Here is a 57,671-nt window from a genome sequence, read left to right on the forward strand (position 1 = left end):
GTGGAGATATGTTGTTCATACCAATTGGTGCATCGAAACCTGTTCGTGTACAAGGGGCGTTTTTATCAGATGATGAAGTTGAGAGAGTTGTAGAATCTGTCATTGCGCAGCAAAAAGCGCAATATCAAGAGGATATGATTCCACAAGATGTTCCTGAAACAAAGCAGGAAGTAGAAGATGAATTATACGATGAAGCGGTTCAGCTTGTAGTAGAAATGCAAACAGCATCTGTTTCTATGTTACAACGTAGATTTAGAGTAGGATATACGCGAGCAGCGCGTTTAATTGATGCCATGGAAATGAATGGTGTAGTAGGCCCTTATGAAGGTAGTAAACCAAGGGGAGTACTCATTAAAGATGTGCAAGAAAAAAGTTCTTAAAAAAAGCCTAATTGTTTTTACAATTAGGCTTTTTTATATGCTGTTTTTGTTATATACTATAGTCAACAGAAAAGAAAGCACTTACATAACGAAGAGGTCTTTAGAATACGAATGCTTATCGTTTTGGTTTTCGAAACGTTCGATATTTAATGTAGAAAAATGTTGAATTCTGTTGACACATATGGGAGCAAGTGGTAAGATTACTTCGAAAAGAACCACTGCCTCATATAATCTTGGAGATAAGGTCCATAAGTTTCTACCTGGCAACCATGAATTGCTAGACTATGAGGGGAAAAGTGTGTAACAAAGGATGTAAGGAATCTTTGTGCCGAACTTTTTCTCGATATGAGGAATGTTTGTGTGCAAAGTTTTTTTTATGGAATAAAGTGTGAAAATTTCATCTTGAAAAATTATTAATATTTATTCGATAATTACGCTTATTTTTAGTATTTAGTAATTTATACTATGTTGTAAGTTGAAAAAAGAGAAAAGAAGTCTTACATCAGAGGTCGAATAATTGAAATGTGGGGGAGTCTTATGTCAGTAAAATCCGATAGTCGTCACCTATATTTGCGGGTGATTGATCACATCAAAGGAAAAATTAAAGATGGGGCTTACAAAGAAAAACAAAAGTTACCTTCAGAGTTTGATCTAGCGAAAGAACTTGGTGTAAGTAGGGCAACTTTAAGGGAAGCACTACGTATTTTAGAAGAAGAAAATGTTGTTATTCGTAGACATGGTGTAGGGACATTTGTAAATGCGAAGCCGTTATTTTCTTCTGGAATAGAGCAACTTTCTAGTATTACAGATATGATTTCTAGTGTGGGGAAAACACCAGGAACAATCTTTTTATCATCATCTACAACAACTTTAACAGAAGAAGAAAAAGAGAAATTTAATTGTGAAGATGGTTTTAGCGCAGTAATGATTGAACGTGTTCGTACAGCGGATGGGGAACCAGTTGTATATTGCATTGATAAACTGGCAAAAGAGATATTACCAGATTTATCGGGATACAATGAGGAATCGCTGCTTACAGTAATACATAATAATACGCACAAGCGTATCACATACGCAGTTGCTCACATTGAACCGATTGGTTATCACCCGAAAATTTCACCGATTTTAGAATGTGAACCTGAAACGGCACTGCTAGTTTTAAAACAAATGCACTATGATCAAAATGATGAGCCAATCTTATATTCTATTAATTACTTTAGAGCTGATAAGTTTAGCTTCCACGTATTAAGAAAACGTATGTAGGGAAGTTCCTTTTTAGGGAGGTGACAGCAAGAAGTAAGGGACAGCAGCGTATGAATCATTAGACAAAACATTTCAGGAGGGGTTTCTAGTATGAAGAAAAAAACAGGTCTTTTATTATCGTTAACGTTAGCAGCAAGTACAGTGTTAGGTGCATGTGGTAACTCGGATAAAGCGGATAGTGACAAAAAAGGGGATAAAGAGTTTAAGGTTGGTATGGTTACAGATGTTGGGGGCGTTGATGACAAATCATTCAACCAATCAGCTTGGGAAGGTTTAACGAAATTTGGTAAAGACAACGATTTAAAGAAAAATGAAGGATATCGTTACCTTCAATCAAGTAAAGATGCTGATTACATTCCGAATTTAACGAAATTTGCGAAAGATCATTATAATACAACGTTTGGTATTGGATTTTTAATGCAAGACTCGATTGAAAAGGTTGCAAAACAATATCCGAAAGAGCAATTTGCAATTGTAGATACTGTTGTGAAAGAACCGAATGTAACAAGTATTACATTTAAAGACCATGAAGGTTCATTCCTAGTTGGTGCTGTAGCAGCAATGACAACAAAATCAAATAAAGTTGGTTTTGTTGGTGGTGTGAAGAGTCCATTAATTACAAAATTCGAATCAGGTTTTAAAGCTGGAGCGAAAGCGGTAAATCCAAATATCGAAATTGTAGCGCAATATGCAGATGCATTTGATAAGCCAGAAAAAGGATCTGTATTAGCTTCAGCAATGTACGGTCAAGGCGTTGACGTAATTTACCATGCTTCAGGTGCAACTGGTAACGGTGTATTCACAGAAGCGAAAAACCGTAAGAAAAAAGGTGAAAATGTTTGGGTAATCGGTGTTGACCGTGACCAAAATCAAGAAGGTATGCCTGAAAACGTAACTTTAACTTCTATGGTGAAACGTGTTGATATTGCAGTTGCAAAAGTAGCACAAGAAGCGAAAGATGGTAAGTTAAAAGGCGGTAAAGTAGAAGAGTTTGGCTTAAAAGATGATGGTGTTGGTATCTCAAAATCAACTGATAATGTGAAAAAAGTAAACCCAGAAATTTTAACAAAAGTAGAAGAATTTGAGAAGAAAATCACTGCTGGTGAAATTAAAGTACCTGCGACTGATGATGAATATAAAGCATACGAAGCTGCTCTAAAGAAATAATGATAGAGCAATAGCAAAGGTTAGTTCTTAGAACTAACCTTTGTATATATAAAAATACTTTTAATAGAGTGTAATTGGGGAGTGTTCCCTGCTAGAAGGAGGAACAAAATGGAATACGTAATTGAGATGAACAATATTACAAAAGTATTCCCAGGCATTGTAGCGAATGATGATATTACGCTGCAAGTAAAACAGGGAGAGATACACGCTTTACTTGGAGAAAATGGTGCAGGGAAATCAACGTTGATGAATGTACTGTTCGGTTTGTATCAACCAGAACAGGGCGAAATTAAAATTAAAGGAAACCCTGTAAAAATTACAAATCCGAATATAGCAAATGACCTTGGAATTGGGATGGTCCATCAGCACTTTATGCTTGTTCATAATTTTACAGTTACAGAGAATATCATTCTTGGAAATGAGCCGAAGAGAAAAGGGAAAATAGCTGTTGAAGAGGCTGCAAAAGAAATTAAACAATTATCTGAACAGTACGGTTTAGCTGTTGATCCAAATGCAAAGATTGAAGATATTTCGGTGGGGATGCAGCAAAGGGTTGAAATATTAAAGACGCTTTATCGTGGTGCGGAGATTTTAATATTCGATGAACCGACTGCAGTGTTAACTCCTCAAGAAATTCATGAGTTGATTCAAATTATGAAAAAGCTTGTGCAAGAAGGAAAATCTATCATTCTTATTACACATAAATTAAAAGAAATTATGGAAGTTTGCAATCGTTGCACAATTATTCGTAAAGGTAAAGGAATTGGTACAGTTGACGTAGCGAAAATGGATGAACATAAACTTGCAGAATTAATGGTCGGACGTCAAGTGAATTTTAAAACAGAAAAAATAGGGGCCAAACCGAAAGATGAGGTTCTGTCTGTTGCGAATCTTATCGTTTATGATGCACGCCAATTACCTGCTGTAAAAGGCCTTGACTTAACTGTTCGTGCAGGAGAAATCGTTGGTATTGCAGGGATTGATGGAAATGGACAAAGTGAATTAATAGAGGCAATTACTGGTTTACGAAAAGTTGAGTCAGGTTCTATTGCAATTAAAGGAAAAGAAATAACGAATTGGCCTGTTCGAAGAATTACAGAGGAAGGAATTGGTCATATTCCAGAAGACCGTCATAAACACGGGCTTGTGCTTGATTTTTCTGTTAGAGATAATATAGTTTTGCAAACGTACTATAAAAATCCATTCTCAAAGAAAGGGATTTTAAACTTTAGTAAAATCACACAAAAAGCAAAAGCGCTTATTGAACAGTTTGATATACGCACACCTAGTGAACAAACCTTAACTCGTGCACTATCTGGTGGAAACCAGCAAAAGGCAATTATCGCACGTGAAGTGGATCGTAATCCGGATTTATTAATTGCAGCACAGCCAACACGTGGTTTAGATGTAGGTGCGATTGAATTTATTCATAAAAAATTAATCGAGCAGAGAGATAACGGGAAAGCGGTATTACTTTTATCGCTAGAACTGGATGAAATTTTAAATGTAAGTGATCGAGTTGCTGTTATATATGAAGGGAAAATTGTAGCAATTGTCGATGCGAAAGAAACAAATGAACAACAGCTTGGTTTGTTGATGGCTGGCGGAACGGAGAAAGAGAAGGTGAATACAAATGGCTAAAAAATTTTTAACGGAGCGAACAATTAACATTTTAGTTCCTGTATTATCCGTTATTTTTGGTTTACTTGTTGGTGCCATTGTAATGTTAGTTAGTGGATATGATCCAATTGTCGGGTATGCAGCGCTTTGGGAAGGAATGGCTGGAAATCCGCAAGCAATTGGTGAAACATTACGTACGATGATTCCGCTTGTGTTAGCAGGACTTTCTGTGGCATTTGCATTCCGTACAGGTCTTTTTAACATCGGAGTAGAAGGACAATTATTAGTTGGTTGGCTTGCTGCTGTTTGGTTTGGGTATGCAGTATCATTACCGGCGATTTTACATATTCCGTTGTCAATTTTAGTAGCGGCGATAGCTGGTGGTTTATGGGGATTTATCCCGGGATATTTGAAAGGGAAATTTAAAGTAAATGAAGTAATCGTAACGATCATGATGAATTATATTGCACTTTATGTGACGTATGATTTAATTAAGCGCTTTTTACATGAGGCGAATGAGAAATCGTATGACATAAAATCTAGTGCTTCTTTATCTTCTGAATGGTTATCTTCTTTAACGGATGGTTCTCGTTTGCACTGGGGAATTATCGTAGCGATTTTAATTGCGGTTATTATGTGGTTTTTATTGGATAGAACTACATTGGGATACGAATTGAAATCTGTTGGATTTAATCAACATGCTTCTCAGTATGCGGGGATGAAAGTTTCTCGAAATGTTGTGCTATCTATGACGATTGCGGGTGCGTTTGCAGGGATTGGTGGTGCTATGGAAGGGCTTGGTACATTCCAAAACATGACAGCGATGTCTTCGTTTACAGGTATTGGATTTGATGGGATTGCGGTAGCTCTTCTTGGAGGAAATAATCCATTTGGTATATTATTATCGGCTTTACTGTTCGGTGGTTTGAAAAGTGCAGCCCCACAAATGAATTTTGAAGCAGATGTACCTTCTGAGTTAATTAATGTTATTATCGCATGTATTATTTTCTTTGTTGCTTGCAGTTATGTTTTACGCTGGGCACTTACACGCATGAGCAAGGAGGGAAAATAAATGAGCTTTTTAGATGTTTTAGCCATTCTTGTGACTGGTACGTTATATACGGCAGCGCCACTTATTTTTACGGCGTTAGGTGGAGTGTTCAGTGAACGTTCTGGAGTTGTAAATATAGCATTAGAAGGTTTAATGTTATTTGGTGCATTTACTGGTATTGTTACAACGTTATTAATGGGTGATACGTGGGGAGCAATGACTCCTTGGATTGCACTATTATTTGCAGCTATTGGTAGTGGGTTATTTGCACTTCTTCACGCAGTAGCATCCATTACATTCCGCGCGGATCAAGTAGTAAGCGGGGTAGCGATTAACTTTTTGGCTCTCGGTTTAACAGTATTTGCGATTAAGAAAATCTTTGGTAAAGGACAGACTGATTTTATTCAATACCGAATTGAAAAAATCGATGTTCCAGGACTTTCGGATATTCCGGTAATCGGGAAAATCTTTTTCTCAAATGTACCGTTAACATCGTATATTGCCATTATTTTAGCATTTGTTGTCTGGTACATTATTTATAAAACGCCGTTCGGTCTTCGTCTTCGTGCTGTTGGTGAACATCCAATGGCAGCAGATACGATGGGAATTAATGTATATAAAATGCGTTATATTGCAGTTTGTATATCTGGAATGTTTGCAGGAGTGGGTGGTGCGGTCTTCGCAATGTCGATTTCTGGTAACTTCTCAGGTGCTACAATTACTGGACAAGGTTTCTTGGCACTAGCAGCTATGATCTTTGGTAAATGGAATCCACTTGGTGCTCTTGGAGCAGCGCTGTTCTTCGGATTTGCTCAATCACTTGGGATAACAGGTGGTACAATTCCTGTATTAAAAGAAATTCCAAGTGTATTCTTAACGATATTACCGTATGTATTTACAATATTAGCACTCGTTGGTTTTGTAGGCCGATCTGAAGCTCCGAAAGCATTAGGAACGCCTTATGAAAAAGGAAAACGATGAGTATTTAGAAAGTATAAGAAAAGCTCGCACATTAGTGCGGGCTTTTTTACATAGAATATATTTAATACGGAATTTTACTATGTTCCTTACATATTAAAGTTTTTAGAAAGACTCAAATGTAAGCATAATAAGGAAGAAAAGTTGATTTTTTATTTCTAAAAACTGTATATTGAAGAGGAATATTCCTACATACGTAAAGGAGGGCTATTAATGAAACTAATGGAACAGCAACTGCATGAATTAGGTGGCTTGCGAGTACATATTATTCCGACTGATAAATTTAAAACAAATACCTTTGTATTTCGTTTTAAAGCACCTTTAAATGAGGAGACGGTGACAGAGCGTGCCTTATTGCCGTACGTATTGCAAAGTGCGACAGAAAAACTGCCTTCTGTAATTCGTCTTCGTCAATATTTAGAAGAATTATATGGATCTTCTTTAGCGGTAGATGTAAGTAAAAAAGGGGAAGACCATATCATCTCTATTTATGTAGACATTGCAAATGAAACATATTTACGCGATGCACCACCGTTATTTGAAAAAGCGCTTTCTATGTTATCTGATATTGTTTTACATCCAGCAACAGAAGGGGACGGTTTTCTATCTTCTATTGTAGAAAGTGAGAAACGAGCACTCTTGCAACGAATTGAAGCTACTTATGATGATAAAATGCGTTATGCAAACGAGCGTTTAATCGAAGAAATGTGCAAAGTAGAACCATATCGCTTAAGTGCAAATGGGAAAAAAGAGAGTGTTGCTTCTATTACAAATGAAAGTTTGTATCAATATTATCAAAAAGTGTTAGCTGAAGATGAAATGGATTTATATATCATTGGTGACATTTCAGAAGATGCTGTGGAGCTTGTAAATAAGTATTTTTCGATTTCACCTCGTGTTGAGAAAGAAAGAAATGTACTTCTTCATAAACGAAATAATGAAGAAAAAGAAATTGTTGAAAAACAAGAACTAAAGCAAAGTAAATTAAATATCGGCTATCGCACATTCATTACGTATAAAGATGAAGATTATTTTGCATTACAATTGTTTAACGGATTATTTGGAGGGTTTTCTCATTCGAAGTTATTCGTAAATGTCCGTGAAAAAAATAGTTTAGCGTACTATGCAGCATCGAGATTTGAAAGTCATAAAGGTTTGCTCTTCGTTATGTCTGGGATTGAAGCGAAGAACTTTGAAAAAGCTGTTGAAATTATTAAAGAACAGATGAAAGCAATGCAAAGCGGTGATTTTTCAGAGGAAGAGATTCAGCAAACGAAAAGTGTAATTCAAAATCAAATCTTAGAGGCAATTGATACACCACGTGGTTTTGTTGAAATGCTTTATCATGGGGTAATCTCAGAGCGTACGCGTCCAGTTGAAGAATGGCTAACGGGCATAGAAAGCGTGACGAAAGAAGAAATTGTGAAAGTTGCTAATAATATTGAACTAGATACAATTTACTTTTTACATGGAACGGAGGGAGAATAAATGGAGAAAATTGTGTATGAGCAATTAAAAGAGACGCTATATTATGAAAAACTTCCGAATGGATTAGACGTATATATCTTACCGAAACAAGGCTTCAACAAAACATTTGCAACATTTACGACGAAGTACGGTTCTGTTGATAATACATTTGTTCCGCTTGGAAAAGAAGACATGACTCGTGTGCCAGATGGAATTGCTCATTTCCTTGAGCATAAATTGTTTGAAAAAGAGGATCATGACGCGTTTCAATTGTTTAGTAAACAAGGTGCTTCAGCGAACGCTTTTACATCTTTTACAAGAACCGCTTATCTCTTTTCCTGTACATCAAATGTAGAGAGAAATTTAAATACGTTGTTAGACTTTGTACAAGAACCGTATTTCTCTGAAAAAACGGTTGAAAAAGAAAAAGGTATTATCGGTCAAGAAATTCAAATGTACCAAGATAACCCAGACTGGCGTTTATACTTTGGGTTAATCGATAGTTTGTTTGTGAAACATCCAATTAAAATTGATATTGCAGGGACGATTGAGTCTATTAGTAAAATTACAAAAGATCTACTGTATGAATGTTATGAGACTTTTTACCATCCGAGCAACATGTTATTATTTGTTGTTGGAGCGATTGATCCTGAAAAAACAATGGATTTAGTTCGTGAAAATCAAGCGAAAAAAGATTACGAAAATCAACCGGAAATCGTTCGCTCTTTTGAAGAGGAACCAGAAGAAGTAAATGAAAAGAAAAAGATTATTTCAATGCCTGTCCAAACTCCAAAATGTTTAGTTGGTATTAAGGCAACGAATTTAAAAGAAAAAGGGCAAGCCCTTTTAAAACAAGAAATTGCGCTTACATTACTTTTAGATTATTTATTTGGAAAAGGGTCAGTTCATTACGAATCTTTATATAATGAAGGTCTTATTGATGATTCGTTCTCGTATGACTATACAGAAGAAAATAACTTTGGTTTTGCAATGGTTGGTGGAGATACGAAGCAACCTGATGAATTGGCAGAGCGATTAAAAGGTATTTTACTACAAACGAATTATGATCAGTTAGATGAGACTACGCTGGAACGGGTGAAGAAAAAGAAAATTGGCGGATTTTTACGATCGTTGAATTCACCTGAATATATTGCAAATCAGTTTACAAGATATGCGTTTAATGAATCTAGTTTATTTGATGCTCTTACAGTGTTAGAAGGATTAACTGTTCAAGACCTACAACAAGCAGCAAAAACATTATTAATTGAAGAGAAAATGAGTGTCTGCCAAGTTTTACCAAAAAAGTGAAGTAATATGTGAATAAAAAACGCAGTATCTATATCCCTCATCTAACGTTTGGTTATTGCCAAATGGTAAGATGAGGGTATTATTTATTTATACATAAAAGATGAGAGAGGGAATTTATGGAAAAGTATGCATTAGTAACTGGAGGAAGCGGAGGGATTGGCTCTGCTATTTCGAAGCAGTTAATTGAGGATGGTTACACAGTCTATATTCATTACAATAAAAGCGAAGAGAAGGTAAAGGAGTTACAAAAGGAATTTGATGTAGTGATTCCTGTGCAAGCAAATTTAGCTTCTATCGATGGAGCGGAGAAATTGTGGGGGCAAATCGAACATCCTATTGATGTTATTGTATACGCAGCTGGAAAGAGTATCTTTGGATTAGTAACAGATGTTACGAATGAAGAATTAGATTATATGGTGGAGCTTCAAGTAAAGAGTTTATATAGACTTCTATCGATGGCGCTTCCACCGATGATCGGGCGGAGAAGTGGTAATGTTGTCATTATTTCATCCATTTGGGGGCAAATAGGAGCTTCTTGTGAGGTGCTGTACTCAATGGTGAAAGGTGCACAAAATTCATATGTGAAGGCTTTAGCGAAAGAAGTTTCTTTAAGTGGATTGCGCGTTAATGCGGTAGCGCCAGGTGCAATCGAAACAGAAATGTTAAATGTATTTTCAGAAGATGATAAAAATGAAATTGCTGAAGATATTCCATTAGGTAGAATAGGACTACCCGAAGAGGTAGCAAAAACAATCTCCTTCCTCGTTTCGCCAGGAGCTTCTTATATTACGGGGCAAATTATTGGAGTTAATGGCGGTTGGCATTGTTAAAAATTTCTTACATAAAAAATAAAAAAATGCACAAATTAAGCATGATTCTATTACTCAATAGTGAGGTGCTTAAACATGTCAGTGTTAGATAATTTTGATCAGTGGAAGAGCTTTTTAGGAGAACGTTTAGAACAAGCGGGGGGAAAAGGGCTTGATGGTGGTGCCGTATCAGATATGGCATTTCGTGTTGGGGATTATTTAGCTAATGAAGTAGAAGCGCGCAACGATCAAGAAAAATTATTGTCTGAGCTTTGGAAAGTTGCTGATGAACAAGAGCAACATACAATCGCAAATTTAATGGTGAAGTTTGTACAACATAAGTAAAAGTAGAGAGGAGAAGCTCCTCTCTACTTTTTTTGTATAATAATTAGGAGGAATAGATTATACATTTAGCTTCCCTATTAAGATGAAATCATATAATATAGTACGTAGGTGTAAAGTAAGCGTAGGGGAGTGATCTTGGATGATTGAATGGTATTTTGAATATGAAATACATAAAAACCGACCTGGCTTACTTGGTGACGTTTCTTCGTTAATCGGTATGCTTGGCATCAATATTGTCACAATTAATGGTGTAGATAATGCACGACGTGGACTTTTGCTTATGTGTGATAATCAAGAACAAATCTCTAGACTTGAATCAATTTTAAATACGATGGATAATATAACGGTAACGAAATATCGTCCGCCAAAGCTTAGAGATAAGCTAGCAGTTAGACATGGTAGGTACATACAACGAGATGCAGATGATAAGAAAACATTTCGATTTGTGCGTGATGAATTAGGATTGCTTGTAGACTTTATGGCGGAGATAATGAAAAAAGAAGGTCATAAATTAATTGGGATACGAGGAATGCCTCGTGTCGGAAAAACAGAATCTATTGTTGCCGCAAGTGTTTGTGCAAATAAGAGATGGTTATTCGTATCATCTACTCTCATTAAGCAAACTGTTCGTAGCCAATTGATTGAAGATGAGTATAGCGACGATAATATTTTCATACTAGATGGAATTGTGTCGACAAAGCGTGCCAATGAAAGACACTGGCAGCTCGTTCGTGAAATCATGAGATTGCCTGCAACGAAAGTTGTGGAACATCCGGATGTGTTTGTGAGTCAGTCAGAATACACATTGGATGATTTTGATTATATTATCGAATTGCGTAACGATTATGATGAAGAAATTCAATATAATTTAGTAGATGAAATTGAGCAAGGTACGAAAAACAATTTCTCTATGTTCGACTTTTAAAGAAATATTGAGGTGTTAGTAGTGACGGAATTAGGACAAAAGCTGACAGAAGCAAGAGAAGCGAAAGGCTTATCTATTGATCAGCTGCATGAGATTACAAAAATTCAAAAACGCCATTTAGTAGCGATTGAAGAAGGCAATTATGGTGTGTTGCCAGGAGCTTTTTATGCGCGTGCATTCATTAAACAATATGCAGATGCTGTTGGATTAAATGGAGAGGAACTGCTTGTAGAATATCAGAGTACGATACCACAATCTGAAAATCGTGAAGTTCCACAAGTATCAACTGGACAAAAAACACAAGAAACAATGCAAAAATCTTCATCATGGCCAATTGCAGATCATATGCCAAAAATTTTGATTGTGTTGTTAGTAATCGCATTTGGAGTGGTAGTCTGGTTTGTTATTCAAGCGTTAAGTGGAAAAGATGATAGGCAAGTTCCGAATGCTCAAAGTGAGAAAATTGAAGTTCAAAAAGCAAAAGATTCTCCGCTAGATACGAAGAAAGATGAAGTGAAAGCGGAAGAACCAAAAAAAGAAGAGCCAAAGAAAGAGGAACAACCAGTGCAACCAACTGGACAACAAGAAGTGAAGGTAGTTGGAACGAGTGGTAAGGTATCTACTTTGGAAATTCATAATAATAAAACATTAGAACTGGAAATTTCAGCGAAGGGTGCAAGCTATGTAGATGTTAAAGATGATGCGGGTAACGAAATTCTAAACACTACAGTACAAAGTGGTCAAACAGAAAAACGTGATTTATCAACAGTAAAAGAAGTGCGGCTTAATATTGGAAGTGCACCGAATGTTGAAATTAAACTGAATGGCCAAGTGGTTACTTTCCCATTAGATCCAGAAAAAGAATATCACCAAAGATTGGTGATAAAAAACCAAGGGATAGGGCAACCTGCGCAATAACAGTCATCGCTTCGATGACTTTTTTCAATGAACAAATGTTTTTGACATGATGGAGGAATAGCTGTGAATTTACCAAATAAAATTACAATATCTAGAATCTGCTTAATTCCAATTTTTATGGTAATTATGCTAGCGCCCTTTAATTGGGGCTCATATACAATTGGTGATGTCAATTTACCAATTCAACATTTAGTAGGAGCGCTGATTTTTATAATTGCTTCAGCTACAGATTGGATTGATGGACATTATGCAAGAAAATATAATCTTGTAACGAATTTAGGGAAATTCCTTGACCCGTTAGCAGATAAATTACTTGTTTCTGCAGCACTTATCACGTTGGTAGAGATGCAATATGTACCTGCTTGGATCGTTATTGTAATTATAAGTCGTGAGTTTGCAGTAACAGGTTTACGCCTTGTACTTGCTGGGACAGGGGAAGTAGTTGCAGCAAATCAGCTAGGGAAAATTAAGACATGGACACAAATTATTGCGATTGCAGCATACTTATTACATGATGTACCGTTAAATTTACTTCATATTCCAGTTGCAGATATTTTCATATGGATTGCATTAATCTTTACCGTTATTTCAGGATTGGATTATTTCTGGAAAAATAAAGATGCTCTTGTAAATTCAAAATAGAAGTTTATGGGGGAATTGGGATGAATGCTGAAATTATTGCGGTTGGAACGGAATTATTACTTGGACAAATTGCAAATACAAATGCCCAGTTTTTATCTGAAAAATTAGCTTCAATCGGAATTAACGTGTACTACCATACTGTCGTTGGGGATAATAACAAGCGATTACAGAAGGCAATTGAATTGGCTGAAGAACGAGCTGATATGCTCATTTTTACAGGTGGATTAGGACCGACAAAAGATGATTTAACGAAAGAAACAATAGCGTCTAGTTTAGATGAAGAGCTTATGTATGATGAAGAGGCATTAACATCGATAAGCGATTATTTTAAGCGTACAGGCCGTGAATTTACGGAGAATAATAAAAAGCAGGCGCTCGTTTTAAATGGATCGACTGTATTTGCGAATGATCACGGTATGGCGCCTGGTATGGGGGTAAATAAGAACGGAAAAGTTTATATTTTATTACCAGGACCACCAAAAGAAATGAAGCCGATGTATATAAGTTACGTAGAGCCTTTTTTATGTAAGTTTACAACGGGGGAAAATATTTATTCTCGTGTTCTTCGTTTTTTCGGTATTGGGGAATCTCAATTAGAGGTGAAAGTTCAAGATTTAATTGATGGACAAACGAACCCAACCATTGCACCACTCGCAAATGATGGAGAAGTGACATTACGTTTAACTGCCAAACATCAAAATGCTGATGAGGCGGACAAACTGATTCAGCATGTGGAAGATTTGATTTTAGAAAGAGTAGGAGAATTTTTCTACGGATATGACCAAGATTTCCTTCATTACAAGGCAATAAGGCTATTGAAGGAAAAAGGGTTAACTTTAGCATGTGCAGAAAGTTTAACAGGTGGTCTTTTTGGAAATCAAGTAACAGAAAATGCTGGCGTCTCGTCTGTATTTAAAGGCGGTGTCATTTGTTATCAAAATGATGTGAAGCAACAAATTTTACATGTACCTGAAGAAGTGTTACGCACTGACGGCGCGGTTAGTAAACAGTGTGCTCGTTATCTTGCTGAAAATGTAAAGAAACTGTTAAAAGCAGATATCGGGATTAGTTTCACTGGGGTGGCAGGACCGGATGCTTCAGAGCATAAAGAACCAGGAACCGTATTTATTGGATTGGTGATTAAAGATGAACCAGCTGTAGTCTTCTCGCTTAATTTAAGTGGAAGTCGTCAACAAATTAGAGAACGCTCTACAAAATATGGATTTTATCATTTATTTAAAAAGCTAGAAGAGATATAAATTTCTTCTAGTTTTTTTTGTTGGAAAACCTAGTTTTATTCGATCTAAAATAAAAAAACGAATAAATGTTCGATTTTTGTTGGCAAATTGAATTGAAAATAGGTATAATAAGATTAGCAATTTAGTTAAGGAGGAATTTTGAATGAGCGATCGTCAAGCGGCATTAGATATGGCGTTAAAACAAATAGAGAAGCAATTCGGTAAAGGTTCAATTATGAAATTAGGAGAACAAGCGGAGCATAGAATTTCTACAATTTCAAGTGGTTCTTTAGCACTTGATGTGGCACTAGGGGTAGGCGGATACCCACGTGGCCGTGTTATTGAAATTTATGGACCTGAAAGTTCAGGTAAAACAACAGTTTCATTACACGCAATCGCAGAAGTACAGCGTCAAGGTGGACAAGCAGCGTTCATTGATGCGGAGCATGCAATGGATCCTGTATATGCACAAAAATTAGGTGTTAACATAGATGAATTACTATTATCACAGCCTGATACAGGGGAGCAAGGACTAGAAATCGCAGAAGCACTTGTACGAAGTGGCGCGGTTGATATTATCGTAATTGACTCTGTAGCAGCTCTTGTACCGAAAGCTGAGATCGAAGGGGACATGGGTGACTCTCACGTTGGTTTACAAGCACGTTTAATGTCACAAGCACTTCGTAAACTTTCAGGTGCAATCAACAAATCAAAAACAATCGCAATCTTTATCAACCAAATTCGTGAAAAAGTTGGGGTTATGTTCGGGAACCCAGAAACAACTCCAGGTGGTCGTGCGTTGAAATTCTATTCAACTGTCCGTCTTGAAGTACGTCGTGCTGAGCAATTAAAGCAAGGTAACGACATTGTTGGTAATAAAACGAAAATAAAAGTAGTTAAAAATAAAGTAGCACCGCCATTCCGTGTTGCTGAAGTTGATATTATGTACGGAGAAGGTATTTCAAGAGAAGGTGAAATCTTAGATATGGCTTCTGAACTTGATATCGTTCAAAAGAGCGGTGCTTGGTACTCTTATAATGAAGAACGCTTAGGACAAGGTCGTGAAAATTCGAAGCAATTCTTAAAAGAGAATACGGATTTAAGAGAGGAAATTGCCTTCTTTGTTCGTGAACATCACGGAATTGGTGAAAACTCTGGTGTTGAAGACACGGAAGATTCAACTCGTCAAGATTAAAAAATAAAAGACACGGTCCCGTGTCTTTTATTTTTTAATCCACTATGAAAGCGTTGTATATAGCTGGAGATAAAATATTTATTCTATCCAAAAGGCTATGTGTAAAGGGGAATATTCATATATTTTAAGTGAATGAATTGGGATTTTCTAAGGTTTTCCAGGATAATATGCCGTCTGTTTTTTTAATCCATATAAGATTCAGGGCTGAAGGTAAAGAAAGTAAAAGTAGACAACGCTTGACAATGAAAATTGCGATAGATACAATGAGAATGTATATTTTTTCTTATATACGATACACTCTTCTCAAGAAGAGAAGTAATATTCGGAGTAAGACTTAAATCTTGCCGAAATAATAATATGACATTTTAATTGTGAAATGAAGAAAGTCCCTTAAAAAAGCGGGACGACGGTCTTTGCTGTACGTTGTAATTCAATGTACATGCCGACAGTCTTTTTTCATTCATAGCAAGGGGAGGTGAAATCATGAGTAGTACAGTTTGGATACTCATCTCCATTTTGCTTGCAACAGTCGGTGCAGTTGTTGGCTTTTTTGTTCGAAAGTCTATTGCTGAAGCGAAGATTAATGGTGCAGCTAATGAAGCAAAACGTATTCTAGACGAAGCGAATCGTGATGCTGAAGCACTTAAGAAAGAAGCGCTTTTAGAAGCAAAGGATGAAATTCATACACTTCGTACAGAAGCTGAATTAGAAATTCGTGACCGTAGAAGCGAATTACAAAAACAAGAAAATCGTTTAATGCAAAAAGAAGAGAACCTTGATCGTAAAGACGAAACGCTCGATAAGCGCGAGCAACAGTTTGAAAAGAAAGAGGAATCTTTTGTAGCGAAACAACAACAGATTGAAGAGTTGGAAAGCAAAGTGGGAGAGTTAGTTCAAAAGCAACAAACAGAATTAGAGCGCATTTCCAATCTGACCCGCGAACAAGCGAAAGCAATTATTCTTGGTAAAGTGGAAAGTGAAGTTTCTCATGAAATTGCCGTTATGGTAAAAGAAAGTGAAGTTCGCGCGAAAGAAGAAGCGGATAAGAAGGCAAAAGAGATTTTATCTCTTGCAATGCAAAGATGTGCAGCTGATCATGTTGCTGAAACAACCGTTTCGGTTGTAAATCTTCCAAATGACGAAATGAAGGGACGTATTATCGGACGTGAGGGTCGTAATATTCGTACGTTAGAAACGTTAACAGGTATTGACCTTATTATCGATGATACACCAGAAGCGGTAATTCTATCTGGATTTGACCCGATTCGTCGTGAAACAGCTCGTATCGCTCTTGATAAACTAGTACAGGACGGACGTATTCATCCAGCGCGTATTGAAGAGATGGTCGAAAAATCAAGACGTGAAGTGGACGAGTATATTCGTGAAGTCGGAGAGCAAACAACGTTTGAAGTGGGTGTTCATGGCTTACATCCAGATTTAATTAAAATTTTAGGTCGTTTAAAATACCGTACAAGTTATGGACAAAACGTCTTAAAACACTCTATGGAAGTTGCATACTTAACTGGACTTATGGCAGCGGAGCTTGGTGAGGATGAAAAACTAGCAAGACGTGCTGGTCTGTTACATGATATCGGAAAAGCAATCGATCATGAAGTAGAAGGTAGTCACGTTGAAATTGGTGTTGAACTCGCAACGAAATATAAAGAGCATCCTGTTGTAATAAACAGTATCGCATCTCACCATGGTGACACAGAACCAACTTCTATCATTGCAGTTCTAGTTGCTGCAGCAGATGCATTATCAGCTGCAAGACCGGGAGCTCGTAGTGAAACGCTTGAGAACTACATTCGTCGTCTTGAAAAGTTAGAAGAAATTTCAGAGTCTTATGAAGGTGTAGAAAAATCTTTCGCAATTCAAGCAGGACGTGAAGTTCGTATTCTGGTAAAACCAGATACAATTGATGATTTAGAAGCTCATCGTTTAGCTCGTGATATTCGAAAACGTATTGAAAGTGAACTGGATTATCCAGGACATATTAAAGTAACTGTTATTCGTGAAACACGTGCAGTGGAATACGCAAAATAAAGTGGTGAAACACCACTTTATTTTTTTGTGTTGGAATTGGGTAAAATAAAAAAACTATTTATCCCGCGTTAACGGGCAGTAAAACTCCCACCTCAAAATTCGGCTTGAGCAAAGAAATTAGGTGGGGGATAAACTGCCCGAAAACGTCCGATTGGTGAAGGTTAATAATCAGTGGGGATGAACACCCCCCACTGATTATAGTTTCACTTTATGAGCAGTATGCAAGTGAAAGAAACTTATAATAGATAAATTGTAACTGTTGTAAGAAAATAGCTTCACGTTATAGTATGATAATAAAAAATGTAGTACATAGAAAGGGTAAGACATATGAGAATATTATTTGTTGGGGATGTAGTAGGATCTCCTGGTAGAGACATGATTCAACAGTACGTACCGGCTTTAAAGAAAAAATATACACCTACAGTAACAATTATTAATGGAGAAAATGCTGCGGGTGGACGTGGAATTACGGAAAAAATATATCGAAACTTTTTAGAGTGCGGGGCACAAGCGGTTACGCTTGGAAACCATGCTTGGGATAACCGTGAAGTATTTGAGTTTATTGATGATGCAAAATATCTTGCAAGACCAGCTAACTTCCCGGAAGGGACGCCGGGAAAAGGGCTTATCTTTGTAAATTGTAATGGAACAGAAGTTGCAGTTATTAACTTACAAGGACGTACTTTCCTTCCTCCAATCGATTGTCCATTCCGTAAAGTGGATGAGTTGATCAGCATTGCAAAAAAACGTACAAACATTATCTTTGTTGATTTTCATGCTGAAACAACAAGTGAGAAGCAGGCGTTAGGTTGGTATGTAGACGGTCGTGCTACAGCGGTAGTAGGTACACATACACATGTTCCTACAGCTGATAATCGTATTTTACCAAGCGGAACAGCTTATATTACAGATGTTGGTATGACAGGCCCATATGATGGGATTTTAGGTATGGATCGCGAAGCGGTATTGAAGAAGTTTTTAACGAACTTACCAGTACGTTTTGAAGTGACGAATGGTAGAACGCAATTAAGTGCAGTGTTAATTGATGTGGATCCTAATACAGGGAAAGCGAAGAAAATTGAGCGTATTTTAATTAATGATGACCAGCCGTTTTTTGATTGATTTTTAACGAAAAGTTAGAGAATTTTTTATATTTTAATTTTTTAGAAAAATTACAGAAATTTAGCAGGAATACGTGCCATTCCTCGTGAATATAAGTTAAAGTGAAATAATTGCTATTACTTTTTATAGAAACGAGGAGGAAACGCGGAATGGAAATATTAAAAGTTAAAGCAACGTCGGTCCCTAATTCTGTAGCTGGTGCACTTGCAGGTGTTATTCGCGAACGCGGAACAGCAGAAATTCAAGCTATTGGTGCAGGTGCATTGAACCAAGCGGTAAAGGCAGTAGCAATTGCAAGAGGATTTGTAGCGCCTAGCGGTTTGGACTTGATTTGTATCCCAGCGTTTACAGATATTATGATTGATGGTGAAGAGCGTACAGCAATAAAATTAATTGTAGAACCTCGTTAAGTTGAAACAACCTGTTTGCATGTATGCAAACAGGTTGTTTTTGTAATGGAGGAATGAAAATGAAAATTTTTGATGCGCATTGCGATGTACTCTTTCAGTTATGGAGTGCAGAGGGGAAAAAAGACTTTCAAAACGATTCACAATTACATATTACATTTGAACAATTAAAGAAAAGAAAAGGAAGTATACAATGCTTTGCTATATATGTACCAGAAACAGTAGCGTATGAAAATCGTTTTGAAGTTGCGCTGCAAATGATAGATATTTTTCATAATGAAATTCTATCGCTACCAGGAATGAAGTTTATTCAGACAAAAAACGATATTAATATGCTAAAACAGGACGAGATTGGAGCATTATTAACATTAGAAGGATGCGAAGCAATTGGAACAGAAGCGATGAAATTACGTTTGTTTTATCGCTTAGGTGTACGTTCCTTTGGATTGACATGGAACTATGCCAATCTGTTAGCTGATGGAGCGCTAGAGGCACGTGGGGCAGGTTTAACTACATTTGGTAGACAAGTTGTACAAGAACTTAATACGTTACATTTATGGACTGATGTGTCTCACTTAAATGAAAGAAGCTTTTGGGATGTTATAGAAATTGCTAAAAACCCAATTGCATCTCACTCAAACTGTTATCAACTTTGTGGGCATCCACGCAATTTAACCGATGAACAAATAAGAGCTCTTATAAAGAAAAATAGCATTATTGGTATTACTTTCGTACCACAGTTTTTAACGAATGAAAGACAAGCGAATATAGCAGATATATTAAGGCATGTGGAATATATTTGTTCATTAGGTGGAGAAAAAAATATAGGGTTTGGTTCTGATTTTGATGGGATTTTAGAAACTGTTGTAGGTGTAGAAGCATATAGGGATTATGAAAATATAATTAATCAACTTTGTAAAAAGTATAGTGAATCAACTGTAGAGCGATTTTTGTATGAAAATTTTATTGATCGTATTACTTTCTAATTATTTATTTTTAAAAATCCAGAAAAAAAATAAATTTTACTCGCGGTAATTTATTGATTTTTTTAAGACCTAATACTAGAATGGTGAACAAAATAGCATTATACTAAAGATTCAGGGAAAACAGAAGAGGCATAATTTGCGTCCATTGTAGTTTATTTGCATAAAAAATGCTAAACTAATACTGTAAAAAAATACACTACAATGAATGCAGCCAAAAGGGGTGTAGGAGATGATTAGTCAACTTTCATGGAAAGTTGGAGGCCAACAAGGTGAAGGAATTGAAAGTACAGGGGAAATCTTCTGTATTGCATTAAACCGATTAGGATATTACCTATACGGTTACCGCCACTTCTCATCACGTATTAAAGGCGGCCATACAAATAATAAAATTCGTGTAAGTACAACAGAAGTACGCGCGATCTCAGATGATTTAGATATTTTAATTGCTTTTGATCAAGAAACAATTGATTTTAACTTCCACGAACTACGTCCGGGCGGAATTGTAGTTGCAGATGCGAAATTTAATCCAACAATACCTGATAATACAGATGTAAATCTATATGTGATACCGTTTACAGATATCGCTTCAGAGTTAGGCACATCATTAATGAAAAATATGGTTGCTGTTGGGGCATCTAGTTCGGTATTAGGGTTAGACGAAACAGCTTATTTAGAGGTTGTTGAAGAAATCTTTGGTCGTAAAGGGGAGCAAGTCGTTCAAAAGAATATGGAAGCAATTAAACGCGGCTCTCAATATATGAAAGAATTGCTTGGTGAGAAAGTAAACATGATGCAGCTTGAAAAAGCTGATGGTAAGAAACGCATGTTTATGATTGGAAACGACGCAATCGCATTTGGTGCGGTAGCTGGTGGTGCTCGCTTTATGTCCGCATATCCAATCACACCTGCATCTGAAATTATGGAATATTTAATTAAAAAGTTACCGAAAGTCGGCGGAACAGTAATCCAAACCGAGGATGAAATCGCAGCTTGTACAATGGCGATTGGTGCAAACTACGCTGGTGTTCGTACATTAACAGCATCTGCGGGTCCTGGTCTTTCATTAATGATGGAAGCAATTGGTTTAGCAGGTATTACTGAAACACCACTAGTTATCATTGATACACAACGTGGTGGTCCAAGTACGGGCTTACCAACAAAACAAGAGCAGTCTGACTTAATGGCTATGATTTACGGAACGCATGGTGAAATTCCAAAAATCGTAATGGCGCCAAGTACAGTTGAAGAAGCTTTCTATGATATTGTAGAAGCGTTTAACTTAGCAGAAGAATATCAAGTGCCTGTTATTTTCTTAACAGATCTACAGCTTTCTTTAGGAAAACAAACAGTAGAACCACTTAAGTTAGATAAAGTTGAAATTCGTCGCGGTAAGCTGGATTTAGAAGTAGAATTACCAGAACGTGAAAATAAAGCATACTTCAAGCGTTATGAAGTAACAGAAGATGGAATTTCACCACGTGTTTTACCTGGTATGAAAAATGGTATTCACCATGTTACAGGTGTAGAACATGATGAAACGGGTAAACCATCTGAATCAGCGTTAAATCGTAAAGATCAAATGGACAAACGTTTCCGTAAAATGGCGAACTTGCAGTTTAATACCCCTATTTACAAAAATGCTAAGCATGATGACGCAGACGTATTGTTAGTTGGCTTTAACTCAACTCGTGGTGCGATCGAAGAGGCAATGCAGCGTTTGGAACAAGAAGGAATGAAAGTAAACCATGCCCATGTACGTTTAATTCACCCGTTCCCAACAGCTGAAATCGATCCACTTGTGAAAAAAGCGAAGCGTGTTGTAGTAGTAGAAAACAATGCAACTGGTCAGCTTGCTAACATTATGAAAATGAATCTTGGCAATGGTGAGAAAATTTCTAGTCTTTTAAAATACGATGGAAATCCATTCTTGCCGAAAGAGATTTACAACGAATGTAAAAAAGGGGTTGTATTAAATGGCAACATTTAAGGACTTTCGTAACAGTGTAAAACCAAACTGGTGCCCAGGTTGCGGAGACTTCTCGGTGCAGGCTGCGATTCAGCGTGCGGCAGCTAACGTTGGTTTAAATCCAGATGAGCTAGCTGTTATTTCTGGTATCGGCTGTTCAGGTCGTATTTCAGGGTATATTAATTCATATGGTTTGCATAGTATTCACGGACGTGCTCTTCCGATTGCACAAGGTGTGAAAATGGCAAATCGTGATTTAACAGTTATTGCATCCGGTGGTGACGGTGATGGTTTTGCGATTGGTATGGGACATACAATCCATTCTATTCGTCGTAACATTGATATTACGTATATCGTAATGGATAACCAAATTTACGGATTAACAAAAGGTCAAACTTCACCACGTAGTGAAGCTGGATTTAAAACGAAAAGTACACCACAAGGTTCAATTGAACCATCACTAAATGTTATGGAAATGGCATTAACAGCTGGTGCGACATTTGTGGCGCAAAGCTTTTCAAGTGATTTAAAAGAATTAACGCAAATTATTGAAGCTGGTATTAACCATAAAGGCTTTTCATTAATTAATGTATTTAGTCCATGTGTTACTTACAATAAAGTAAATACTTATGATTGGTTTAAAGAGAATTTAACGAAACTAAGTACAGTAGAAGGATATGATCCATCTAACCGCATGATGGCTATGCAAACATTAATGGAAAAGAACGGGTTAGTAACAGGTTTAATTTATCAAAATACAAAGCAGCCTTCTTACCAAGAGCTTGTAAAAGACTATAGTGAAAAGCCTTTAGTGCAAGCTGATTTAAATATGGATCAGAAAATGTTTGATGAGCTTGTTGCTGAATTTATGTAATGATCGGAGAGAAGGTTGCCACTTGGTAACCTTCTTTTTGAGTGAATAAAAATAATTAATAGATTTATTTACTTAGAAAATTCAGAATGATAAAATAATATATAAATCGTTGTATAAAAATAGCATGTTCATTAACTGTGAAATGAAATATAGGATAAGAAGCCTTCTTCGTTAAAGTTGGCTAAAGGCTCTATACTATGATAATGTGTATAGGGATAAAGCAATATGCTTTTCAATAGGACAAGATGAAATGATAAAGTGAAACTTTAATCAGTGGGAAGGTTCATCCCCCGCTGATTATTAGTTGAACCAATCGGGCAGTTACGAGCAGTTATCTCCCACCTAACTTCCTCGCATTCGCCGGATTTTGAGGTGGGAGTCTACTGCCCGCAAATAGCGGGATAAAAAGGGAATGTCTATTTGTGTGGGGAAGACTTCATTCTTACGGATGATTAGATCGATTACTCAAGTTTCAAAGGGCAAGTTATCTCTCATGCTATCTAACATCATTGAGATGGGTCTAAGCGCATTAAAATGGACTACAGAGTGTGTGTATAGTTAAGGGTGAAAGGAGATTACCGATGAACGAGCAACAACGATTAGCAAGTCGACAAGCAAATTCCTCTACGAAAAAAGAAGAGAAAGATTATAGTAAATATTTTGAAAGTGTATACCAACCACCTTCCTTGAAATTGGCGAAAAAGCGTGGGAAAGAAGAAGTTAAAATTGAAAGAGGTTTTGGCCTACCTGAAGAGTTTCGCAATTTTGGCGCAGGAAGAAAGTTTTACATTCGTACATATGGCTGTCAAATGAATGAGCATGATACAGAAGTAATGGCTGGGATTTTTACAACACTTGGATATGAGCCAACCTTTTCAACTGAAGAGGCAGATGTAATTTTATTAAATACTTGTGCAATTCGTGAAAATGCTGAAAATAAAGTGTTCGGTGAACTTGGTCATTTAAAATCATTAAAGCGAAGAAATCCGGATCTTATAATTGGTGTATGTGGTTGTATGTCTCAAGAGGAATCTGTTGTAAATAAAATTATGCAAAAAAATCAGCATGTAGATATGGTGTTTGGTACACACAATATTCATAGATTACCGTATATCCTAAAGGACGCAATGTTCTCAAAAGAGACGGTAGTTGAAGTTTGGTCAAAAGAAGGGGATGTAATTGAAAACCTTCCGAAAGTACGTCGTGGTGATATTAAAGCTTGGGTAAATATTATGTATGGCTGTGATAAGTTTTGTACATATTGTATTGTACCGTATACACGCGGAAAAGAGCGCAGCAGACGTCCAGAAGATATTATTAAAGAAATTCGCCATTTAGCTGCGAACGGTTATAAAGAAATTACGTTACTTGGACAAAACGTAAACGCATACGGTAAAGACTTTGAAGATATACAATATGGTCTTGGCGATTTAATGGATGAACTTCGTAAAATCGATATCGCGCGTATTCGTTTTACAACAAGCCATCCACGTGATTTTGACAATCATTTAATTGATGTTCTTGGAAAAGGTGGTAACCTAGTAGAACATATCCACTTACCGGTTCAATCTGGTAGTACAGATATGCTTAAAATTATGGCGCGTAAATATTCGCGAGAACACTATTTAGAGCTTGTACGAAAAATTAAAGAAACAATTCCGAATGCAGTGCTAACGACTGATATTATCGTTGGTTTCCCAAATGAAACGGATGAGCAGTTTGAAGAGACGATGTCGTTATATCGTGAAGTAGGATTTGATACGGCATTTACATTTATTTATTCTCCGCGTGAAGGTACACCAGCTGCAAAAATGCAAGATAATGTTCCGATGGAAGTGAAGAAAGAGCGATTGCAACGCTTAAATACACTAGTGAATGAATATGCAGTTAATAAGAATAAGCGTTATATAGGTCAAATTGTAGAAGTATTAGTTGAGGGAGAAAGTAAGAATAATCCTGAAGTACTTGCGGGATATACACGTACGAATAAACTTGTAAACTTTGTTGCTTCAAAATCTTTAATTGGTCAGCTTGTGAAAGTAAAAATAACGGAAGCAAAAACTTGGTCTCTTAACGGGGAATTGGTTAAGGAACCGATTGAGGTGAAATAATAGATGAAAGTATATACGAAAGATGAAATTGTTGAGCAAGCGAAAGAATTAGCGAAAATGATCTCTGAAACAGAAGAAGTCGATTTCTTTAAGCGAGCAGAAGCACAAATTAATAAAAATGAAAATGTAAAGCGAGCAATTGATGAAATAAAAGCTTTGCAAAAACAAGCAGTAAACTTGCAACATTATGGGAAATGGGAAGCTTTGAAAAAAGTAGAAGCTGAAATTGATGCGCTTCAAGATAAGTTAGATAATATCCCAGTTGTACAGGAGTTTAAATCTTCACAAACATATGTAAATGACTTACTACAGCTAGTTGCTAGTACCATTTCTAACAATGTAACAGATGAAATATTAGTTTCAACTGGCGGCGATGTGTTGAAGGGTGAAACTGGTGCGGCGGTAGAAAGTAAAAAAGGAAATTGTGGTTGTTAAAGAGGTGTCTTATTGACATCTCTTTTTTTTAGTGGGTTATATCGGAAATTCTTCTCAAAAAAAAGAATGACACATTCCGCTATTGTCACGCATATGATTAAGTGAATAGTGATTGAGGAGGGTTACGAATGTCCGAATTTAGAGAGATTATTACAAAAGCAGTGGTTGGAAAAGGACGTAAGTATACAAAGTCAACGCATACATGTGAATCGAATAATGAGCCAACAAGTATTTTAGGGTGCTGGGTAATTAACCATTCGTACGAAGCGAGAAAGAATGGGAAACATGTGGAAATTGAAGGTTTCTATGATGTAAACACTTGGTATTCATTTGATGGAAACACAAAGACTGAAGTTGTAACAGAACGTGTTAACTACAATGATGAAGTAAGCATTGGGTATCGTGATAAAAACTTCTCTGGTAACGATTTAGAAATTATCGCTCGTGTAATTCAGCCGCCAAATTGTTTAGAAGCTCTTGTATCGCCAAATGGTAATAAAATTGTTGTGACGGTAGAACGTGAATTTGTAACAGAAGTAGTTGGGGAAACGAAAATTTGTGTAAGTGTAAATCCTGAAGGTTGCGTAGAATCAGACGAGGATTTCCAAGTCGATGATGATGAGTTTGAAGAATTAGATCCGAACTTTATCGTCGATGCAGAAGAAGAGTAAGAGAAAGCTAGGGAGAAGTTCTTCCTAGCTTTTTACAGTACATAAGTGGTTCTGTATGAACATGATTTCTTATGAAATGTGCTATAATGAGGAAAGACTCCTGCAATAGGAGATATGGATGTCCGTGAAGTGTGACATATATGAATATAGATTATTATGTAAGAATTATGGAGGAAAGACATGACGCAATATACGCCTATGATACAGCAGTACTTAAAGGTTAAGGCAGACTATCAAGATGCCTTTTTATTTTTCCGATTAGGTGATTTTTATGAAATGTTCTTTGAGGATGCGGTTAAAGCAGCTCATGAACTTGAAATTACATTAACGAGCCGAGATGGTGGTAGTAGTGAACGTATACCGATGTGTGGTGTACCACATCATGCAGCTAAAAATTATATTGAACAACTTGTTGAAAAAGGATATAAAGTAGCTGTTTGTGAGCAAGTGGAAGATCCAAAAACAGCTAAAGGTGTAGTACGTCGTGAAGTAGTACAACTAATTACGCCAGGAACGATGATGGAAGGGCGTACAATAGACGAGAAGGAGAATAACTTCTTAGCAGCATTAACACATTTCGAAGATGGATCTTATGCGCTAGCTTGCAATGACTTAACGACTGGACAAAATACAGTGACGTTGTTAACAGGTTCAGTAGAAGATATTTTATTAGAGGTGTATGCAACTGGTTCAAAAGAAATTGTTGTAGATTCTACATTTTCAAAAGATGAATTAAATAAATTAACTGAAACATTAAAAATGACGATTTCGTATGAAGATGCAACAACTATTCCAGAAGGATTAGAACAGCTTGTGAAAAATGTTTCACAAGCAAAATTAATTAAAGCAATTGGACGCTTATTTAACTATGTGATAAGAACACAAAAACGTTCGTTAGATCACTTGCAACCAGTAGAAATTTATTACACGAATCAATTTATGAAAATTGATGTGCATTCAAAACGCAATTTAGAGTTAACAGAGACTCTTCGCACGAAGGAAAAGATAGGCTCATTATTATGGCTATTAGACAAAACAAAAACGGCTATGGGTGGGCGTATGTTAAAACAGTGGATGGAACGTCCACTTATCCAGAAAGAAAAAGTTGAAGAGCGTTTAGAAATGGTTGAAACGTTTGTAAATGATTACTTCTTACGTGAAGATTTAAAAGAAAAGTTAAAAGAAGTATATGATTTAGAGCGTTTAGCAGGGAAAGTTGCATTTGGTAATGTAAATGCACGGGACTTATTACAGTTAAGACGTTCTTTACTGCAAGTACCAGCTATTTTAGAAGCGATTAGTCTTTTAGATAATGCTTATGCAGCAAGGTTAATTCAAGGTGCGGATCCATGTGAGAGCTTAACTGAATTACTAGGAAGAAGTATTCAAGAAAACCCACCGCTTTCTATTAAAGATGGAGATATTATTAAAGATGGTTATAATGACAAGCTTGATCAATATCGTTACGTTAGTAAAAATGGAAAAACGTGGATCGCTGAGCTTGAAAAACGAGAGCGTGATATTACAGGGATTAAATCATTAAAAATTGGGTACAACCGTATTTTTGGCTACTACATTGAAGTGACGAAGGCGAATCTTGCAGCACTTCCAGAAGGGCGCTATGAGCGTAAACAAACACTTGCAAATGCAGAACGTTTCATAACAGATGAGCTAAAAGAAAAAGAAACATTAATCTTAGAAGCAGAAGAGAAAATTGTACAATTAGAATACGATTTATTTACAGTACTTCGCGAAGAAGTAAAAGTATTCATTCCGAAATTACAGCATTTAGCGAAAGTAATTAGTGAACTAGACGTACTGCAAAGCTTTGCGACAGTTAGTGAAGAAGAGCAGTTTGTAAAACCTGTTTTAACAACTAAGCGCGAAATCTTTATTAAAGATGGTCGTCATCCTGTTGTTGAAAAAGTATTGAACGGGAAATTGTATGTACCGAATGATTGTATTATGCCGGAGAAGATGGATGTCTTTTTAATTACAGGACCGAACATGTCTGGTAAAAGTACGTATATGAGACAATTAGCACTTGTTACTGTTATGTCACAAATTGGTTGCTTCGTACCAGCGACAGAAGCAGTATTACCTGTCTTCGATCAAATCTTTACGAGAATTGGTGCAGCGGATGATTTAATCTCAGGTCAAAGTACATTTATGGTTGAAATGTTAGAAGCGAAAAATGCAATTGCAAATGCATCAGAAAGAAGTTTAATTTTATTCGATGAAATTGGACGCGGTACATCTACGTACGATGGTATGGCACTTGCACAAGCAATCATTGAACATATTCATGACCAAATTGGTGCGAAAACATTATTCTCTACACATTATCATGAATTAACAGTGTTAGAAGAAAATTTAGACCAACTAAAGAATGTACATGTTTCAGCAATTGAAGAGAATGGAAAAGTAGTGTTCCTTCATAAAATTCAAGATGGAGCGGCTGATAAAAGTTACGGAATTCACGTTGCTCAACTTGCTGAGCTTCCAGATAGCTTAATCGCTCGCGCGAAAGAAGTGTTAGCACAACTAGAAGGACAGGAAGAAATTATTATTCCGAAACGAGTAGAAGTGAAAGCACAAGAAGTTGTTCCAGAACCAGTTGTTGTAAAAGAAGAACCGGCAAAAATACAAGAAGAGACAGACGAAGAATCACAACTATCTTTCTTTGGAGGAGAACAGTCTTCGAAAAAACAAGACAAGCCTGTGCTCGATCAAAAAGAAACGGCAGTACTTGCACAAATTAAAAAGATTGATTTACTCGATATGACGCCTTTAGAAGCGATGAACGAACTGTATCGTTTACAGAAAAAGTTAAAGAAAGGATGAGTAAGTAGATGGGGAAAATTCGCAAACTCGATGATCAACTCTCTAATTTAATTGCGGCAGGGGAAGTAGTAGAGCGCCCTGCCTCAGTTGTAAAAGAACTCGTGGAAAATTCCATCGATGCGAATAGTACATCTATTGAAATCCACTTAGAAGAAGCTGGGTTATCGAAAATTCGCATCATTGATAATGGAGATGGCATTGCAGAAGAAGATTGTATCGTTGCATTTGAACGCCACGCAACGAGCAAAATTAAAGATGAAAATGATTTATTTCGTATAAGAACGCTCGGTTTCCGCGGAGAGGCCCTGCCGAGTATTGCTTCTGTAAGTGAATTAGAATTAATCACAAGCACAGGTGATGCGCCTGGTACACACCTTATTATTAAAGGTGGAGACATTATAAGACAAGAGAAAACGGCGAGCCGAAAAGGAACAGATATTACAGTACAAAACTTATTCTTTAATACACCAGCGCGTCTTAAATATATGAAAACTATTCATACAGAGCTTGGGAACATTACAGATATCGTGTATCGTATTGCAATGTCTCATCCAGAAGTATCGTTAAAACTGTTTCATAATGAAAAGAAATTGCTTCATACATCAGGAAACGGTGATGTAAGACAAGTACTTGCATCGATTTACAGCATCCAAGTTGCGAAGAAGCTGATTCCGATTGAAGCTGAGTCTCTAGACTTTACCATTAAAGGTTATGTAACATTGCCAGAAGTAACGAGAGCGTCTCGTAACTATATGTCAACGATTGTAAATGGCCGTTACGTTCGAAATTTCATATTAATGAAAGCAATTCAGCAAGGATATCATACGTTACTGCCAATCGGACGATACCCAATCGGCTTCTTATCAATTGAAATGGATCCAATGCTTGTTGATGTCAACGTACATCCAGCAAAATTAGAAGTACGCTTTAGTAAGGAACAAGAACTACTGCAGCTTATTGAAAAAACGTTACAAGATGCATTTAAAAAAATACAGCTTATTCCGGATGCTGGAGTAACAACGAAGAAAAAAGAAAAAGACGAAAGTGTGCAAGGGCAATTCCAGTTCGAGCATACAAAACCGAAAGAACCATCTATGCCTAATATTGTTTTACCAACAGGAATGGATGAGAAACAAGAAGAAACAACGACGGCTGTAAAACAGCCAGCGCAACTTTGGCAACCACCGAAGCAAGAATGGCAACCACCACAGTCATTAGTAAGAGAAGAGCAAAGTTGGCAGCCATCTTCTAAACCGATAATCGAAGAACCGATCCGAGAAGAGAAATCGTGGAACAGTAACGATGACGACTTTGAATTAGAGGAATTGGAAGAAGAAGTCGGAGAAATAAAAGAGATTGAAATGAACGGTAATGACTTACCACCGCTTTATCCAATTGGACAAATGCATGGAACATATATTTTCGCTCAAAATGATAATGGATTATATATGATTGATCAGCATGCAGCGCAGGAACGTATCAACTATGAATATTTCCGTGATAAAGTAGGACGAGTAACGCAAGAAGTACAAGAACTACTTGTACCGTACCGTATTGATTTATCTCTTACTGAATTTTTACGTGTTGAAGAGCAGCTAGAAGAACTGAAAAAAGTTGGTCTATTTTTAGAGCAATTCGGCCATCAATCCTTTATCGTCCGCTCGCATCCAACGTGGTTCCCGAAAGGACAGGAAACAGAAATTATCGACGAAATGATGGAGCAAGTTGTTAAACTAAAAAAAGTGGATATTAAAAAACTACGAGAAGAAGCTGCCATCATGATGAGCTGTAAAGCGTCGATTAAAGCAAATCAATATTTAACGAACGATCAAATATTTGCTTTACTCGAAGAGCTGCGTACAACAACAAATCCATATACATGCCCGCACGGAAGACCGATTCTTGTGCATCATTCTACGTATGAGTTGGAGAAGATGTTTAAGAGGGTTATGTAGGGATAATAAAATTAGATGTAAGAGGGGAGCAACATATTAATGTTGCTCCCTTTTAATATGTAGAATTAATTGTTAAACGAGAATAGGGTGGAGTGATTTTACAGTTTATTCAAATTTGAGCAAACATACTTAAGGTTGTAAGATAGTTTATTTCTAGGATAAGACAGCTTTAATATATCTATGTATAAAAAAGCGCTGTATATCAGCACTTTTTAAAAGGTACGTGAATTGTATAATGAAGATTTACACATTGTTAAAAACGTAACTATGCATGGCCAAATATTGATTTTTATTTGGTTAATTGTTATAAGGACCTATACAATTATTTATTTTTATTATTATTATTAATTTTTTCAGTATATAGAACTTTTTCTTTGTAATGTTTTGTTATTGGGAAATTATGTGTATCTGTGCCGTTTTTGAATTTCTTATCAATAGGGTTTTTGATAGGAACTGTTGTAGTTTCGGTAAATTCATATGGGTAATTTATTTTAGATTTATCTTCAAACATGAAAATGCCTCCTTTTTAGGATTTCCTAAATTCTTTACTATAACATGATATGCATATATATTTTTTTGGACTAGTTATTTATATAGGTTAATGGAATTTAATTACATAAATACTGGAATATTTTAAAGGAAACAATTCGAGAAAGATATTGTATGGATAGCCGTTAACTACTATTGCTGTTTTTTAAGTTATCGTGATGTAGCTGAAATTTTAAAGGGACGTGGCATCTTGGTTCATCTAACAACCATTATTTGGTAGTCTCTTTCATTTATCAACGAAGGAAATGTCGCATATATATTCAATATAGATTGTTTTTATAATGTATTATATATGTTATATTCCTAATAATTTAATGTGGATATTATACTCGTATTAAGCTATTAGGAACATTTAATATTGTTTCACAATTGAAAGGGAATTGAAAAAAAACTGAAACTTTTCTCATAAAAATTCAATCTTACTTGAAAAATGAAAGGAAAATGAAATTTTCCAAAAGGAATTCTTTGTTAAGATAAAAAGCATACATACAAAAAAGTATTGACATATCTCGAAAAATGTATTTTCGAGATATAGTGGGGGAAAAGATGAGATTAGAAAAACAATTAATAAAAAAGATGTATTATGAAACATTCCTAATGGAGAATGAAACACATCCACCTCTTCAAGTACTTGGAGAAGCTTATGTAAACGAAGAAAAAAATGAGATTTCCGATGGATCTTATATTCGTTTTGCACAAGGTGAATTTTATTATCACCATCAAGATTTTGAAGCAGCTATTTTTAAATGGGAGAAAGTTAGTAATGAATTAGCACCATGGGCACAAAAGAATATTGCGGATGCTTACTTTGAACTTAACCAATTATCAGTTGCTGAAAATGTGTATACTTCTATTACTACTGATAATAAAATACTGATGACCGAAATTGTACTGCAATTACTGTCTCTTTACATCGAGCAAAATAATTTTGATTCAGCTTTCGCTGTTATTAAAGAAGCGGTTTCTTTAAATCCCGATTATCCAAACGTCACAACAATTGCCCGTTCCTTTTATGAAGAACAGCAAGATTTTGATAGTGCAGTTGAGCTTGCTGTGAACGAGTTAATTCGAACAGAATCTTATCCGTGGTTTGAGGTTCTAAAAGAATATATCGATAAAGGATTTACTAAAAATATTTCACCAGATTATTTTTATACAGTATTAGTTACATTAAATAATGTAGATCAAGTACAATTTACGCAAATTGTTTCATCACTTTGGCAGAGCTATAAAGATGAACAAAATTACTTATTATGGCTCAACACAATAAATGAATTTTTCATACATATCGAAATACATTCGTCCGATATATGGGACGAAATTTCTTCTCTTTACGAAGAAACATACTTTGAATTAATTCAAGGTCAATATATGCTTAGACAATTACACGATATCATTCCAAATCTGTTAACAAATTGGTTAAAGGTAGTCAATCCCTCTCATGCTGTATTTCCATCTGCAGCAGTATTGGCATGGGATGAGATTTTTCCTTCTAAAATAGATTCAGCGGATATAAAAGATGCAGAAAACCTACTGTCATATTCTATTAATCATGTGAATGGCTTAGAGTATAGTTTACATCTTTTTGAATCTATTACACACTGGGCACAAGAACATGATTTTGAAATGGGTCACCGATTTAGCTGGTTAGTTGGTGAGCTTGCAGATTTAAGAACAAATCGCCTATTAGTAACTGGAACTTCAGGGAACGGAAAAGCTTCATTTATTAACTCTATTTTAGGAGGAAATATATTAGAAAACTCAATCTCAAATGTAGTTGTTTTTAAAAATGACGCTTATACAGAAATTAACGCTATAACAGATTCGGAAATTACAACAACTGAGAATTTCTCTGATTTCCATAACATGACGTCTCTACATCGTCAAACATATAGAGATAGAGCATGTGTTGAATTTAAATTACCATGCAGGTTTTTAAGTAAAAATAAACTTACATTCGTTGTTACACCTAGCTTTAATAGGAACAATGACGCGAGAGATGAGGTGTTTGAATATTTAAACTCTGTAGATGAATTATTATTCGTATTGAATACGGATTCACCTTTTACTGACAAAGAACGTGACATTCTATTAAGTATCCAAGAACATACACCAAATCTACAAGTTCATTTCTTATTAAATAAAATCGATAACATTTACAATGAAGCAGAAGCAAAAAGAGTTATACAAGATACGCAAGTGAGAATAAATACATATTTCCCTAATGCAAGAGTTTTCCCTTATTCTTCGTTATATACAAATAGTAAACAACTAAACGATTTAACTGAGTTTATTCATTTTAACTTTAACCATAAAAATATCGATGCAGAACGTACTGAAAAGCTATTGTTTTTCATTCGAAAAACAATTACATATCTTTTGGATAAACGCGTCGAGAGGGAAAAAAATCTAGTGGATTCTATTAATTGGAATGAAGATATGTTAGTTAAACTAAATGCTTGTATTAATAACCTTACTGCTTTTGAGAAGGACAAAATTCATTTAATTACAGAATCATATCGTACAATGAAAAACGAAATTACTAATGATCTTACAGAACATATTCCGAAACTATTGCAGAGTTGTTCCGATTTAATTAGTGAAGAAAGTGATTTTGGGCACATTGATATTGAACTAAATACAGCGATGAATGAAAGGGTGCAACAATATCTAGAACAAATTGTATTACCTAATCTTGCTCGCTCTATGCAAAATTGGATTGCGACTTCTAATAACGAGCTCCTTCAAAGTCAATTGTACTTAGCAGAAACCAGTGAAGGACTTAATTCTTTATTTGGAGAAAATCGAATACAGTTAGAATGTGACTTTAAAGTAATTGATGACTGGCGCAGAGATACTGATAGAATGACAACTAGAATACAAATGGAAGAAGTAAATATTTTACGCCGATTTACGCCAGCACAATTTTTACTGAAAAGTGCCGGTAAATTATTTGGAGTTCTTCCTAAAAATAAAGCTATGCTATATAACAAATATAAACAGTATTTAGAAAATGAAGATTATACAGATGTAACGGCTTCTATTATGAAGAAGTTTTTCTTGCAATTTGAGCTGTTTGAAAACACACAAGAGCGGGATATTAATATGTTCTTTAGAAATCCATTTGGCGCGTTGGAACAAGCTGTAGAAAATACTCATTTAGAAATAAAAGAGCAACAAGATAAACTGCATAAAATGAAATCAAACCCTGAAGTTTATCATGATCCTATAACGCTCTTTGAATTGAGATTACGTCAATGTGAAGTAATCTTGAATATAGGTGAGGATAATTCCTATACAGATTTATCTTTAGAAACAATCGTAGAATAAAGTGAAACTATAATCAGTGGGGGTTTTGTTCATCCCCATTGATTATTAGCCTTCACCAATCGGGCGTTTACATCGGTATAATATGTACGTTCTTTTTAATAGCAGATTGCATCATGTGTTATAAGAGAAGTAATAGGGAAAAGGGAGCAATAGCAATTAGTTGCTCCCTTTCCATTTAATTAGAGTATTTAAATGTCTGATAAATATTTTCCAACATACAGGCCACTTGCAGCTGCTTGAGATAATGAATGAGTGACGCCTGAACAATCTCCAATTAAAAATAGCCCATTCATACTTGTTTCAAAATGGTTATTGATTTTTATTGTAGGAGCATAGAACTTTCCATCAATTCCATATAATAAAGTATCTTTATCGATAGGTTCTTGGGTAAATTGTTCTAAACGTAATAAAAAATTTTTGAGTCCTTCAATATATAATTGAGGAATTTCTTCATTCAAATCTCCATAATCTCCGTGTAGTGTAGGCTGTATACGATTATGTTTCATGTTGTTCTCCGCTGTAGGTTGTTTCTTTATTAAGTCCTCTAAACGCTGTATAACAATCCGATCTCGTCCTTGGTTAATGTTTTTAATAATTGAACTTGCGTATACAGTTGCTTCTTTGAGAGTTGGAAAATAGCGCGGGATAAATAAAGTGAAATTTAAGTTAGAAGTGCCAGTTCCTTGCTCTCGAAAATTTTGACCGTCAGGCATAACTAAACCTTCTTCGTACTTTCGAATAATGCGTCCTTTTGGATTCATACAGTAAGTAGTAGCCGCGAAATGTTCATGCTGATAAGAAAGTTTCGTCTCAAATGTATCTTTTAATATAGAACGTAATTGATGTTCTTTCATCTCTACCCTAATACCTAAATCTACACGGGTTTGCTCCTGAGAAATATTTAGAGAAGTGCACATTTCTTTTAACCAATCCGCCCCGGAACGACCAGTTGCAAATACTAATTTCTTAGAATGGACAGTTTTTTGATTTGTATATATTTTAAAATGGTCTTTCTGCTTAACGATATTTTGTACATCTATATGAAATTGGATATTTATTTTGGTTAGTAAAAATTCATAGAGCTGCTGAAAAATATTACTTGAAAGTGTAGTACCCAGATGCCTTACTTCTGTTGTGAGCATTTGTAAACCACATGTCTCAGCCTTCTTAGTGAGAGTTGGATTTTCTGTAGAATATTTTGAAACTGAATTTCCACCAAACTGACATAGAATTTCATCTACTTCCGCCATGAGGTGCATAAATCCTTCTTTACCTACTTTTTGCTCGAGTTCGCCTCCAAATCCGTTTGTATAATTAAATTTCCCTTCAGATTTTCCTAAACCACCAAAACCGAAATACTTATCACATGAATTACAGTTACATGTTTTCCCTTGGTCTAAAGGACAATTTCGATGTTCTAACGGTTTACCTTTATCAAGAATTAAAACCTTTTTGTTGCTTTTGGCTAATGTATAAGCCATAAAAATGCTACTCACTCCAGCACCGATAATTGTAATATCATACATTTTTTTCACCTGCTACCGAATAGTTTGTTTGCTATTTTCCTAGTGTATAACAATTTTACAAAGTTAAGAAATAGCTTGTATTAATAAAGTCATAGTTGTGGATTTGATACTTTCTCAATTACTCTAAATGATGAATGAGATACAACAGTTTTTTATTTGAAAAGAGAGATACTTTTAAACAATCATTTTATCATATGGTTAATAAAAAGCTTAAATATAAAAAGAACAGACCTTTTAAGTAAAGAGGTCTGTTAATCATTTGAAATAGTTGTTAAGTGCATAAATTTGAAGGGAATTATAGTTTTATTTAGCGAAGACGTGGTTACCGATTACTGCTACTGTTTGACGTGTCGTAATCCATTTGTCTGTTGATGTTTTTGGGTTGTAGAAATAAAGCCAATCAGAATGTATTCCATTTGTGGAGATAGCCTCTTCTACAGCCATTTTTGCTTCAGCGCTTGCAGGCTGATTAATTCTTCCATCAGTAACAGGAGTAAATGCATATCCGTATTTAATAGGTTCATAAATAACACCTGTTATTGTATTTGGAAATCCTTTTGCATTTACTCGATTTAGGATAACTTTTGCTACAGCTACTTTTCCTTTATATGATTCGCCACCTGCTTCCGCGGTAACTAAGCGTGCCATTAAGTCTTTTTCTTTTTCGGAAATACTGGAATTAATTTTCAAATGTTGTCCTGTATAAAGCTTGTTACCGACTGTGTTGTTAATTTGTTTTATAGATTGAACGGTTACGTTGTAGCGCTTTGCTATCGTTTCTAATGAATCTCCCGGTTGTACTTGGTAAATAATTTGTCCAGAAGTGTTCGTAGTTTTTTCGTTTTGATGAACTGTAACCTCATTTGATTTCATAGATCCTGGAATATGTAACTGTTCTCCAATAAAAGCTTGATCGTTTCCTTTATTATTCGCTTGTTTAATGGCTTGTATGGAAACGCCATATTGCTTACTGATGCCCCAAAGTGTATCATTCTTTTTTACTGTATGTATGGTGGAAGCTTCAGCTGTACTTTGATTACATACGAATGTAAGTGCTACTGCAGATAAAGGAATTATATGTTTTATTTTTAATAATTTCATTGTAAATCCTCCTAATAAAAAATTAAGTTTTAACTGTTGAATAATGTAGTTCAGAGTATATAAGGTACGTATTTATATTTTAATATAAGTATATTAGCACGTATGGAATAAATAATCATCATAAGTTTTTTATTTATATCATGTAGGACCCAAATATGAAATATTGCATATGAAAGCCCATTGAAGTTTATGTTGTTGATTACTATAATTTATCTAGTAGAAAGGGACTTTAAATTTTCCTAATGCATTGAGAATATGTGAATGGTTTTTTATTAACTACCCTATATTACATTCAATAAGTTTGATATAAAAACAGAAAAAGAGAGGAATAATAATGAGCAATAAGAAACTTTTTTTGAAATTATTCATATGTAGTACTATATTTAGTACATTTGTATTTGCTTTAAATGATAAGCAAGTAGTTGCAGCTAGCTCTATTAATGAACTTGAAAATTGGTCAAGATGGATGCAACCTATACCCGATAACATACCGTTAGCACGAATTTCAATTCCAGGAACACATGATAGTGGAACGTTCAAGTTGCAAAATCCGATAAAGCAAGTATGGGGAATGACGCAAGAATATGATTTTCGTTACCAAATGGATCACGGAGCTAGAATTTTTGATATAAGAGGGCGTTTAACAGATGATAATACGATAGTTCTTCATCATGGGCCATTATATCTTTATGTAACATTGTACGAATTTATAAACGAGGCGAAACAATTTTTAAAAGATAATCCAAGTGAAACGATTATTATGTCTTTAAAAAAAGAGTATGAGGATATGAAAGGGGCAGAAGATTCATTTAGTAGTACGTTTGAAAAAAATTATTTTTTTGATCCTATCTTTTTAAAAACAGAAGGGAATATAAACCTTGGAGATGCTCGTGGGAAAATTGTATTATTAAAAAGATATAGTGGCAGTAATGAGTCTGGAGGATATAATAATTTTTATTGGCCAGATAACGAGACGTTTACCACAACTGTAAATCAAAATGTAAATGTAACAGTACAAGATAAATATAAAGTGAGTTATGATGAGAAAGTAAAATCTATTAAAGATACGATAAATGAAACGATTAACAATAGTGAAGATTTTGATCATCTGTATATTAATTTTACAAGCTTGTCTTCTGGTGGTACAGCATGGAATAGTCCATATTATTATGCGTCCTACATAAATCCTGAAATTGCAAACTATATGAAGCAAAAGAATCCTACGAGAGTGGGCTGGATAATTCAAGATTATATAAATGAAAAATGGTCACCAATACTTTATCAAGAAGTTATAAGAGCGAATAAGTCACTTATAAAAGAGTAAAGATGTTGATTGTAAGAAGCGATGAAATACATCGCTTCTTTTTTATTTTCCGAAAATTAACATCAAATATAGTTTTACATAGCTTGCGTTCATGATAGAAAAAAATCGAAACTTACGCTATAATTACACATGTAAAATTTGTACCTATAAATTTTATATGTAATGATGAATTTTATTTATTCTAATGAAACGGAGGTATATACTATGAAGTTTCCACATGATTTTTTATTCGGGGCTGCTTCAGCTTCTTATCAAGTAGAAGGTGCATGGAATGAAGATGGAAAAGGTGTTACGAATTGGGATGAGTTTTCAAAAATTCCTGGCAAAACATACAATGGGACAAATGGTGATGTAGCTGTTGAGCATTATCATCGATATAAGGAAGATGTTCGCTTAATGGCTGAGATGGGATTAGAATCGTATCGTTTTTCTATTTCTTGGGCGAGAATTTTGCCGACTGGAGATGGAGAGGTAAATGAAAAAGGAATAGCATTTTATAACAACTTAATTGATGAATGTTTAAAATACGGGATTGTACCGTTTGTAACTTTATATCATTGGGATCTACCGTTAACTTTAGAAAAAGACGGTGGATGGACGAATAAACGAACAGCAGAAGCTTTCGTAAAGTACGCAGAGATTTGCTTTAAGGCATTTGGTGATAGAGTTAAACATTGGATTACTTTTAATGAAACAGTGATGTTTTGTGGATTAGGGTACTTAAAAGGTGCACATCCACCTGGAATACAAAATGATGTTCCAAAGTATTTTCAAGCGACTCATTATGTATTTTATGCACATGCAAAAACAGTTGCAGTGTATAAGCAGTTGAAACAATATGGAGAGATTGGTATCACGCATGTTTTCTTACCTGCTTATAGTGTGGATGATCAAAAAGAAAATATACTAGCAGCAAATCATGCGAATGAATATGAAACGTATTGGTACTATGATCCAGTTTTAAAAGGTGAGTATCCATCTTATGTTGTACAACAATTAAATGAAAAAGGATGGACTCCTAATTGGACGGTTGAAGAATTAGAAATTATTAAACAAAATGCCGAAAAAAATGATTTTATTGGCTTGAATTATTATCAACCGATACGAGTGGAAAGATACGATATGGATATAAAGAATGAGGAACATTCTCGAGAAAACTCAACACTTGCTCCAGGTAGTCCTTCTTTTGATGGTTTTTATCGAACAGTTAAAATGGATGATAAAACATATACAAAATGGGGATGGGAAATATCTCCCGAAGGTTTCTTAGATGGATTGTATATGTTGAAAGCACGCTACGGTGACATAAAGATGTATGTAACGGAAAATGGACTTGGTGATGAAGATCCAATCATTGACGGAGAAATTGTAGATGTTTCGAGAATTAAATTTATTGAAGAGCATTTAAAAGTAATGAAGCGTGCAATTCAAGAGGGAATTAATTTAAAAGGTTATTATGCATGGTCTGTTATCGATTTATTAAGTTGGCTAAATGGATATAAAAAGCAATATGGCTTTATTTTTGTCGATCATAATGATAACTTAAAACGTAAGAAGAAACTTTCGTTTCATTGGTATAAGCATGTGATCGAAACGAGAGGAGAAGAGTTATAACAGATAAAAGAGTATTTTAGGAGAAAGTGTATGAGTGCAAAGTATAAACAAATTGCTGATGTTTTAGAGCAAGACATTCGAGATGGGCTTTTTAATGAAACGAAAAAACTACCTACAGAAGAAGCGTTGATGAACCGATTTGAAGTAAGCCGTAATACGATACGTAAAGTAATTAGTCAGCTTGTGAATAGAGGCTATATTTTTCAAGTGCAAGGTAGTGGCATGTTTTTACGCGAAACTTCTGTAACAGATTACATTAATTTAGGCAGTTTGCGTGGATTAACGAAAAACCTCGTTTCACAAAATATTGAAACGAAAGTGTTAGAGCTTGAAGTAATAGATGCGGACGAAGAGATAGCAAAGCAGATGCAATGTGAAGTTGGAACTAGGTTATATTTTTTGAAGCGCTTAAGAATTGTAGATGGGAAACCATTCTCTATTGAAGTAAGTTATTTCAAAAAGGATATCATTCCTTATTTGAATGAAGAAATAGCATTAAGCTCTGTATACAGTTATTTCATTGAAGATTTACGATTAAATATTGGCTTTGCCGATAAAGTTATTAGTTGTGAAAAAGTAAATAAAGAAAATGCACAGCTTTTAGAACTAAATGAAGGTGATCCGGCACTTCTTATTGAAAATACAGTTCATCTTGTAAATGGAACCATTTTTGAGTTATCTCAATCGATGTTTCATTATGAAAAGACCAAACTTTTAAATCGGATTAATTTTAAGTGAAAATGAATATAATTAGCCTCGTAAAAAAGCAACTGATTCTAGGAGATCAGTTGCTTTTTATTTTGCGTGCCCAGCTAAGCTGGGCACTGCTTGCTGGTGAAAGTCCAGCCTAGGTAAGAGCCAAGTCGCCTAGTAGCTGACAGGCAGCTGGTGGAGAAATCCTAAGGTTGAAGCCCTGTGACAAAGTAACTTCTACTAGAAGTGCGAGCGAATCAACAGACCGTAACATAAAGTGAACCTTGCCGCCTCGTTAAAAGCAACCTAGCAATAGGACAAAGGGAAGTCGAGCCTGGTGAATATGGGCGAAGACCATGGAAGATGTGAAGAACTTGGAAATACGACATCGAAGAATCCCTCGGGGTACGGAGGGCGGTATGTTGAGAAAGTAGTGTCTGGAACTGGGGAGACCCTCCTTTGCCCTTTCTTTCAGAAAGGAGAGAGGAAACCTATAAGCATATACGAAATGGTGGACTGTAAAGAGGGAGTCGGAGGAGGTCATAGTACTGAATATCATAACGACAACACAACGTTATGTAGGGAAGGACCTCTACTTTGTTCATAAGTTGGAAGGAGGTAAGAGTGAGTGAATGCTGGAAAACTAGCTAACTACACTGATGTAAAAGCTCAAGAACTTTGGAAGACTTTATATCTTTGTGCCAAAGAAAGTTCAAGTCGTAGGTTTCACGCGTTGTATGACAAAATATATCGTCCTGACATATTGGCTGAAGCATGGAGAAGGGTAAAACGGAATCAAGGGAGCGGTGGAATTGATGGACAGACGATTGAAGAAATCGTGTATCAATATGGAGAACGAAACTTTCTCAATGAATTATATATAGAATTGAAAAGTAAATCATACCATCCACAAGCTGTAAGAAGAATGTATATTCCAAAAGGTGATGGAAAACAAAGACCGCTTGGAATTCCCACGATCAAGGATAGGGTTGTACAAATGGCAACGAAATTGGTGATAGAACCTATCTTCGAAGCCGATTTTCAAGACTGTTCGTATGGGTTTCGCCCGAAACGAAACGCACATCAAGCGATATCGAAGATACGGAAAGCGAGTAAAACATCTCATTGGATTGTAGATGTAGACATACAAGGATACTTTGACAATATTAATCATGACAAATTAATGAGGCTTGTAGAAAGAAGAATCAGTGACCGAAGAGTGTTAAAACTCATTAGAAAATGGTTGAAAGCGGGAATCATGGAACATGCGCAATTTCATGAAACGACATTAGGTACACCACAAGGTGGCGTGATATCTCCATTACTTTCTAATATATATTTAAACTATATGGATACCATTTGGGAAAAGAAGTGTAAACATTTGGGGGAACTAATTCGATATGCGGATGACTTTGTCATCGTATGTCAAACAAAACAACAAGCATTAGAGAGTATTCGGATACTACAATCCATTATGAATAAGTTAGAACTTACAATCCATACAGAAAAGTCGAAGCTAGTGAATACGTGGGATGGAAACGAGGGATTTGATTTTCTAGGATTTCACCACCGAAAATACTCTAAACATGTGAAAGGCGGGAAGAAAGTGCATGTGATGGCACATATTCCGAGCCAGAAAGCCATGAAGAAAATGCGGGAACGCATTAAAAGATACACAGAGCCGAGGAACAAACTGTATTTACAATTGGAAGAGATGGTGAAAGGTTTAAATAGAATTCTGCAAGGATTCAAGAATTATTATAGCTTATCTTCAATTGGACAGAAGTGGCTCTGTAAAATAGACTGGTACGTCCTAGAACGACTTAACCTTTTTTGGAATAAGAAAAGAAATGTTCGAAAGAAACATGGTCGTATCAAGGACTTGATGAAGAAAACAACATATACACTCGTGAAAGTAGGAGGATAGAACAAAACTGAACGCCAAAGAAGGAAGAACATCGGAAAGCCGTATGAGGGAAAACCTCACGTACGGTTTGATGAGGGGAAGCTGAAACAGAAAAGGGATGGCAAAGCCATCCCTAAAGAAAATTTAATCTGTTTCAGTTTTCTACTCTACGAAGTGGATGAGCAAAAAAACCTAAAAGTGGTTGGTCCGTTTTTCGCAAACTTCTATTATGATAAGAGAAGAAAGGTAGTATTTTATTGATACCTTAAGAAGGACATTTTATATGTATCTTCTTTGTTTAAATAGACTGGCCTAAGAGAGGTGAAAAGACAATGAGTTTTGCGATTTCACTAGTTGTTATTATTGTAGTTGTATCACTGTTTGGGACCGTGCTAGTTGCACGAAATGTGGAGGAGAATTACGGTAAGTCTACAAAGAGGAATGTAAAAAACTTATCTGCTATTTATATCATTCTTCTTTTAGTGCTTCTCGTAGGAGTTACTTGGTATGCGGTCGTTATTTTATAGAGTGTGTATATGATAAAGGAGTTAATATATTGATGAAAAATGAGCGCCACGTTTTAGTTGTTTTCCCGCATCCAGATGATGAGTCGTATTGCGTGGCTGGCACAATTTTGGCTTATACTGAGCAGAAAGTCCCTCTTACTTATGTTTGCTTAACACTTGGTGAAATGGGGAGAGCAATGGGAAATCCACCTTTTGCAACACGGGAGTCTTTATATGCTATTAGAGAGAAAGAGTTAAAGCGAGCTACAAATATTTTAGGGATTGAAGATTTACGCATGATGGGATATCGTGATAAAACTCTTGAATTTGAAGAGCCTGGACAATTAAGAAGTCTGATTCAAAACTGTATTGAAGAATTGAATCCTTCTGTAGTTATTTCTTTCTATCCTGGGTATGCAGTTCATCCAGATCACGATGCAACAGGGGAAGCGGTAGTAGAGGCACTAGCTAATATTTCGGAAAGTAAACGACCGGTCTTTTATGCTGTAGCTTTTTCGAAAAATCATGAAGACGAAATAGGCCCTCCGGATTTTAAAAATGAAGTGACGGAATATGTTCCGAAAAAATTAGAGGCATTACGGGCACATGCATCACAATTTACAACTAAAGTGGATGAGCTGGAAAGAGGGTATGAAGACGGTGTTCCAGAAACAGTTGAGTGGTTAGAAAGAGAACCGTTTTGGATATATTCATTCAAAGATAAAAATATGTGATGCTACATCTGAAGGTGATGAATATGTATTTTGAATATAAGAATCGAAAGATTTTTTACAATATAGAAGGATCGGGTCCTGTCATATTGTTTTTACACGGTCTTGGAGGAAATTCGAATAATTGGTTATATCAAAGAAAATACTTCAAGAAGAAATGGACCGTGATCTCCCTCGATTTACCTGGGCATGGGAAATCCGAAGGGATGGAAATTAATTTTAAAGAATATTCAAATGTTTTATATGAGTTATGTAATCATTTAAAGCTAAAATCGGTAACAATTTGCGGTCTTTCAAAAGGAGCTAGAGTCGGTATCGATTTTACTATTCAATATCCACGTTTTGTTTCTAGCTTAATAGTTATAAATGCATTTCCCTATTTAGAACCGGCAGATCGTAAAGAACGACTTGAAGTATATGATTTACTTAGCTTACATGATAACGGGAAAACTTGGGCGGATACGTTATTGAAAGCAATGGGAGTAGAAGATAATGATGTAATTGTCTGTGGGTTTTATCAATCTCTACAAGCTATTAATCCGATGCATATTCAAAGGCTATTTGCTGAATTAGTTGATTACGATCAAAGACCATACCTCTCTAACATTGCATGTCCTGCATTAATAATACGAGGAGAGAATGATTATTTTGTTCCGGAAAAGTATGTGAGAGAATTTGAAAAAAACTTGAGAAACGTGACTTTCGTTGAGTTGAAAAATAGTGGGCACTTGCCTTATTTAGAACAGCCTACTAGTTTTAATGTGACGGTTGAGACATTTTTAAATCATGCGCTTGATTAATACCATTTTTACAGTGAATACTGTTATTAATGAATTCAGGACACCAGCGTGGAGATGAGGGAATTAAATGGAATGGCAACCGAATCGTGAAGATAAGATACCAGTTTATAAACAAATTGCTGATTACATTGAAAGAGGCATTTCTACCGGTGAATTCCCTTCTGATAGAAAATTACCTTCTGAGCGTATGTTAGCACAGAAGTTACAAGTGAACCGGAGTACGGTAGTAGCTGCTTATGAGGAATTAAAATCACTTGGAGTAGTAGACCGGCAAAAAGGAAGCGGCACCCGGGTGAATACAGACATATGGGGTGTGTCACATAAACGAATACCGAACTGGGGTAGGTACGTTGAGGATGGATCGTTCTTACCTAATGTACCACTTGTTCAACAAATTCGAACGGAAACACAAAAAGATGATTTAATCAATTTAGCGAGTGGTGAATTGTCACCAGAATTAATTCCGAGTGATAGATTTCGAACAATTTTGTCGGAGAAAACATTTATGGAAAATCTCGGTTATGACCATCCACTTGGAAATGAAATGTTGCGAAAAACAATTGCAGCACATGTCGAGCAATATAAACAAATAGAAGCAGATTCAAGCTCTATTCTTATTACATCTGGAGCTCAGCAGGCACTTAATCTTATCGTTCAATGTTTGTTAAAGCCTGGCGATGCGATTGCAATTGAGGATCCTTCCTATTGTTATTCACTTCCGATGTTTAAATCAGCAGGTTTAAACATATTTCGTTTACCAGTTGATCAGCATGGAATGAATCCAGATGACTTAATCGATTTGCACAAAAAGCATCGCATTCGTATGGTGTTTTTAAATCCGGATTATCAAAATCCAACTGGAACGGTACTTTCGTTGGCAAGACGTAAAAAGGTTTTAGAACTATCTTCTGAATTTGGTATACCGATTGTAGAAGATGATCCGTATAGTTTGACTTCTTTTAATGGAGAAGTGAATCCAACATTGAAATCGATGGATCAAAATGGGAATGTTCTTTATGTAAGCTCATTATCAAAAATTGTTGCATCAGGATTACGTATTGGTTGGGTAATTGGCCCCACGCGCGTAATTGAGCGATTAGCAGATGCGAAGCAGCAAGTTGATTTCGGTCATAGTGTATTTACACAGTGGGTAGCGAACCAATTTTTAGAATCTGAGGATTTTCATACGCATATTACGATGCTTCGTGGACAACTGAAACAAAGAAGAGATGAGTTAATTAGAAAGCTTGAAGAAATATTAGGGGACCGGGTTGAATTTTTTGTTCCAGAGGGTGGAATACATTTATGGTGCAAAGTACAAGGGACGTTTGATGAATATCATTTACTAGGTGAATCTATACGCAATGGTATAGCATTTGTCCCAGGAAGCGTCCTAGGTTCGAAAAGTGAATATATACGATTTACTTTTGGCAGAGCGAATGTAGAACAAATTCAGCTTGGAATTACAAGATTTGCAGAGACATTAAACGAGATTCAATAATAAATTGTGGGAATTTGGTATTGAAATGGGGAGTAGCAATTGAAGTTTTTGACGCTTTTACTTCAAGTAGGAGTGCTATATATGTTTAGTTTGGTTGGTGTATGGATTCAGGAAGTATTTCATCTATCTATGCCAGGAAGTTTAATAGGAATGTTAATTCTTTTTCTGCTTCTTTCCACTCGCATTTTGCCATTAAAATGGTTTGAGATAGGTGCAGAAAAGCTAATAGTATTTTTACCTTTATTTTTAATTCCTTCGACGACTGGGCTAATGGAATACGGATCATTTCTTTTAAGTAAGGGTAGTATTATGTTCTTTCTAGTTGTTGTAAGTACTTTAGTAACGTTAATTATTTCAGGTTATGTAAGTCAGTTATTAATAACATCTAAAAAATAAAATTGACAAGGTGCGCTATTCAAATGGTCTTAATTTTTATTACTGTAGTGATTTATTTATTGGCGACAAAGCTATATAAAAAATTTACGTTTCCATTTACTTTACCGGTGTTAACAGTTACGACGATTATGATTTGTATATTTCTTATCTTCGGGATCTCTCATCAAGATTATAAGGAAAATGGAGGAGATGTTCTTTCCAGTTTCTTGAGCCCTGCGATTGTAGCTTTAGCAATACCGCTATTTAAGGAAAGAAAAATACTTATGAAAAACTTCTTATCGATACTTGTCGGAGTAGTAATCGGTATAGTGGCTTTAATCAGTTTGAATGTAGTGATTGGGGAAATGTTGAATATAGATAAGGAACTTATATTAACAACTATACCGCAATTAGCGACGATGCCTATTGCAATTTCATTAGCCGAGCAAATTGGGGGCATTCCATCTATGACTGCTAGTTTTGTAGTTGTTGCGGGAATAACAGGTGCTATCATAGGACCGACAGTACTTAAACTTTTCCGTATAACAAGTACAATTGGAAAAGGAGTTGGGATGGGCTGCGCATCACATATCATTGGTGTGAGTCGTCTAGTGAAAGAAGGAGAGAAAGAGGCAACTATCGGTTCGGTGACGATGATTGTAACAGGGATACTTATTAGTATATTAGTACCTTATGGAATGAAATTATTATTTTGAAGATTAATGAATCATAATAAGGAGTATAACACTACTCATTTTAGAGCGTAATGGAGATGATTAAAATGACAACATGGTTTATAGTTACATTATTTATTTTTGGTGCTCTTAAAGTATTAGTTTCTAGTATGCCAACTTCTGTTGTAGAATCAATTATTAGTAGATTTGAGTTACATCAAAAATTGGATGAGGAAAATACTATTGTAACAGTAGATGGGGAAAGTATAGAAGGAGAAATGAAACTTCAAGTTATTCAAGAATTTAACGAGGCTTTATTTTTGGATAAGCATTATTTTCCGCCGCAAGGGGATGGAACACCGATAGTCATGGAGACGAAGAAAGGAAAAAGAGAGATTAGATTTTCTATATACAGCTACGAGGAACACGTTGATGTAATAAAGCAATATAAGAAGAAAGTAGTTGCATATCGTTTGCGATCAAAAAGCCTTCAAAGTCGTTCAGTAGTAGTAACTGAAGATTATGCTTAAGGAGAGACCGTTATAATAACGGTCTCTTTATTTTTGCATCCAATTATAAAATTTCCAAATAAGAGAAAAGAAAATGATATATCCAAACAAAGAATAACTGTGCTGCCAATTCATACTATGTACAAATAAACCTAATCTCTCAGCAATTTGCTCAAAAATGCTAGCGCAAACGCCTATTGAAATAATAAATAGAGTTCTAGAAACTGTAGATAATGTTTTTGAAATTTGTATAAAAGAGGCTGTTAAAATCGGTAGTACGAGTAATGTGAAAGCTATGTTAACTGAAAATGTGGATGAGAAGGGCCTAACTGGAAAAGAATATATTTGTTTATTAACAAAGAAAGCATCTAAACAAGTTCCAATAATAGCAGCGAGAAAAACTATAATTATTAAAGCTAGAAAGTCATTCTTCCTCTCGGAGGAGGACATTTTTCTTTGCGAGAATTGCAAGTTCAATTTTTTCGAGTGTTTTGCAGTAGTCTTCTGAAATTTGTCCACTTATACTTTCCTCCTTATCAACTAAGTAATTTACAACTTGCCAATCAGTAAACCAATCTTTACTTTCATCTTCTTCATGTTTCATATCGCGCCATGCATAGATGAGTGCAGGGCTGTATATACGATATGCACCACTACGCAACTGGCATTTCTTTATTCGGCGTTTATAAAACTCACGGGAAAAAGATTCATTTACACTTGAAAATAAATGAGGCCAGTAATCTTTCCTTGAGCCTGTGTGTGGATGATTTTGGGCCCAACTTATTATTTGAGATAAAATATGTGTATCCCGAAATAATAGTGAATACAACCTTTTTCCAATTAAGATTCGTTCATGCAAGGACGTAAAATGTTTCATTGTATCACCAAATAGTAATACTTTTTGTTTCTTATCATTTTCGTAGAATGGGAAAAGGATATGATTAAACTGAAAGAAATCAAAGAGTTTAAATCCAATACTATTTAGTACAGTCTTTTTAAAGTGTACATTTTGAATAACTCTTTTTTCTAAGTAGTTTTGTTCATTAATAATAGTTGCAATCGCTAATGTTTTTTTGTTACCTGTTTTCCAAAAATCGTTCCACATCGTTTCCATAAATGTAGAAACATTTAGGTGAGGGAGAAGGTGAAATAGCCTTTGCGATCTTTTTACACTTTGTTCATATAGCAAGAATTGAGGATATACATCTTGGAAAATGAGCCAATTTCCTCTTTCTAAAAAAGAAAAAAATGTAATTTGTTCTTTCTCAGATAAAAGCCTTGTATATAAATCTCCCTTTAAATCGGTCATATTCCACCCACCGTTACGTGATACCATATGCCCAAGTAGTGCCCAATGTATTTCTGGATATTGAATGTAAAATTGATAGTATGCACGTGTTCTTGTGACGTTATTTTTATTTAGTTGTTTTGTCTGTGCTTTAATCTTATCGATGATAAATTGCTCTTCTTTCGTTAATTTATACATGGTGCCAGAATGAATGAGTTTGCTTTTTTGTTTTAACTCATTTTTTACGTCGAATAGGGAGAGAGGAAGTGCTTTGGAAGGTTCGTTATATGTATTATTTGAGTTATTTGAATTGCTTCGGTACATTCTATTACCTCCCTTTTTCATGAATTTAAACGTGGCATTGGCTATGAATCATTCTATTTATTTTATTGCGAGTATATGAAATAAATGAGCGGTGTTTTTTTACAAGTAATATAGTTATCATGCAAACAGTATAAAAAAATCCTACTGTTAAGAGGTGAAATGAAAAACAGAAACTATGTTTAATAGTTTCTGTTTTTTTATTTTGTCAATTAAATGTAACAAACGACGATTATGATTTGAATCAATTGAAAATAATTCAATAGCTTTAATAAATCCAATTTTTATTGAAATGTATGGTAGGAGGAAAAGGAATGCTTAATAAAATAATTTTAATTACTGGTGGCACAGGTTCGTGGGGACATGAACTTATAAAACAACTATTAGAAAAATCACCGAAAGAAATTAGGGTTTTTTCAAGGAATGAAACGGTTCAATTTGAAATGCAACAACAGTTTATAAATGAAGATAGATTGAAATTTATTATTGGAGACATTCGTGATAAAGATCAACTAGTCTATGCTTGCCAAGATGTACATTATGTATTTCATCTTGCAGCTTTAAAACATGTTCCAGTATGTGAGTATTATCCTTATGAAGCTATAAAAACAAATATACATGGTACGCAAAATGTAATTGAAGCATCTATCCAGATGCACGTTGAGAAAGTTATATATGTTTCAACTGATAAAGCGGCCGATCCATCAAATACGTATGGGATGACAAAAGCAATTGGTGAAAAGCTAATGGTTCACGCGAATGTACAAACGAAGAAAACAAAATTCATTTGTGTTCGTGGTGGAAATGTTTTAGGGACGAGTGGAAGTGTGGTACCGCTTTTTAAAAAGCAAATTAAAAAGTCTTCACAGGTAGGGATTACTGATGAAAATATGACTAGATTTTTCTTAACAATTGAAGATGCTGTTGGATTGTTATTTAAAGCAGCATCTGAAGGAAGAGGAGGAGAAATCTTTGTTATGAAAATGCCAGCATGTAAAATAACGGATTTAGCAAGGATATTGATTGAAGATTCAAAAAAAGAAAACGTGAAGATAAAAGAGGTAGGGATAAGACCTGGTGAAAAATTAAGTGAAATGCTTTTATCTGAGGTAGAGAGTAAAACAAGTATTAGTTTTGATCAAAATTATTTTGTGGTACTACCGACTATTCCTATAGAAGGACTTCAAGAATATTATGCTAGTTATCCGCTTGTGGATGTGAAGAGTTTTAGTTCTCAACAAGACTTACTTACAAAACATGAGGTGAAACAAATGTTAGAAAAAGGAGGGTTTTTACGATGAAAAGAAATGCGAGCCTTTTAATAACTGGTGCAAATGGCTTCACAGGACGTCATGCTTGCCAATATTTTTTAGAGCAGGGCTTTCATGTAATTCCTATGTTTCAAAATCGTTCACATAGAGAAAAAATCGAAAATGGTATTACTTGTGATTTAACAAATAAGAGTGAAGTAATGAAGGTAATTAAACAAATAAAACCAGACTATGTATTGCATTTAGCAGGAAGAAACTCAGTTAATGAGTCTTGGACAGCTTCTCTGGAATATATAGAGATTAACGTAATAGGGACTTTATATTTATTAGAAGCCATTAAGCAGGAAGCCTCGCATTGTAAAACATTAGTTATAGGATCTGCATTGCAAGCAGATAGTATGAAAAACATAAAAGTTTCAAATCCATATAGTTTAAGTAAAACTATGCAAGTCATTATTGCGGAGGCTTGGGGCGGATTAATGGATTCAAATATTATCATTGCAAAGCCCTCAAATTTAATTGGTCCAGGAGTATCGAATGGTGTTTGTTCAATTCTCGCAAAAAAAATGATAGATATAGAATCGGGTAGAAGTAAAGCGATTATTGAAGTAAACAGTTTGAAAGATAGTAGAGACTTTCTAGATGTACGTGATGCAGTTAAAGCGTATCATGTGTTATTACGTGATGGTATAAATGGAAAACAATATAATATTGGATCAGGAGTAAAACGCTCTTTATTAGATGTATTGGAGCAATTTAAAGGATTAACACAGCTGAATTTTACTATAAAAGAAAAAGAGAATAGTGGGAGCAGCTCAAATGAAAATTTATTATTAGAGGATATAAAAAAATTAGGATGGATCCCAGAAATTCAATTTCAGCAATCATTAAAAGATGTACTTGAATATGCGAAGTGTAGTGAAATCTGCATTCAATAAAAATATAAAAGGATGTAACAAATATATGAATTGTTATGAAGCGATAGATAATCAAAGTACGCTATTTCTTTCGATTGTTGATACGTTGGATTGGAAAGATGAAGAAGCGCATGTGTTGCACCTCTATGAGGCAATAAATCAATATCGAGCGTATGTGGAAGAAAAAAAGGTTGATCGAATAAAGCCAACACTAGAGACTAGAACTAGGCATGTGATTCAAGTTTTTGCTCAGTATGAGTGTAGTGAGTATGGAAATGATTTTTATGAACTCATCAAAGATCTTTTACAAGATATAGGACTTGAGTTAAAGATTAATATAAAGCTAGATTTTTAATGATAAAGGTGGATATAAGTTATGAATAAAAAGATTCTCTTTACTGGGGGCGGTACAGCCGGACACGTAATGATTAATATGGTATTGATTCCTAAATTTATGGAAAAAGGATGGGGAGTTGAGTATATTGGATCTCAAAATGGAATTGAAAAATTATTAGTTCAAAATGTTAAGTACAATAGTATTTCAACGGGGAAGCTCCGGAGATATTGGGATTGGGAGAACTTTAAAGATCCTTTTAAAATTATAAAAGGCTGCTTACAAAGTTATAAATTAATTAAGAAAATAAAGCCTGACGTTATCTTTTCGGCAGGAGGATTTGTTTCAGTTCCTGTAGTTATAGGGGCATGGTTAAATCGTGTACCTATAATAATACGTGAACCAGATAGTACGTTAGGATTGGCAAATAAAATAGCATTGCCTTTTGCTACAAAACTATGCACAACATTTCCTCATACAGGGGATAATGTAAGTAACGAGAAGAAGGTTTATGTAGGGCCGATTGTGAGAGAAGAAATTGTGAGAGGTAACGTATTACGAGGAAGAAGCTATTGTAAATTTAGGAAAGATAAACCGGTACTGTTAATAATGGGTGGGAGTCAAGGTGCACAATGGATAAATGATATGGTAAGGAAAAGTTTAGATACATTATTATTAAGTTTTAATATTGTTCATATGTGTGGTAAAGGGAAGGTGGACCCAGCTATTGGAATGGAAGGTTATATGCAATTTGAATATATAGGGGAAGAGTTACCGCATATACTGAATATGGCAAGTGTTGTAGTTTCCAGAGCGGGTTCTACTGCTATTTCTGAATTGTTATTTTTGAAGAAACCGATGTTGCTTATTCCGTTAACTAATGGTTCCAGTAGAGGGGATCAAGTTTTAAATGCTGACCATTTTTCTAGGCAAGGATATGCGGAAGTGTTACTTCAAGATAGAGTAAACACTAGTACATTTACACATGCAGTAAATAAGTTGTATGCGAATAAGGAGAGATATATTCAAAATATGAATGGATTTAAGAAAACAAATGATGAGGGGATTCATCAATTAATAGATATAATAAATGAAGTGGTGAAGTAATAGAAATTTAAATAGAAAAACAAAAGGAAAGAAGGTATCTTCTTTCCTTTTTACTATAGTTGCTCAAATTCATTATTACTTATACCGATTAGCTATGTACTATTGGTGAATACCGATTTCTAATAGCTCAGTAAATGCATTTGTATAAATAGGTTTACTGTAATAATAACCTTGAATAAACTGACATTTATTTTTTTGAAGGAAATTTACGTGTTCTTTCGTTTCTACACCTTCAGCAATGACAGACATTCCTAATGTATGTGCTAATGTGATGATCGTTTTAATGATTTCCATTCCATCTTCACACGTTTCAGACATTGTAAGAAATTCTCTCGGGATTTTTAACGTATCGATGGGATATAAAGGTAAGTAGGCTAGCGAAGAATAGCCTGTACCAAAGTCGTCGATTGAAATGTGAATTCCTAAATTTTTTAGTGTACGTAGTTTTATCAATGTTTCTCGCTCGTCCATCATTGCAATTCGTTCTGTTAATTCAAGGTCGAGAGAACTTGCTGGTAAACCTGTAGTTGCTAAAGTAGAAGAAATAGACTTTACAAAATCTTCTTGTTCAAACTCTTTAGCAGATAAATTTACTCCTATTTTTAAATGAGAATATCCGATTGTGTGCCAACGTTTCATTTCCTGACAGGCTTGCTGTAATGTCCATTTTCCTATTGGAATAATTTGTAGTGTTTCTTCGGCGATAGGGATAAATTCATATGGAGAAATAACACCTAATTCGGGATGGTTCCATCTGATTAAAGCTTCGGCACCGATAATTTTATTTGATTTGCTATCAACTTGAGGTTGATATAAAAGGAACAATTCTTCATTTTGAATTGCGTTTGGTAAATCTTTCTCTAATCGTAATCGTCTTTCGATTTTTTTAGCGATTACATCGTCATAAATAGAGACAGAGTTAGGCTCTTTTTCCTTAGCATCATACATTGCAACATTAGCGTTTTTTAAGAGTGTAGCGGTATCGATTCCACCAGATGGATATATAGCGATGCCGATACTAAGTGATAAAGTTAATTTATGCTCATGTAGGACAAACGGTTTTTTCATGCCTTCAAATAATTGGTTACATAACTTGAATAAGGAATCATGGTCCGTATAGTTTTCGATTAAAATTGTAAATTCATCGCCACCGATTCTTGACAGATGAGTATGTGATGGAAGACATGATTGGAAACGTTTTGCTACTTCTTCTAATATGTAATCACCTGACGAATGTCCAAGTGTATCGTTAATTACTTTAAAGCGATCTAAATCTAAATATAATAATGCAAACTCACTTTGTGTTGTTTGAGCATTTTTTATAAATTTTCTTAACTTCCTATGGAAAAAGGATCGGTTCCCAATTTTCGTTACAGTATCGTGGAATGCTAAATATTTTATTTCTTCTTGTTGTTTTTTTAGTGCGGTAATATCCTTTACCATAATATAGCTTCCTGAAATTTGTCCATCTATCATAATAGGAACGATGGTAACGTATAAAAAATAAGTAAAGCCATCTTTATATTGAGAACTAAGTTGTAAGGATGCTGATTCTTGTTGTTTAACTTTTTCTAATGCAGATGCTAGTTTATGTTTATCTTCTTCTAAAATAATCGAAAAACATGTTTCACCAAGTAACTCGTTTGTTGGCGCTCCAAGTAGCATACTCCCGGCTTTATTTACATTTAAGAATATTCCATTTAAATCAATCGTAAAAATAGGATCAGGATGATATTCATATAATGATTTAAACTTTTGTTGTTTTTGAGATAGAGCCTCTGATTTATGGACTAAATCAGAAGTCCTTAAAGTAACTTTTTCTTCTAGTTGAGCATTAAATGCTTGTAGACGTTTTGTTAGAGTAGCGTTTTGTATACCTACAATAGAATGTCGAATAAGTACAAAAACAAAAGCGATACAATTTCCTGTAATGAGAGTGGAAGATGCTGTTTGTTCTTTTAATGTAAACCCGATTAGTATTGCAACAGCAAGATAGGGAAATACGACTGAAACTTTCTTTCCTAGTATAGGGTTTACAATGAAATAATTTTTATGGCTATTATCATCTTCTGAAATAGACCCAGCTATTGCGATAAGCAATATAGGTATTCTATATAAAAGACGTAAAAATGTTATAGTGTCAGTTGATAAATGGGTATTTAAGTAAAAATAAATATAGTTAAAAGTTGCAGAACTAATTAATACAAAAATAAAGATATAAATTTTTCGCTTGGACTTAAAAATTGTTGGGCGGAAAAAGAGACTAACACCTAGTAGAAGAAATAATAGATCTGCAATTGGATATAGAAATGAAAGGAAAATATCTCCGAGTGAAAGTGAGAATATATTTAAATTTGGCTGATTAAATAAATACCATTCTAATGTGAATATGGAAGTAAGTACTATACATATATCACAAATAAAGAAAGCTTTTTCCCACTTATTGCATTCTTTTAAGATCTTATAGCAGAAAGCGATAAGACAGAAGAATAGAAAAAACATGTAAAATACATCAGAAATAGTAAAATGATGTATTGGAAGTTCGAAAAAGGTATCTTGATACGTATATACTACTTTTCCTAATAAAAAACTACCAATTGCAATTGTAATACATATCCAAAAAGGATTTGAACTAACTTTTTTAGAATGTATAGAGTAAATTAGCGATATAAATGTAATGACTTCAACGATGAGTGAAGCGAAGCGTACATTGAAATTTGAAAAATGAGTAGGGAACAGAAAGAAAAACATAAAATAGATTGAATAGCATATTAATGTTGTAATTAATATACATAGTTGTAAATTTTTATTTAATTTCAATAAAATCACCTTCTTTAAGTATGCACTATATTCGTAATATCTATACATATTAATATTACTTAAAGATTGTATCAGATTTCCTTATAAAAAGCATGCTTATAAGAAAAAAATGAAGAATGTAATACTTCTTAAAATTGAAAAAGTATTGAGTTCAATAATTTTTAATTTATAAGGAATGCAGATAGAATTTGTATATTTAGTCATCCTTTAGATTTTAAAGGTTTTTTAGTGATTTGCAAGCGGAGATGTAAAATTGCATATAAAGTGATGGGAACTTCTCTCTAGATGAGGGGAATTTTTCGTTATTAAAGTGTATTAAGTAAGACCTTTGTATGTACCTATTCTCATACTAATGAGGGATTAAAGAAACGTGTTGATTATATACAATAATATGTAATACAGTAATTGATTTTTAATATGGAGGGAAAATCACGATGAAATGGGTGAAGTTTAGAATAGCACGTCCAACAGACAAGTTTGAAGCGGTTATTGCATTCTATGAAGAAGGATTAGGTTTAAAACGTATAGGAGAGTTTAATGACCATGACGGCTATGATGGAGTCATGTTTGGTCTACCGGATGAAGAATTTCATTTAGAATTTACAAGACATATAGATGGAAGCCCATGTCCTGCTCCAACAAAAGATAATTTACTTGTATTTTATATTAAAGAATGTAATGAAATAGAAAAAGTGAGTAAAAGGCTGCACGCAATGGGATACGATGAAGTAGATCCAGAAAATCCATATTGGAAAGAAAAGGGGATTACTATAGAGGACCCAGATGGTTGGAGAATTGTATTGATGCAAATAGAAGAATGAGGCTAGAGAAGTTTCGAATTTTGATAGAGTAAAAGAAAATATAAAAAAGTTTCCTTGGAGGAGATACACTCATAGGGAAGCTTTTTTATATTTGTAATCTGAAAATTAAGATTTGAAATTAACTTCTGAAAAGATATAAAATGAGAACGTGTATTCTTTTGAGTTTGAGAGGGTTGTTTTTAAAGGTGAATATAAAAATAGGGAGGTTTTTTTATGATATGCCGGATTAGGGATGCAGAAGTATACTATGAAATCATTGGAGAAGGAAAGCCAGTACTTATCATACATGGGTGTTCTCCTGACCATAGATTAATGAAGAAATGTATGGAAACAGTGTTTCAGAAGTCTAAAGGATATCAACGAATTTATATTGATTTACCTGGAATGGGAAAATCGAATGCCCCAGATTGGATAAATAGTTCAGATTGTATATTAGAACTGTTAACTGCATTTATTGAGAAAATCATCCCAACTAAAGATTTTTTACTAGTAGGAGAGTCTTACGGGGGATATTTAGCTAGCGGGATACTTTCAAAGATGTTTGATAGAGTTAATGGATTATTGTTAGTATGTCCTGTTGTTGTAGCGCAACGAGAAAAAAGCTTCTTCCAGATAAACAGGTAATTGTAAGTGATGAAGAATTTTTAAACGCGCTTACTTCAACCGAAAGGGAAGAATTTTGTGAATTAGCAGTGGTTGCGAATGAGTATACATATAAGCGTTTCAAAGAAGAAATTAAGCCTGGGCTAGATATTGCTAATGATGGGTTTATTGAAAGATTACAAAAAAATTACTCTCTTACTTTGGACTTCCAGCATAAAAAATATGAGAAACCCGTTCTTTTTTTAGCTGGAAGACAAGATATATCGGTAGGTTATCAAGATATTGTAGGAATCATTGAAGATTATCCAAGAGCAACATTAGCGGTAT

Annotated in this window: 49 protein-coding genes, 1 pseudogene and 1 riboswitch (2 of these 51 running past the window's edge); of the genes and pseudogenes, 44 read left to right on the plus strand and 6 right to left on the minus strand. The window is 35.0% G+C overall.

Features of this window, described 5'->3' with window-relative positions; genetic code table 11:
* The 26 genes from MKX77_RS05960 to mutL form a co-directional block, all read left to right on the plus strand.
* Positions 1-380 carry the 3' end of a DNA translocase FtsK gene (locus tag MKX77_RS05960; RefSeq protein WP_341306014.1) on the plus strand. It extends 2,005 nt beyond the left edge of the window, so 380 of the gene's 2,385 nt are visible here — the last part of the coding sequence; its start codon lies off the left edge, out of view; its stop codon occupies positions 378-380.
* Between the two features lie 203 nt (positions 381-583).
* Positions 584-685: riboswitch (purine riboswitch) on the plus strand.
* Between the two features lie 232 nt (positions 686-917).
* Positions 918-1,643: a GntR family transcriptional regulator gene (locus MKX77_RS05965; protein WP_002121705.1), complete on the plus strand. Its 726-nt coding sequence runs from the start codon at positions 918-920 to the stop codon at positions 1,641-1,643.
* Positions 1,644-1,733: 90 nt separating this feature from the next.
* On the plus strand, positions 1,734-2,810 hold the full coding sequence (locus tag MKX77_RS05970) for a BMP family lipoprotein (RefSeq protein ID WP_215553941.1): 1,077 nt from the start codon (positions 1,734-1,736) through the stop codon (positions 2,808-2,810).
* Between the two features lie 108 nt (positions 2,811-2,918).
* A complete protein-coding gene (locus tag MKX77_RS05975; protein WP_215553940.1) occupies positions 2,919-4,451 on the plus strand; it encodes an ABC transporter ATP-binding protein in 1,533 nt (510 codons plus the stop codon).
* Positions 4,444-5,502 carry an ABC transporter permease gene (locus MKX77_RS05980; protein ID WP_341306015.1) on the plus strand — a complete coding sequence of 353 codons (1,059 nt, stop codon included), beginning with the start codon at positions 4,444-4,446 and terminating at the stop codon, positions 5,500-5,502. Before MKX77_RS05975 ends, MKX77_RS05980 begins: the two co-directional genes overlap by 8 nt.
* The gene (locus tag MKX77_RS05985; protein ID WP_002111342.1) at positions 5,503-6,462 is read left to right on the plus strand and encodes an ABC transporter permease; all 960 of its coding nucleotides are present in this window, start codon (positions 5,503-5,505) and stop codon (positions 6,460-6,462) included.
* 210 nt (positions 6,463-6,672) lie between these two features.
* Entirely contained in the window at positions 6,673-7,947 is a 1,275-nt protein-coding gene (yfmF, locus tag MKX77_RS05990; RefSeq protein ID WP_341306016.1) for an EF-P 5-aminopentanol modification-associated protein YfmF, read from the plus strand.
* The gene (yfmH, locus tag MKX77_RS05995) at positions 7,948-9,234 is read left to right on the plus strand and encodes an EF-P 5-aminopentanol modification-associated protein YfmH (protein WP_215553938.1); all 1,287 of its coding nucleotides are present in this window, start codon (positions 7,948-7,950) and stop codon (positions 9,232-9,234) included.
* 116 nt (positions 9,235-9,350) lie between these two features.
* The gene (gene ymfI, locus MKX77_RS06000; protein WP_199659948.1) at positions 9,351-10,064 is read left to right on the plus strand and encodes an elongation factor P 5-aminopentanone reductase; all 714 of its coding nucleotides are present in this window, start codon (positions 9,351-9,353) and stop codon (positions 10,062-10,064) included.
* Between the two features lie 75 nt (positions 10,065-10,139).
* A complete protein-coding gene (locus MKX77_RS06005; RefSeq protein WP_000114449.1) occupies positions 10,140-10,388 on the plus strand; it encodes a DUF3243 domain-containing protein in 249 nt (82 codons plus the stop codon).
* A 139-nt stretch (positions 10,389-10,527) separates the two neighbouring features.
* The gene (locus tag MKX77_RS06010) at positions 10,528-11,313 is read left to right on the plus strand and encodes a DUF3388 domain-containing protein (RefSeq protein ID WP_002066761.1); all 786 of its coding nucleotides are present in this window, start codon (positions 10,528-10,530) and stop codon (positions 11,311-11,313) included.
* A 21-nt stretch (positions 11,314-11,334) separates the two neighbouring features.
* On the plus strand, positions 11,335-12,231 hold the full coding sequence (locus MKX77_RS06015; RefSeq protein WP_341306017.1) for a helix-turn-helix domain-containing protein: 897 nt from the start codon (positions 11,335-11,337) through the stop codon (positions 12,229-12,231).
* 63 nt (positions 12,232-12,294) lie between these two features.
* Positions 12,295-12,873 (plus strand): CDP-diacylglycerol--glycerol-3-phosphate 3-phosphatidyltransferase, encoded by a 579-nt coding sequence (pgsA, locus tag MKX77_RS06020; protein WP_215553935.1) that lies wholly within the window; start codon positions 12,295-12,297, stop codon positions 12,871-12,873.
* Between the two features lie 20 nt (positions 12,874-12,893).
* On the plus strand, positions 12,894-14,132 hold the full coding sequence (locus MKX77_RS06025; RefSeq protein WP_341306018.1) for a competence/damage-inducible protein A: 1,239 nt from the start codon (positions 12,894-12,896) through the stop codon (positions 14,130-14,132).
* A gap of 142 nt (positions 14,133-14,274) precedes the next feature.
* The gene (recA, locus tag MKX77_RS06030; RefSeq protein ID WP_341306019.1) at positions 14,275-15,306 is read left to right on the plus strand and encodes a recombinase RecA; all 1,032 of its coding nucleotides are present in this window, start codon (positions 14,275-14,277) and stop codon (positions 15,304-15,306) included.
* A 483-nt stretch (positions 15,307-15,789) separates the two neighbouring features.
* Positions 15,790-17,352, plus strand: a complete 1,563-nt coding sequence (gene rny, locus MKX77_RS06035) for a ribonuclease Y (RefSeq protein WP_341306020.1) — start codon at positions 15,790-15,792, stop codon at positions 17,350-17,352.
* A 327-nt stretch (positions 17,353-17,679) separates the two neighbouring features.
* Positions 17,680-18,474 carry a TIGR00282 family metallophosphoesterase gene (locus MKX77_RS06040; protein ID WP_002014601.1) on the plus strand — a complete coding sequence of 265 codons (795 nt, stop codon included), beginning with the start codon at positions 17,680-17,682 and terminating at the stop codon, positions 18,472-18,474.
* A 149-nt stretch (positions 18,475-18,623) separates the two neighbouring features.
* On the plus strand, positions 18,624-18,884 hold the full coding sequence (gene spoVS / locus MKX77_RS06045; protein WP_000404341.1) for a stage V sporulation protein SpoVS: 261 nt from the start codon (positions 18,624-18,626) through the stop codon (positions 18,882-18,884).
* 59 nt (positions 18,885-18,943) lie between these two features.
* Positions 18,944-19,867: a dipeptidase gene (locus MKX77_RS06050; protein WP_341306021.1), complete on the plus strand. Its 924-nt coding sequence runs from the start codon at positions 18,944-18,946 to the stop codon at positions 19,865-19,867.
* Positions 19,868-20,096: 229 nt separating this feature from the next.
* Positions 20,097-21,854 carry a 2-oxoacid:acceptor oxidoreductase subunit alpha gene (locus tag MKX77_RS06055; RefSeq protein ID WP_002088042.1) on the plus strand — a complete coding sequence of 586 codons (1,758 nt, stop codon included), beginning with the start codon at positions 20,097-20,099 and terminating at the stop codon, positions 21,852-21,854.
* Positions 21,841-22,707, plus strand: a complete 867-nt coding sequence (locus tag MKX77_RS06060) for a 2-oxoacid:ferredoxin oxidoreductase subunit beta (RefSeq protein ID WP_002088040.1) — start codon at positions 21,841-21,843, stop codon at positions 22,705-22,707. The genes MKX77_RS06055 and MKX77_RS06060 overlap by 14 nt, the downstream gene beginning before the upstream one ends.
* A gap of 581 nt (positions 22,708-23,288) precedes the next feature.
* Entirely contained in the window at positions 23,289-24,818 is a 1,530-nt protein-coding gene (miaB, locus tag MKX77_RS06065; RefSeq protein ID WP_341306022.1) for a tRNA (N6-isopentenyl adenosine(37)-C2)-methylthiotransferase MiaB, read from the plus strand.
* A 3-nt stretch (positions 24,819-24,821) separates the two neighbouring features.
* Positions 24,822-25,253, plus strand: coding sequence for a RicAFT regulatory complex protein RicA family protein (locus MKX77_RS06070; protein WP_002014608.1), 432 nt, complete (start codon positions 24,822-24,824; stop codon positions 25,251-25,253).
* 128 nt (positions 25,254-25,381) lie between these two features.
* Positions 25,382-25,924, plus strand: a complete 543-nt coding sequence (cotE, locus tag MKX77_RS06075; RefSeq protein ID WP_341306023.1) for an outer spore coat protein CotE — start codon at positions 25,382-25,384, stop codon at positions 25,922-25,924.
* A 180-nt stretch (positions 25,925-26,104) separates the two neighbouring features.
* Positions 26,105-28,768 (plus strand): DNA mismatch repair protein MutS, encoded by a 2,664-nt coding sequence (mutS, locus tag MKX77_RS06080; protein WP_341306024.1) that lies wholly within the window; start codon positions 26,105-26,107, stop codon positions 28,766-28,768.
* A gap of 8 nt (positions 28,769-28,776) precedes the next feature.
* Positions 28,777-30,723: a DNA mismatch repair endonuclease MutL gene (mutL, locus tag MKX77_RS06085; RefSeq protein WP_341306025.1), complete on the plus strand. Its 1,947-nt coding sequence runs from the start codon at positions 28,777-28,779 to the stop codon at positions 30,721-30,723.
* A gap of 322 nt (positions 30,724-31,045) precedes the next feature.
* On the opposite strand, the gene MKX77_RS06090 is transcribed toward mutL, so the two are convergent.
* On the minus strand, positions 31,046-31,234 hold the full coding sequence (locus MKX77_RS06090) for a hypothetical protein (protein ID WP_341306026.1): 189 nt from the start codon (positions 31,232-31,234) through the stop codon (positions 31,046-31,048).
* Positions 31,235-31,818: 584 nt separating this feature from the next.
* Here MKX77_RS06090 and MKX77_RS06100 point away from each other — a divergent pair.
* Entirely contained in the window at positions 31,819-34,602 is a 2,784-nt protein-coding gene (locus MKX77_RS06100) for a dynamin family protein (RefSeq protein ID WP_341306027.1), read from the plus strand.
* Between the two features lie 188 nt (positions 34,603-34,790).
* Here MKX77_RS06100 and MKX77_RS06105 read toward each other — a convergent pair whose 3' ends face one another.
* Both MKX77_RS06105 and MKX77_RS06110 read right to left on the minus strand, forming a co-directional pair.
* A complete protein-coding gene (locus tag MKX77_RS06105; RefSeq protein WP_341306028.1) occupies positions 34,791-36,128 on the minus strand; it encodes an NAD(P)-binding protein in 1,338 nt (445 codons plus the stop codon).
* Positions 36,129-36,431: 303 nt separating this feature from the next.
* Positions 36,432-37,229: a cell wall hydrolase gene (locus MKX77_RS06110; RefSeq protein ID WP_341306029.1), complete on the minus strand. Its 798-nt coding sequence runs from the start codon at positions 37,227-37,229 to the stop codon at positions 36,432-36,434.
* Positions 37,230-37,563: 334 nt separating this feature from the next.
* Here MKX77_RS06110 and MKX77_RS06115 point away from each other — a divergent pair, with 334 nt between their 5' ends.
* The 11 genes from MKX77_RS06115 (at position 37,564) to MKX77_RS06165 (ending at position 47,883) form a co-directional block, all read left to right on the plus strand.
* On the plus strand, positions 37,564-38,553 hold the full coding sequence (locus tag MKX77_RS06115) for a phosphatidylinositol-specific phospholipase C (protein WP_341306030.1): 990 nt from the start codon (positions 37,564-37,566) through the stop codon (positions 38,551-38,553).
* A gap of 204 nt (positions 38,554-38,757) precedes the next feature.
* A complete protein-coding gene (locus MKX77_RS06120) occupies positions 38,758-40,167 on the plus strand; it encodes a glycoside hydrolase family 1 protein (protein ID WP_341306031.1) in 1,410 nt (469 codons plus the stop codon).
* Between the two features lie 30 nt (positions 40,168-40,197).
* On the plus strand, positions 40,198-40,905 hold the full coding sequence (locus MKX77_RS06125; protein ID WP_215553923.1) for a GntR family transcriptional regulator: 708 nt from the start codon (positions 40,198-40,200) through the stop codon (positions 40,903-40,905).
* 583 nt (positions 40,906-41,488) lie between these two features.
* A complete protein-coding gene (ltrA, locus tag MKX77_RS06130) occupies positions 41,489-42,787 on the plus strand; it encodes a group II intron reverse transcriptase/maturase (RefSeq protein ID WP_341306032.1) in 1,299 nt (432 codons plus the stop codon).
* Between the two features lie 311 nt (positions 42,788-43,098).
* Positions 43,099-43,293, plus strand: a complete 195-nt coding sequence (locus MKX77_RS06135) for a hypothetical protein (protein WP_002066705.1) — start codon at positions 43,099-43,101, stop codon at positions 43,291-43,293.
* 32 nt (positions 43,294-43,325) lie between these two features.
* Positions 43,326-44,006 (plus strand): bacillithiol biosynthesis deacetylase BshB2, encoded by a 681-nt coding sequence (gene bshB2 / locus MKX77_RS06140; RefSeq protein ID WP_341307934.1) that lies wholly within the window; start codon positions 43,326-43,328, stop codon positions 44,004-44,006.
* A complete protein-coding gene (locus MKX77_RS06145) occupies positions 44,006-44,803 on the plus strand; it encodes an alpha/beta fold hydrolase (protein WP_341307935.1) in 798 nt (265 codons plus the stop codon). The genes bshB2 and MKX77_RS06145 overlap by 1 nt, the downstream gene beginning before the upstream one ends.
* A gap of 67 nt (positions 44,804-44,870) precedes the next feature.
* The gene (gene pdxR / locus MKX77_RS06150) at positions 44,871-46,304 is read left to right on the plus strand and encodes a MocR-like pyridoxine biosynthesis transcription factor PdxR (protein WP_341306033.1); all 1,434 of its coding nucleotides are present in this window, start codon (positions 44,871-44,873) and stop codon (positions 46,302-46,304) included.
* Between the two features lie 39 nt (positions 46,305-46,343).
* Positions 46,344-46,700: a CidA/LrgA family holin-like protein gene (locus tag MKX77_RS06155; protein WP_098777289.1), complete on the plus strand. Its 357-nt coding sequence runs from the start codon at positions 46,344-46,346 to the stop codon at positions 46,698-46,700.
* Positions 46,701-46,723: 23 nt separating this feature from the next.
* The gene (locus MKX77_RS06160) at positions 46,724-47,395 is read left to right on the plus strand and encodes an LrgB family protein (protein ID WP_341306034.1); all 672 of its coding nucleotides are present in this window, start codon (positions 46,724-46,726) and stop codon (positions 47,393-47,395) included.
* Between the two features lie 65 nt (positions 47,396-47,460).
* Positions 47,461-47,883 carry a YfmQ family protein gene (locus tag MKX77_RS06165; RefSeq protein WP_341306035.1) on the plus strand — a complete coding sequence of 141 codons (423 nt, stop codon included), beginning with the start codon at positions 47,461-47,463 and terminating at the stop codon, positions 47,881-47,883.
* 27 nt (positions 47,884-47,910) lie between these two features.
* Here the strand turns inward: MKX77_RS06165 and MKX77_RS06170 are convergent, their stop codons facing one another.
* Together MKX77_RS06170 and MKX77_RS06175 are read right to left on the minus strand one after the other, a co-directional pair.
* The gene (locus tag MKX77_RS06170; protein ID WP_341306036.1) at positions 47,911-48,312 is read right to left on the minus strand and encodes a CBO0543 family protein; all 402 of its coding nucleotides are present in this window, start codon (positions 48,310-48,312) and stop codon (positions 47,911-47,913) included.
* On the minus strand, positions 48,287-49,474 hold the full coding sequence (locus tag MKX77_RS06175) for a DUF2515 domain-containing protein (protein WP_341306037.1): 1,188 nt from the start codon (positions 49,472-49,474) through the stop codon (positions 48,287-48,289). Before MKX77_RS06175 ends, MKX77_RS06170 begins: the two co-directional genes overlap by 26 nt.
* A 311-nt stretch (positions 49,475-49,785) precedes the next feature.
* Between MKX77_RS06175 and MKX77_RS06180 the strand changes: the two genes are divergently transcribed.
* The 4 genes from MKX77_RS06180 to MKX77_RS06195 are packed head-to-tail and all read left to right on the plus strand — an operon-like array spanning position 49,786 to position 53,100.
* A complete protein-coding gene (locus MKX77_RS06180) occupies positions 49,786-50,772 on the plus strand; it encodes a UDP-N-acetylglucosamine 4,6-dehydratase family protein (protein WP_341306038.1) in 987 nt (328 codons plus the stop codon).
* On the plus strand, positions 50,769-51,680 hold the full coding sequence (locus MKX77_RS06185) for an NAD-dependent epimerase/dehydratase family protein (protein ID WP_002165222.1): 912 nt from the start codon (positions 50,769-50,771) through the stop codon (positions 51,678-51,680). Before MKX77_RS06180 ends, MKX77_RS06185 begins: the two co-directional genes overlap by 4 nt.
* 25 nt (positions 51,681-51,705) lie before the next feature.
* On the plus strand, positions 51,706-52,014 hold the full coding sequence (locus tag MKX77_RS06190; RefSeq protein ID WP_341306039.1) for a DUF6572 domain-containing protein: 309 nt from the start codon (positions 51,706-51,708) through the stop codon (positions 52,012-52,014).
* A gap of 21 nt (positions 52,015-52,035) precedes the next feature.
* Positions 52,036-53,100 (plus strand): undecaprenyldiphospho-muramoylpentapeptide beta-N-acetylglucosaminyltransferase, encoded by a 1,065-nt coding sequence (locus MKX77_RS06195; protein WP_341306040.1) that lies wholly within the window; start codon positions 52,036-52,038, stop codon positions 53,098-53,100.
* Between the two features lie 99 nt (positions 53,101-53,199).
* Here MKX77_RS06195 and MKX77_RS06200 read toward each other — a convergent pair whose 3' ends face one another.
* Entirely contained in the window at positions 53,200-55,920 is a 2,721-nt protein-coding gene (locus tag MKX77_RS06200; protein ID WP_341306041.1) for a bifunctional diguanylate cyclase/phosphodiesterase, read from the minus strand.
* A gap of 434 nt (positions 55,921-56,354) precedes the next feature.
* Here MKX77_RS06200 and MKX77_RS06205 point away from each other — a divergent pair, with 434 nt between their 5' ends.
* Positions 56,355-56,741 (plus strand): VOC family protein, encoded by a 387-nt coding sequence (locus MKX77_RS06205; RefSeq protein WP_002066723.1) that lies wholly within the window; start codon positions 56,355-56,357, stop codon positions 56,739-56,741.
* A gap of 213 nt (positions 56,742-56,954) precedes the next feature.
* Positions 56,955-57,671: pseudogene (locus tag MKX77_RS06210) on the plus strand (alpha/beta fold hydrolase); it runs 89 nt beyond the window's last position.

It is taken from the genome of Bacillus sp. FSL R9-9410 (assembly GCF_038050385.1).
GTDB classification, from domain to species: domain Bacteria; phylum Bacillota; class Bacilli; order Bacillales; family Bacillaceae_G; genus Bacillus_A; species Bacillus_A cereus_U.

Excerpts from the sequence above, each read along its gene's own strand:
- MKX77_RS06175 (WP_341306037.1), bottom strand. The coding sequence starts at position 49,474 with ATGTACCGAAGCAATTCAAATAACTCAAATAATACATATAACGAACCT.
- MKX77_RS06180 (WP_341306038.1), top strand. The coding sequence starts at position 49,786 with ATGCTTAATAAAATAATTTTAATTACTGGTGGCACAGGTTCGTGGGGA.
- bshB2 (WP_341307934.1), top strand. The coding sequence starts at position 43,326 with ATGAAAAATGAGCGCCACGTTTTAGTTGTTTTCCCGCATCCAGATGAT.
- MKX77_RS06120 (WP_341306031.1), top strand. The coding sequence starts at position 38,758 with ATGAAGTTTCCACATGATTTTTTATTCGGGGCTGCTTCAGCTTCTTAT.
- MKX77_RS06110 (WP_341306029.1), bottom strand. The coding sequence starts at position 37,229 with ATGAAATTATTAAAAATAAAACATATAATTCCTTTATCTGCAGTAGCA.
- MKX77_RS06195 (WP_341306040.1), top strand. The coding sequence starts at position 52,036 with ATGAATAAAAAGATTCTCTTTACTGGGGGCGGTACAGCCGGACACGTA.
- MKX77_RS06100 (WP_341306027.1), top strand. The coding sequence starts at position 31,819 with ATGAGATTAGAAAAACAATTAATAAAAAAGATGTATTATGAAACATTC.
- miaB (WP_341306022.1), top strand. The coding sequence starts at position 23,289 with ATGAACGAGCAACAACGATTAGCAAGTCGACAAGCAAATTCCTCTACG.
- MKX77_RS06105 (WP_341306028.1), bottom strand. The coding sequence starts at position 36,128 with ATGTATGATATTACAATTATCGGTGCTGGAGTGAGTAGCATTTTTATG.
- MKX77_RS06170 (WP_341306036.1), bottom strand. The coding sequence starts at position 48,312 with ATGTCCTCCTCCGAGAGGAAGAATGACTTTCTAGCTTTAATAATTATA.
- MKX77_RS06205 (WP_002066723.1), top strand. The coding sequence starts at position 56,355 with ATGAAATGGGTGAAGTTTAGAATAGCACGTCCAACAGACAAGTTTGAA.
- MKX77_RS05985 (WP_002111342.1), top strand. The coding sequence starts at position 5,503 with ATGAGCTTTTTAGATGTTTTAGCCATTCTTGTGACTGGTACGTTATAT.
- MKX77_RS06025 (WP_341306018.1), top strand. The coding sequence starts at position 12,894 with ATGAATGCTGAAATTATTGCGGTTGGAACGGAATTATTACTTGGACAA.
- MKX77_RS06060 (WP_002088040.1), top strand. The coding sequence starts at position 21,841 with ATGGCAACATTTAAGGACTTTCGTAACAGTGTAAAACCAAACTGGTGC.
- mutS (WP_341306024.1), top strand. The coding sequence starts at position 26,105 with ATGACGCAATATACGCCTATGATACAGCAGTACTTAAAGGTTAAGGCA.
- MKX77_RS05965 (WP_002121705.1), top strand. The coding sequence starts at position 918 with ATGTCAGTAAAATCCGATAGTCGTCACCTATATTTGCGGGTGATTGAT.
- MKX77_RS06070 (WP_002014608.1), top strand. The coding sequence starts at position 24,822 with ATGAAAGTATATACGAAAGATGAAATTGTTGAGCAAGCGAAAGAATTA.
- MKX77_RS06040 (WP_002014601.1), top strand. The coding sequence starts at position 17,680 with ATGAGAATATTATTTGTTGGGGATGTAGTAGGATCTCCTGGTAGAGAC.
- MKX77_RS06115 (WP_341306030.1), top strand. The coding sequence starts at position 37,564 with ATGAGCAATAAGAAACTTTTTTTGAAATTATTCATATGTAGTACTATA.
- yfmH (WP_215553938.1), top strand. The coding sequence starts at position 7,948 with ATGGAGAAAATTGTGTATGAGCAATTAAAAGAGACGCTATATTATGAA.
- MKX77_RS06185 (WP_002165222.1), top strand. The coding sequence starts at position 50,769 with ATGAAAAGAAATGCGAGCCTTTTAATAACTGGTGCAAATGGCTTCACA.
- MKX77_RS05975 (WP_215553940.1), top strand. The coding sequence starts at position 2,919 with ATGGAATACGTAATTGAGATGAACAATATTACAAAAGTATTCCCAGGC.
- spoVS (WP_000404341.1), top strand. The coding sequence starts at position 18,624 with ATGGAAATATTAAAAGTTAAAGCAACGTCGGTCCCTAATTCTGTAGCT.
- cotE (WP_341306023.1), top strand. The coding sequence starts at position 25,382 with ATGTCCGAATTTAGAGAGATTATTACAAAAGCAGTGGTTGGAAAAGGA.
- MKX77_RS06190 (WP_341306039.1), top strand. The coding sequence starts at position 51,706 with ATGAATTGTTATGAAGCGATAGATAATCAAAGTACGCTATTTCTTTCG.
- mutL (WP_341306025.1), top strand. The coding sequence starts at position 28,777 with ATGGGGAAAATTCGCAAACTCGATGATCAACTCTCTAATTTAATTGCG.
- MKX77_RS06050 (WP_341306021.1), top strand. The coding sequence starts at position 18,944 with ATGAAAATTTTTGATGCGCATTGCGATGTACTCTTTCAGTTATGGAGT.
- MKX77_RS06055 (WP_002088042.1), top strand. The coding sequence starts at position 20,097 with ATGATTAGTCAACTTTCATGGAAAGTTGGAGGCCAACAAGGTGAAGGA.
- MKX77_RS06010 (WP_002066761.1), top strand. The coding sequence starts at position 10,528 with ATGATTGAATGGTATTTTGAATATGAAATACATAAAAACCGACCTGGC.
- ymfI (WP_199659948.1), top strand. The coding sequence starts at position 9,351 with ATGGAAAAGTATGCATTAGTAACTGGAGGAAGCGGAGGGATTGGCTCT.
- rny (WP_341306020.1), top strand. The coding sequence starts at position 15,790 with ATGAGTAGTACAGTTTGGATACTCATCTCCATTTTGCTTGCAACAGTC.
- MKX77_RS06125 (WP_215553923.1), top strand. The coding sequence starts at position 40,198 with ATGAGTGCAAAGTATAAACAAATTGCTGATGTTTTAGAGCAAGACATT.
- pdxR (WP_341306033.1), top strand. The coding sequence starts at position 44,871 with ATGGAATGGCAACCGAATCGTGAAGATAAGATACCAGTTTATAAACAA.
- MKX77_RS05980 (WP_341306015.1), top strand. The coding sequence starts at position 4,444 with ATGGCTAAAAAATTTTTAACGGAGCGAACAATTAACATTTTAGTTCCT.
- MKX77_RS06160 (WP_341306034.1), top strand. The coding sequence starts at position 46,724 with ATGGTCTTAATTTTTATTACTGTAGTGATTTATTTATTGGCGACAAAG.
- MKX77_RS05970 (WP_215553941.1), top strand. The coding sequence starts at position 1,734 with ATGAAGAAAAAAACAGGTCTTTTATTATCGTTAACGTTAGCAGCAAGT.
- MKX77_RS06005 (WP_000114449.1), top strand. The coding sequence starts at position 10,140 with ATGTCAGTGTTAGATAATTTTGATCAGTGGAAGAGCTTTTTAGGAGAA.
- MKX77_RS06135 (WP_002066705.1), top strand. The coding sequence starts at position 43,099 with ATGAGTTTTGCGATTTCACTAGTTGTTATTATTGTAGTTGTATCACTG.
- recA (WP_341306019.1), top strand. The coding sequence starts at position 14,275 with ATGAGCGATCGTCAAGCGGCATTAGATATGGCGTTAAAACAAATAGAG.
- MKX77_RS06145 (WP_341307935.1), top strand. The coding sequence starts at position 44,006 with ATGCTACATCTGAAGGTGATGAATATGTATTTTGAATATAAGAATCGA.
- MKX77_RS06165 (WP_341306035.1), top strand. The coding sequence starts at position 47,461 with ATGACAACATGGTTTATAGTTACATTATTTATTTTTGGTGCTCTTAAA.
- MKX77_RS06090 (WP_341306026.1), bottom strand. The coding sequence starts at position 31,234 with ATGTTTGAAGATAAATCTAAAATAAATTACCCATATGAATTTACCGAA.
- yfmF (WP_341306016.1), top strand. The coding sequence starts at position 6,673 with ATGAAACTAATGGAACAGCAACTGCATGAATTAGGTGGCTTGCGAGTA.